This is a genomic window from Amycolatopsis sp. NPDC054798, assembly GCF_053611505.1.
On record NZ_JBSHAM010000073.1, the window covers coordinates 1 to 41684 of the forward strand.

Genomic DNA, 41684 nt, shown 5'->3' on the forward strand with positions numbered 1-41684 from the left:
CGCGGGTATTCTTGTCATTGAATATTTCCCGCCTTGACAAGCACCCCCGCGCCGTCGTCACAATCAGCTTCGGGGTGCCCCGCTCAACAAAGTCACCCCTCAAGCATCAAAATCCACCGTCACCCGCTCCGAAACCGGATGCGACTGACACGTCAGCACAAACCCAGCCTCCACCTCGGACTTCTCCAACGCGAAGTTCCGCCGCATATCCACCGCCCCCTCCGTCACCCGGGCTCGGCAAGTCCCGCAAACCCCGCCCTTGCACGCGAACGGCAGATCCGGCCGGAACCGCTGCGCCCCGTCCAGCACCGAGGATTCCCGGGGCAAGCTCATCGTCGTAGACCGCCCGTCCAGCACCAGCGTGACCTCCGACGAAGCACCGGCCACCGCGGGGTCGACATGCTTCACCGGTTCCGGCGGCACATCGTCCACATAGAACAGTTCCTGATGAATCCGCTCTCCGGGAACCCCCAGCGCCGCAAGCAGATCCTGCGCCGAGGTCACCATCCCGAACGGACCGCACAACCAGAAATGGTCCACCTCGTCCACCGGCACGATCGACCCGAACAACGCCTTCAGCTTGTCCGCGTCCAACCGCCCGGTGAACAACTCCGCCTCACGCGGCTCCCGGGACAGAACGTGCACCAACTCCAGCCGAGCCGGATACCGGTCCTTCAAATCAGCCAGCTCGTCCGCGAACATCACCGTGTCCGTACGCCGGTTCCCGTAAAGAACAGTCACCGAAGCATCCGGAGTAGCCAGCAACGAAGCCGCGATCGACAACACCGGTGTGATCCCGGAACCCGCGGCGATCAACACATGGTGGCCGCCCGCGGAAAGATCGGGAGTAAACGACCCCGTCGGCGCGGAAACCTCGACCGTGTCTCCCGGACGAACCTCATTGACCAGCCACGTCGAGAACACGCCGTCCGGCACCAGCCGCACCCCGACCCGCGGCCGCTCCCCCGCCGCGGCACAGATCGAATACGACCGCCGCTCGTCCCGGCCGTCCACCATCCGGCGCAAGGTGAGCGACTGTCCAGGAGCGAACGCGTAAGCCGACGCCAGCTCGTCCGGCACGTCGAACGTAACGGCCACAGCGTCGTCGCAGAGCCGCTCGACCTCGGCCACCCGCAACGGATGGAACCCGGCACGGCGGGAAACGGTGGCAGTCACTCAAATCTCCTTGACGTGTTCGAACGGTTCCCAGCAGGACCGGCACCGCCGCAACGCTTTGCATGCAGTCGCACTGAACCGAGACTGCTCCTCGGTATCCAAAGACCCGCAACGCGGACAGGCCACTCGACGCACCGAAGGCCCCAGTGTCAACGGAATCGGCCCCGACCGACGCGGCGCGGAACCCGGCGGAGCAATCCCAGCTTCGGCGAGTTTGCGACGACCGTCCTCACTGATCCAGTCCGAAGTCCAAGCCGGTTCGAGCACCGTACGGATATCGATCTCGGCGTACCCCGCGCCCCGCAGCGCGTGCTCCAGGTCGTCCCGCATAGTGTCCATAGCCGGGCAACCGGTGTAGGTCGGCGTAATAGAAACCGTAACCCGACCATCCTCTTCGGACACTTCGCGCAGCACACCCAGATCCGCGAGCGTCAACATCGGCAGCTCGGGATCAGTGACCGTAGAGGCCACGGCCAGCGCGGTCACCACGACGCCCCAGGCATCGCCCGAGCCACACTCTGCATCTCGGCCAGAAGGAAACCCATCTGCTCGGTATGCACCCCGTCGCGGCCAGTCCGGCCGGAAACCCCAGCGATAGCCCCGATCTCCGGTCGCTCCAAAGTGGCCGCCGCCAACGCTTGATCCACGATCGCGTCGAACTCCGGCCGCACCGAAGCAGCGTCCAGCAGTTCAGCCGGATGAGTCGCGAACAACTCCTCGACATACGGCCACACCGCGGCCAGCCCCTCGGCCATCCGATCGTGCGACAACGGCGTCCCGTCACCCAGCCGAACCAGCCACTGCGCGGCGTAATCCCGGTGATAGGCCAATTCCTTCACACCCTTGGCCGCGATCGCCGCCAGCACCGGGTCCACACTGGACTCCAGCTGCTGGAACAGCGCGAGCCGCCAGGTCGAGAACACGAACAGCTGCGCGATCAAATGCCCGAAGTGCCCGCCGCCCAGCTCAGCCAGCCGTACGTTCCGGAACTCGTTCTCGGCGCGCAAGAACGCGAACGTGTCCTCGGACCGGTCAGTGCCGTCGGCCTTGCCGGAACGGGCCAGCAGCAGCCGCGCCTGGCCGAGCAGGTCAAGGGCGATGTTCGCGATCGCGACCTCGTCCTCCAGTTCGGGCGCGTTGCTGACCCATTCCTGCAGCCGGTGCGAGAAGATCAGCGCGTCGTCGCCCAGCATCAGGCAGTACGCGGCCAGCTGCGCACCGTCCACTCCGGACGGAACCGAAGTGTCCACACCGGACAGCGGATCGGCGAACCCGGTGCCGAACGCCCACCGCGCGTCGTTGTCCTCGGTGATGGCTTCGTAGACGTTGTCAAAAGACATCCCAGACCTCACATGTGGGGAACGTTGTCGGGAATGTCGTAGAACGTCGGGTGCCGGTACACCTTGTCCCCGCTGGGCGCGAAGAACGGATCCTTCTCGTCCGGCGACGACGCGGTGATGTCCGAGGCACGCACGACCCAGATCGACACGCCCTCGTTGCGACGCGTGTAGAGATCGCGCGCGTGATGCAGCGCCATCTCGTCGTCCGCCGCGTGCAGCGAACCCACGTGCACGTGGTTCAAGCCGCGCTTCCCGCGGACGAAAACCTCGTACAGCGGCCAGTCGTGCTTCATGCCGAAACCTCTTTCTTGGCCGCGTGCGCCGCAGCGGCTTCTCGAACCCAGGCACCCTCGTCGTGCGCGCGCCGCCGGTGCGCGATCCGCTCGGCGTTGCACGGACCGTTGCCCTTGAGCACGTTCTTGAACTCGTCCCAGTCGACCGCGCCGAAGTCGTAATGCTCCCGCTCGGCGTTCCAGCGCAGCTCGGGGTCCGGGAAGGTCACGCCGAGCGCCTCGGCCTGCGGCACGGACATGTCGACAAAGCGCTGCCGCAGCTCGTCGTTGGTGTGCCGCTTGATCTTCCACGCCATCGACTGCGCGGTGTTCGGCGAATCCGCGTCCGGCGGGCCGAACATCATCAGCGACGGCCACCACCAGCGGTTCACCGCCTCCTGCACCATGTCCCGCTGCTGCTGGGTGCCCTTCATCATGGTCATCAGCAGCTCGTAGCCCTGCCGCTGGTGGAAGGACTCCTCCTTGCAGATCCGGATCATCGCCCGCGCGTACGGTCCGTAGGACGACCGGCACAGCGGCACCTGGTTGCAGATCGCCGCGCCGTCGACCAGCCAGCCGATCACGCCGACGTCGGCGAAGGTCAGCGTCGGGTAGTTGAAGATCGACGAATACTTCTGCCTGCCGGTGATGAGCTTGTCGGTGAGGTCCGCGCGGTCCGCGCCGAGCGTCGCCGCCGCGGAGTACAGGTACAGCCCGTGCCCGGCCTCGTCCTGCACCTTCGCGAGCAGGATCGCCTTGCGCCGCAACGACGGCGCGCGGGTGATCCAGTTGCCTTCCGGCTGCATGCCGATGATCTCCGAATGCGCGTGCTGCGCGATCTGGCGGATCATCGTCTTGCGGTAGCCCTCGGGAACCCAGTCTCGCGGCTCGATGCGCTGGTCCCGTTCGATGGTGTGCTCGAACAGGGCTTCCAGTTCAGGCTCTGCCACAGCGGTCACGGCTGCTCCTTCGAGACGAGGGTGAGCACGTCGTACTTCGCGACCGAGTCGCCGTCGGAGTTGGTGACGTCGGCGTCCCAGCGGACTTCGCCGTAGTCCTGGTCGATCCGCGGCGTGATCTGCTTGGCCGTCAAGGTGACCGTCAGCGCGTCGCCCTCCTTCACCGGCGTGAGGAAGCGCAGGTTCTCCAGGCCGTAGTTGGCCAGCACCGGGCCCGGCTCGGGGGACACGAACAAGCCCGCCGCGAACGAGACGACCAGGTAGCCGTGCGCCACGATGCCGCCGAACAGCGGGTTCGCCGCTGCCGCCGCCTCGTCGGTGTGCGCGTAGAAGGTGTCGCCGGTGAACTCGGCGAAGTGGTCGATGTCGGCACGCGTGACGGTACGCGGACCGGCCACCACGGTGTCGCCGATGTTCAGCTCCGCCAACGACTTCCGGAACGGGTGCTCGCCCTCGACGCGCGGACCGCCCTCGACCCACCGGCCGGTGACGGCGCCGAGCACCTTCGGGCTGCCCTGCACGGCGGTGCGCTGCATGTGGTGCAGTACGCCGCGAATACCGCCCATCTCCTCGCCGCCGCCCGCGCGACCCGGGCCGCCGTGCACCAGCTGCGGCATCGGCGAACCGTGCCCCGTGGACTCCTTCGCGTCTTCGCTGTCGAGCACGAGCAGCCGGCCGTGGTACGGCGCGACGCCCAGCACGATCTCGCGGGCGAACACCGGGTCGCCGGTCACTACCGAACCGGCCAGGCTGCCGCCGCCGCGCGCCGCGAACTCGATGACCTGCTTGACCGACGTGTAGGGCATCAGCGTGGACACCGGGCCGAACGCCTCGACCTCGTGCGGCTCCGCCCGCTCCGGGTCGGCCTTGAGCAGGATCGGCGAGATGAACGCGCCGGTCGCCTCGTCGCCGTCCACGACGTCGACGTGCTCCGGGTCGCCGAAGACGATACTGCCCGCGTCGAGCAGGGCCTTCAGCGAACGGCGTACCTCCTCGCGCTGCTCCAGGCTGGCCAGCGCGCCCATGCGGACGCCCTCTGCATTCGGGTTGCCGACCGTCACCTTGGCGAGCCGGGCGCTGACCGCTTCGGCGACGTCGTCCAGCATCTCGGCCGGGACGAACGCGCGACGGATCGCGGTGCACTTCTGCCCGGCCTTCACCGTCATCTCGGTGGTCAGCTGCTTGACGAACAGGTCGAACTCCGGCGTCGACGGCCGGGCGTCCGGGGCGAGGATCGAACAGTTCAGCGAGTCGGCCTCGGCGTTGAACCGCACCGAATTCCGCACGATCGCCGGGTGCGCGCGCAGCTTCTGCGCGGTCGACGCCGAACCGGTGAACGACACCAGGTCCTGCGCCGTGACGTGGTCGAGCAGATCGCCGACACTGCCCGCGACGAACTGCACCGTGCCCTCGGGCAAAATCCCCGACTCGACAATCAGCTCCACGAGCCGCGCGGTCAGATACGCGGTCTGGCTGGCCGGTTTGATCAAGCTCGGCACCCCGGCGAGGAACGCGGGCGCGAACTTCTCCAGCGGACCCCACACCGGGAAGTTGAAGGCGTTGATCTGGATCGCGACGCCCTGCAGCGGCGTGGCGATGTGCTGCGCGACGAACGTGCCGCCGCGGCTCAGCGGCTCCACTGCGCCCTCGACGTACACCGTGTCGTTCGGCAGCTCGCGCTTGCCTTTCGAGCCATAGCTGAACAGAACGCCGATGCCGCCGTCGATGTCGAACTTCGAGTCGCCGAGCGTCGCACCCGTGCGCGCCGACAGCGCGTACAGCTCTTCGCGGTGCTCACGCAGGTGCGCAGCGAGCGCCTTCAGCAGCGCAGCCCGCTGATGGAAGGTCAGCTTCCGCAACGCCGGACCGCCGACGCTGCGGCCGTACTCGAGCGCCGCGGCGAAGTCGATCCCCTCCGACGAAATCCGGGCCACTTCCTCCCCGGTCGCCGCGTCGTGCAGCGGGGCGCCCTCGCCCGGCGCCGTGTGCCATCCCCCGGAGACGTAGCTGCGGAGCAGAACCATGCCGACCCTCTCGCCGAATTACCAACCGGACGTTCAGTAATTCGCAGGATAGCCGTTCTCCCCGCTGATCGGAACCCCCGCATTGCTTGACACTGCCCGGGCCGCGGCCTTTACTGGGCTCCAGCCGGGATTACCGGCCATTCGGTCAGTAAGTCCCCGTCCCGGAAGGCTGTCTCGTGACCCGCAACGCCGCGCACGCCATGTTCGACACGGACGAGGCGTCCCGCTCCCTCGGCATCGAACTCGTCGAGGCGGCCGACGGCAGAGCGGTGGCCACGATGAAGGTCACCGAGACGATGGTCAACGGACACGACATCGCTCACGGCGGGTACGTGTTCCTGCTCGCCGACACCGCTTTCGCCCTCGCCTGCAACACGCACGGGCCGGTCACCGTCGCCTCGGGCGCGGAGATCTCGTTCGTCGCCGCCGGAAAACTGGGCGACCACCTCGTCGCGACGGCCACCGAGCGCACCCGCTACGGCCGCAACGGCATCTACGACGTCACCGTGCACCGGGAAACCCCCGGCGGGCCCGAGGTCGTCGCCGAATTCCGCGGCCGCAGCCGCGTCATCGAGAAAACCCGGGAAACACAGTGACTCCCCTGACTGCACACCTCGCCGAAAACCTCAGTGCCGACGAGCTGGCCTCGCTCCAACTGGAGCGGCTGCAGTGGACTCTGCGGCACGCGTACGAGAACGTCCCGCTATACCGCAAGAAGTTCGCCGAAGCGGGCGTGCACCCGGACGACTGCCGCGAGCTGGGCGATCTGGCGAAGTTCCCCTTCACCACCAAGGCCGACCTGCGCGAGAGCTACCCGTTCGGCATGTTCGCTGTGCCGCAGGACCAGATCCGCCGGCTGCACGCGTCCAGCGGCACCACCGGAAAGCCGACCGTCGTCGGCTACACCGAGGACGACCTGGACACCTGGGCCACGGTGATGGCGCGCTCGATCCACGCCGCGGGCGGACGGCCGGGGCACAAGGTGCACGTCGCCTACGGATACGGCCTGTTCACCGGCGGGCTCGGCGCGCATTACGGCGCGGAAAAGCTTGGCTGCACAGTCATTCCGGCGTCCGGCGGGATGACCGCCCGGCAGGTCCAGCTGATCACCGACTTCAAGCCGGAGATCATCATGATCACGCCGTCGTACATGCTGACGCTGCTCGACGAATTCGAGCGCCAGGGCGTGGATCCTCGGGCCAGTTCGCTGAAGGTCGGCATTTTCGGCGCGGAGCCGTGGACCGAGCAGATGCGCAGCGAGATCGAAGAACGCTTCGCGCTCGACGCGGTCGACATCTACGGCCTGTCCGAGGTGATGGGCCCCGGCGTCGCGCAGGAATGCGCGGAAACCAAGGACGGCCTGCACATCTGGGAGGACCATTTCTTCCCCGAGGTGATCGACCCGTTCACCGAGCAGGTGCTGCCCGAGGGCGAACGCGGCGAATTGCTGTTCACGTCGCTGACCAAACAGGCGCTGCCGATCATCCGCTACCGCACCCGCGACCTGACCCGCCTGCTGCCCGGCACCGCGCGCCCGGCCTTCCGCCGGATGGAGAAGGTCACCGGCCGCAGCGACGATCTGATCATTTTGCGCGGGGTCAACGTTTTCCCCACCCAGATCGAGGAAATCGTGCTGCGCACCGAGGGGTTGAGCCCGCACTTCCAGCTGGTCCGCTCGACCCGCGGCCGCCTGGACCACCTCACCGTGCGCGTCGAAGCCCGCGCGGACACGACTGCTGAAGCCCGGAATGCCGCCGCTGCCGTGGTGGCCGCCGGGGTGAAGGACGGCGTCGGCGTGAGCGTGTCGGTGGAGGTCGTGGACCCGGACACGCTGGAGCGTTCGCTCGGTAAAATGCGCCGCGTGCTGGACGAACGCTCGTGACCGCCCCCGCCCGCCGCGGCCGGCCTGGCTACGACCTGGAGTCTCTGCTCCAGGTCGCGGTCAAGCTTTTCAACGACCGCGGTTACGACGGGACCAGCATGGAGGACCTGTCGCGCAAGCTCGGCATCACGAAATCCGCGATCTACCACCACGTGCCGAGCAAAGAGGAATTGCTGCGGCTGGCGGTGGACCGGGCGCTGGACGGATTGTTCGAGGTCGCGGAATCGACGGAGGCGCTCGACGGGCGCGCGATCGACCGCTTGGAGCATCTGGTGCGCGGGAGTGTGCTGGTGCTGGCGGACCGGTTGCCGTTCGTGACGCTGCTGCTGCGGGTGCGGGGAAACACGAAGGCCGAGCGGGCGGCGTTGGCGCGGCGGCGCGAGTTCGACCATCTGGTGACGGATTTGGTCAAGCAGGCCGAGGCGGAGGGGGATGTCCGGCCGGACATCGACCCGGCGATCGCGGCGCGGTTGCTGTTCGGCACGGTGAACTCGCTGATCGAGTGGTACCGGCCGCGGCGGGGGGCGTCGGCGGAGGAACTGGCGGACGCGGTGTGCAAGATGGCGTTCGACGGGTTGCGTGCTTGACGACTCTGCTGCTGGGGGATTTCTCGCTAGGCTGGCTTCGTGGATCTGGGGGAGATCGGGCGGACGTTGGCAGAGCGGGTTCGCGACGCGGTCGGCGACCGCCGGTCGGACGCGGTGCTGCAGATCTCGTGGCGTGGCCGGGGAACACGGGCTGCGGGGTGGCTGGACGAGGGGCCGCTGGAGGACCCGAACCTGCACGTCAACACCTTCGGGGTGTTCCCGCCCGACTTGCCGCACGGAGTGTACGAAATGCGGCTCCTCCGGGACGGCAGTTACCGGTTCTCGTTCAGCTCCGACATCGAGCTGCTGATCGAGCGGGCCCGCTTCGTGTTCGACCCCGATTTCCGTTGCCCAGGGCACCCATTGCCCGGCATGCCGAGACCAGCGGGCATCGAGCCGACCGGGAAGCCGACCGATCCTGCGGTATTGCGGGAAGTCGGCGCTCTCGTCGAAGAGTTCGCCGAGCGATACACCGCGATCATGGGACACGCCCCCGATTGGGCTCCCGGAGCGAGCGAGGAGGAAATCTCCGCCGCCGAGGCCCGGATCGGGATTCGGCTGCCTGAAGACCTGCGTGCGCTTTTCCGCCTGATCGGCGAGGATTCCGGCGAGACCGGACTGCTCAGCTACTACGCGCACGATTCGCTGGAAAGGCTGGTCGAGGAGTACCACGACGTCCTGCCCGGCTCGTACACCGGGGTGCTCCACGAAAACCCGCTGGACGACACGAGTCCGGTGTTCGACGCCGAACCGCCGGGACGGCTCAAGCGCGTCTTCCGCAACGACTGGTGGGTGACCTTCGGCGGCAACCACGGCGGCGAGTATCTCGCCGTCGACCTCGACCCGGACGCCGCGGGCCGGTCAGGGCAAGTGCTCGCCTACGGCGAAATCTCCGAAACACCGCGGCTGGTCGGCACTTCAGTCACCGAGATGATCGAGGAGGTGTTGAAGGCGCTGCGCGCGGGCCGGTACACCCTGCACGAAGGCGATCAGCGGATCGAAGTCCACGCGCCCTTCGCCGATCTCCCGGTCAGAGACCCCGTCGAGAGCGTTCGCAACGGTGCCGCCCCGGCTGCAGCGATCAGCGGTATTGAGCATCCGGAACTGGTCCAGGCCTGCTATCTCCGCCACGACGGCGACCTCGACCTGACTGTGTTCGAGCCGCTCGGCTCGCTGCGCGATATCGGCGTGCGCGGCGCGAAAACCGTGACTCCCACCGTGACGAACCTGCCGCTCCTGGAATCCCTCACCATCGCCGCCGAACAGACCGACCTCAACGCCCTCGCCGGTCATCCGACCCTGTGGGATCTCACCCTGAGCGGCCTGACTCACCCCGTCGACCTCACCCCGCTGACCACCCTCCCGAACCTCATCCGGCTCACCATCTCCGGCCTAGACATCCCAGCGATCGACCAACTAACCCACCTACCCGCCCTCCGCATCCTCACCCTCGACGCCAGCCAGCTCACCCGCCTCCTGGACTCCGGCGCCCGCCTGCCCGGCCTGGCCTCCCTCACCATCACCGGCCGGGTCCTCCTCCCCGAAGCAGTCGAATTCCTCCGCCACCTCCGCGGCACCGACGTTCACCTCGAGGAGTTCACCGGCTCGCTGTAACCGTCCGGAGCGGGCATCGTCACCACAAACCCCGTACTCCGCCCCAAATCGTCCAGCAGCCACCCCATCCGCTTGACCGTCCGCAGGATCAGCGCCGAATCCACCACCGACAGCGGCGCCAGGTCCTGCTCCAGATGCTCCTGCATCCGCATCGTCTCCTCGATCGAGCGCATCCACGTAGTCACCAAGAGATTCGCCGGACCGGGCAAGCTCGCCATCTGCCGCACAGTCGGGTTGGCACGCAACCGATCCACGCACGTCGACACGTGCGCCACCGGCACCTGACACCACCAGTTGACGACGATCGGCGACGGCGTCAGCCCCTGCGCGATTTCGCAGCGGAACGTCAGCGCGTCGGCACCCAGCAGGTGTCCGAGCTGTCGGCGGACCGTCGACACCGGACGTCCGGTGATCCGCGCGAGGTCTGCGGCACTGCGCCGACCGTCCTCGCCCAAGGCGGCGGTCAGAGGGGCGTAAGGCTCCTTCCACGGCTGCAGCTTGGTCACCCGCCCACTGCCGACGGACGGTAGTTGCGACAGCGCCTGCACGCGCCGCCGATCGAGCGCGCCTACTCGCCACGAACTGCCCTCGACGTGCAGCCTCGACGCCAGGTGCGAGCGTGTGTTGAGCACCCCGGGCAGGCTGGGGATCGCGTCCAGCAGCAAGGCGGACAGGTCGCGCAGGCCGAGGCCGAAGACCGTCAGCACCAGGCTGTATTCGCGCGAAGCCTCCTCGATGCTGGCCACCGAAGGCCACGTCGACAGCTCCCGGATCAGCTCGCGCACCTGGCCGCTCGCGCAGCGGATTTCCACGTACGCGGCCTGCACCTGATGCAGCCCGGGCACGTGCGGATACGCCGTCACCCACGCCGCTCCCCCGTCGCGCAGCCGCTCCCAGCGCCGGGCCAGCGTCACCGGCGAGGAGTCGAGCGCGCCGGCCAGTTGCGTCCAGGTGGCGCGGGGGCGCAACTGCAACGCGTGGATGAGCGAAAAATCTTCCTCCTCCAGTAAGTCGAGCACTATTTCTTCTCCTGAGGCCGATCCGCGAGCGATTCCGGCAACTCTAACTCGATATCGGGCGTCAGTTCGCACACTCGACCACCAAGACGCCGTTCCCCGACGAAGAGGAGCCGAGCCGGTGGACCTCCACGAAGACGCCCGCAGCCAGCAGGACGACCTGGCCCGGCTGCGCCGCGACCTGCACCGCGAGCCTGAGATCGGCCTCGACCTGCCGCGCACCCAGGAACGCGTCCTGCGCGAACTCGACGGGCTCGGCTTGGAGGTCTCCACCGGCACCGGCACGACGTCGGTCACCGCGGTGCTTCGCGGCGAAGGCCCGGCCCGGGATTCGGCTCAGCCGCGCACGGTCCTGTTGCGGGCGGACATGGACGCGCTCCCGGTGCAGGAGGCGACCGGGCTCGACTTCGCCGCGACCAACGGCGCGATGCACGCGTGCGGCCACGATCTGCACACCACGTCGCTGGTCGGTGCGGCTCGCCTGCTGCACACGCATCGCGACCGGCTCAACGGCGACGTCGTCCTGATGTTCCAGCCCGGCGAAGAAGGCTGGGATGGCGCGGGCGTGATGCTGAAGGAAGGCGTGCTCGACGCGGCCGGTCCTCGCGTTGATGCCGCGTACGGACTGCACGTCTTCTCGTCGATGCTGCCCAGCGGCCAGTTCGCCAGCCGCCCCGGGACGCTGATGTCCGCCTCGCACAAGCTGCTCGTGACCGTGCACGGCGAAGGCGGCCATGGGTCAATGCCGCACCGCGCCAAGGACCCGATCTCGGCTGCCGCAGCGATGATCACCGCGTTGCAGACGATGATCACCCGGCGGCTGGACATCTTCGACCCGGCGGTGCTCACCGTCGGTGTCATCCGCGGTGGCACCAAGCGCAACGTCATCCCGGCGACCGCAGAGTTCGAAGCGACCGTCCGCTGCTTCTCCGACGACACCGCCGCCCTTCTCGACACCACCATCCGCGAGACGATCGACGGTGTCGCGCGGGCGAACGGCGTCACCGCAGACGTCGTGTTCGAGAACGAATACCCCGTGACCGTAACGGATGTCGACGAGACGGCGTTCGGAGCCGAGGTCGTCCGCGAGACGATCGGCGAGCAGTACTACACCGAGCTGCCCAACCCGGTCGCCGGTTCCGAGGACTTCTCCCGCGTGCTCGCCGCGGTGCCGGGCACGTTCCTCGGCCTCGGCGCGCTGATGCCGGGCCTCGAACCGCACAGCGCACCCAACAACCACAGCCCGTACGCCGATTTCGACCCGTCCGTGCTGTCTCGCGCCGCCACCGTCTACGCCGAACTCGCCGTCCGCCGTCTCGACCGTTTCGCCGAAGGAGCACTGCGATGACTTCTGTGGTCCCAGACCGTCGCCGCACCCTGTTCGGGCTCGGTGCCGGCAACGCGATGGAATGGTTCGACTGGAACGTCTACGCCACGTTCGCGTCGTTCTTCGCCGCGCAGTTCTTCAACGCCCACAGCGCGGTTTCGGCTCTGCTGAGCACGCTGGCGGTGTTCGCGGTCGGGTTCGCCGCGCGGCCGATCGGCGGCTGGGTGTTCGGCTGGATCGCCGACCGCAAGGGCCGCCAGCTGGCGATGTCGCTGACCGTCGCGATCGCCGCCGCCGGCAGCCTGGTCATCGGCCTTTCCCCGACGTACGGCCAAATCGGCGTGTGGGCGTCGGTGATCCTTGTGGTGGCGCGGCTCGCCCAGGGGCTGGCGCACGGCGGCGAGCTGCCGTCCGCGCAGACGTACATCGCCGAGGTCGCCCCACCGGCCCGCCGCGGGTTGTGGTCGAGCCTGATCTACTTCTCCGGCACCTGCGGCGTGCTCGTCGGCACCCTGATGGGCGCGGTTCTCTCCGGCGTGCTGAGTCACGAGCAGATGCTGTCGTTCGGCTGGCGGATCCCGTTCATCCTCGGCGGCGTCTTCGGGATCTACTCGCTCTACGTGCGGCTTCGCATGCGAGAGACCGAGGTGTTCCAGGCCGCGAAGAACGACTCCGCCAAGGAGAAGGGCCAGATCTGGCAGACGATCAAGCAGAACCCGAAGCTGCTCGCGCAGGTCGTCGGGATGACCGTCGGCGCGACGGTCCTCTACTACATGTGGGCTGTCGCCGCGCCGTCGTACGCGATCACCGTGCGCGGCGTCGACCCGACCGGCGCGCTGTGGGCGGGCGTGTTCGCGAACGTGGTCTTCCTCGTCGCCTTGCCGCTGTGGGGAATGCTGTCCGACCGCATCGGCCGCAAACCGGTCCTGTTCATCGCGATCGTGGGGCTTCTCGTGCTGAGTTTCCCGCTGAACGCGATGGTCGGACGCGAGCCGTGGCAGCTGTTCGTGGCGATGTCGATCGCGCTTCTGTTCATGGCCGGGTTCTCCTCCATCGGCCCGGCGGTCTACGCGGAGATCTTCCCGACCCGCATCCGCGCGGTCGGCGTCGGCGTGCCGTACTCGATCGCCGTCGCGGCGTTCGGCGGTACGGCACCGTACTTGCAGACGCTGTTCGCCGGGAACGGGCATCCGTCGCTGTTCATCATCTACGGGATCGTGCTGATGGTGGTCAGTGCGCTGGTCGTGTTCACGCTCCCGGAGACCCGGGGCGTGGACCTGCGAGAGAAGACGGAAACGGCCGACCGCGCGGTCACCGGATCAGGAGCGTAAGGCCGGGTAGGGCTTCAGCGTGATGGCGTTCGCCGAGCGCTGAAGCCCGCCCAGCATCCGTTGCCTGCCCGGCAGATGCGGCATCGCGCGCAGGAACGCGTTGCGCAGCCGGATGCCGTTGCGGGTCCGCGGCGCGAATCCGCCAGTCCCACCGGGTGGGCGTTTCCGGTTCGCTGCGACGTAATCCCGCATCTCGTCGGCGTAGCGAGCGAAGGCTGTTCGCGGGTCCTCCATAGTGGACAGTTCACCGGCGAGGACGTAGGCACCGACGAGAGCCAGGCTGGTTCCCATGCCGAGCGAACCGCCGAAGGCCGAATCGCCGAGCAGGACTGTGCGTCCGCGATGCCATTCAGTCAGCTGGACCTCCCCGGCGCGGGAGAAGTACAGGTCGTCCGGGAGCTGTTCCAGCAGCGCGGGAACCTCCCATCCCGCACCGGCGAACACTTCGGCAACCACGGCAGCCGGGCTTTCTTCCGGCGAAATCGGTTCCGGCGAAACGAACCCGAGCAGAACCCGGCACTCGCCGGAGGCACCCAGCGGGTACAGCATGACGACCCGGCCGCCGACGCCGTTGCCCGCGGGCAGGTTGTAGACCACTTCCCAGCCACCCAGATCGAGCCGCGTCCGGGCCGGAAAGTACCCGAGGTGGTAGCCGCGATCGCGAACGGATCCCGGACCGAACACCAGCGACCGCACGCCCGATCCGAGGCCGTCCGCGCCGACCACGACGTCGAACGTCCGCGCCGGGCCGTGGTCGAAGGTCGTGCGGATTCCGGCGGCTTCCTCGGCCAAAGCGGTGATTTCGGTGCCGTAATGGATTTCGGCGGCAGCGGCGTCGTGCAGGATCCGGACGAGGTCGCTGCGCAGGATTTCGAGGTCCGCGACCACCCCGCCGGAATCGCCGAACGCGTCCGCTCCCATTTCCGCCACGCGACGCCCGCGAGCGTCGAGCCATGCGATGCCGTGGGTGCCGGTGTGCGCGGCTCGGACTTCGTCCAGCAGCCCCATCCGGGCGACGACCTCGCGGGCCGCGCCGCGGATGTCGACCGCTTGGCCGCCATTGCGCAGCGCGGGAGCACGCTCGACCAGAGTCGGCTGAAAACCGTACTGCCGAAGCCAGTACGCGAGAGAAAGTCCGGCGACGCCCGCGCCGGAGATCAGGACAGTGCGCATGTGTACACCGTACGAGCGCTTCTCCCGCAGGTATATTTGTTCTAGTGCAGTTCTTCTTCTGCACATCATGAGCAGCAGAGCGCACTAGTGCACTGGAGGACTCGATGGAGCCCGCGCCCTACCAGCGGATCGTCGCCGAGATCCGCGAGCACATCGCGAGCGGTCGGCTCCGGCCGGGCGACCGGGCCCCCTCGACCCGGCAGATCACCCGGGAATGGGGCGTCGCGATGGCGACCGCGACGAAGGTTATCGCCGAATTGCGCGGGCTGGGCCTGGTCGACACGAAACCGGGCGCGGGCACCGTCGTCCGGTCGGTGCAGCGGAAGCGGGAGCCGGAGCTGAGCCGCGAGCGGATCGTCGCCATAGCAATAGAAATCGCCGACGCGAACGGGCTGCCGTCGGTGTCCATGCGCCGGATCGCCACCGAACTCGGCGCGGCGACGATGTCGCTGTACCGGCACGTCGGCGACAAGGACGAACTAGTCCATTTGATGGCCGACACCGTTGCCGGGCAAGCGATCCGGCGGGAGCCTCCGGTCCCGTGGCGGGCGTGCCTCGAAGCCACCGTCCGTCTCTTGTGGACAGTCTGTCGGCGGCATCCGTGGGTCGCCGAGGCGCTGTCCATGACCCGTCCCCGGCCCACTCCGAACCTGATGCGGTACTCCGAGTGGGTGCTGGCCGCGCTGCGCCGCGCCGGACTGCCCGCCGAAGACCTGCTTCTCATCCACCTCAATCTCTTCGGCCACGTCCGCGGCCTGGCGCTCACCTGGCAGTCCGAGGCCTGGGCGCGGCAGGACACCGGACTCGCCAACGACCAATGGCTCGACGGCCACGAAGCCGAGTTCCGGCGGATCGTCGGGACCGGGCGCTACCCCGCGCTCGACTTCCTGACCACTCAGCAGTTCCAGCACAACCTGGACCAGACCTTCGAGTACGGTCTGCGCCTGCTCCTCGACGGCGTCGAACGACGGCTGGCGTGATTCAGCTGTCCGGCTGAGTCTCGCCAAGCTGCCACCACAACGCCGTCCGCAACTGCTCGATCAGCGCCTCGTCGTCCTCCTCGCTCGGCTCGGCTCCCAGCGGGATCCATCGCTCCCCCACCAGTTCGCCGGAGTCGTAGCTGCTGATCAGTATCCCCGGATACGACACTGTCAGCCCGTCCTCCGGGCAGCCGGTCGCGCACGGCCGGTCGTCCATCCGGACGTGCCGGTAGTGCAACCGCACCCCGACCCACCGGCCGGGCGGCCGCGGCTGCTGGTCCGTGCCGTTCATCGCCCGCTCCCGCTCGCCCCAGGTCCCCCGGCAGAAGGTCGCGGCCGGGGCGGCCGGAGTTACCGGCCGGTTGTTCCGGTTGGGTAACGGCATCCGGTGACAGCGCCGCCGAGGGGTCCGCATCGTGTTGACAACGACCTCGCCCGGCGGCGAGGCTGGCGCGATGAGCAGCGGATCCCGGCGCAGGCTGGACCCCGCCGAACGCCGGGCCGAGATCCTCGCCGCGGCCCGGCGGTGCTTCGGCGCGGGCAGCTACTCGTCGGTGTCCACTTCGGACATCGCGGCGGCGGCGGGGGTGGCCCGGCCGCTGATCAACCACTATTTCGGCGGCAAACGCGAGCTGTATCTCGAAGTGGTGCGGCAGATGACGATCGTGCCCGCCCCGGTGGTCGACGCGCTGCCGGACGGCCCGCCCCGGCTGCGGCTGGAGGTCGGCATCGACCGGTGGATCGACGTGGTGGAACGCAACCGCGACGCCTGGCTCACGGTGATCGACGCGGCGCACGACCCGGAGGTCGAGCGGATCATGCGGGAGGCCGACGAGATCGCCGCCGACCGCGTGCTCGCCGCGGCCCTGCTGCCCGCGAACGGACATCCGCAGCTGCGGGCGATGATCCGCGCGTACGGCGGGATGCTGCGTGCCGCGTCCCGCGAGTGGCTGGTCCGCGGCACGCTGGAAAGGGCCGAGCTGCGCGCGTTCCTGGTGGAATCGCTGGTGCAGCTGCTGGAGACCACTTATCCGGCCGTGCTGGCGCTGCAAACCTCCGAAACGGGCAGCACCGGCTGAGCCGTTCGCCGGCGGAGCGCGGGAAGAATGGTCAGAACGGCCGCGGCAGCCATCGCGGCGCCGAGAACGATCGGCGCGCGCAGGCCGTACGGCTCGATCAGGCTGGCCCCGACGGACGAACCGAGCATGACCCCGAGCGTGATGAACGAAGTATGCACCGTGTTGACCAGCGGGCTGGTGTTCCCCGCCCGCTGCACCCGCACCGCCATCGCCGGGTTCATCGTCACGCCGACCAGGCCGATCGCGAGCATGAACGCCAGCGCGGTCGCGGGCACGTCGGTGAACAGCGCGAAGCCGGTGAGGAACACCGCGTTGAGCATCGCGCCGGCTACGAGCGTCCACACGGTGTGCCGGTCGGCCAGCCTCCCGACGACGCTGTTGCCGACGACCGTGGCCGCGCCGTAGCCGAGCAGCAGCACCGGGACCGTGTCCGGCGAGAACCCGCTGACCTGGGTCAGGATCGGGGTGAAGAAGCTGAACACGGAAAAGGTCGCGCCGATGATCAGCGTGCTGGAGACGAGCGCGAGAAGCAGCCGCGGACGGCGGAAAACGCGCAGGTCCACGGTTTCCCGCGGCTGGGCCTGCCCGGACGGAGCGTGGTCGCGCACCTGGAACTGAGTCAGCAGCGCCGCGAGCACGGTCAGCAGGGTGATCGTCCAGAACGCCGTCCGCCAGCCGAAATGCCCGCCCGCGAAGGTCGCCAGCGGCAGCCCGAGCAGGGTGCCGAGCATCAGGCCGTTCATCGCGACGCCGATCGCCCGGCCGCGCCTGCGTTCGTCGACCAGCTGCCCGCACAGGGAAATCGCGATCCCGAAGAACGCTTGCGACGCGACGCCGCTGATGACGCGGGCGACCACCATCACCGAGTACGTCGTCGCGAGCGCGGCCAGCACGTTGCCGGCCAAGAACACCGCGAAGATGACCATCAGCGCGGCTTTCGGCCGGATGCGCAGCAACGCCATAGTCAGCACCGGGCCGCCGGCAGCCATCGCGACGGCGAACACGGTGATGAGGTAGCCGATCCGCGCGACGTCGACGCCGAGTCCGGCGGCGAGCTGCGGCATCAGCCCCGCGACGGCGAATTCGCTGGTGACCATGGCGAAAATGCCAGCGGCCAGCACGTACACCGCGGACGGCACTTTGGGCACTGCGGACATGGAGACCCTTTCCTGTAACGATCGGTTCAAAACCCGGCCAGCGTTGAGCCGGGAAGGACGGGGATGGTTGTTACGGACGAAGCGCCCGGGTGGCCGCCTCGACGATGTCAGCCAACCGGGCCAGCGGCGCGCCGCCTTGAGCGGAGATCCGCAGCCCGGCGACACTGGCGTTCACATACGCGGCCAAGCCCTCCGCGGGAACATCAGCGGTGACTTCGCCAGCCGCCTGACCTGCGCGCAAGAGATCAGTCAGCAGCCGCAGCCGGGCATCGGTGTCGCGGGCGACCTGCGCCAGGAATTCCGCGTTCTCCGTGTCGCCAGCCAGTTCGGCGACGGAATTGACCGCGAGACATCCGCTCGGCGCGCCAGAACTCGACCGCTCGGCTTCCTCGATGATCACCTTCGTCAGGTAGGCGTTGATCCGCGCTATCGCGTCGCCCTTCTTCGCGATCACCTCGGCGGTGGCCCGCGCGGTGGTCTCAAGATAGCGAGCTAGGCATTCCGCGAACAGCGCGCCCTTGCTGCCGAAGGTGTTGTACAGGCTGCTGCGGCCGAGACCGGTTGCCTGGCACAGCTCTTCGGCGCTGGTCGCGTGAAAGCCCCGCCGCCAGAACAGGTCAGTGGCGGCAGTGAGCACTTGCTCGCGATCGAAGGTGCGCGGTCGGGCCATGCGGGCAGCCTACGGCATTGTGTAACGAAGTGTCCATAACGGGGCTTCTAGCGGTTGCGGCGGGCGTACGCGGCCGGCGTCGTCCCAGTCCAGCGCTTGAACGCGTAGATGAAGCTCGACGCTTCGGCGTAGCCAAGGCGCAACGCGACGTCGTCCACGGACAGCACGCCGGTGTCGAGCATTTCCTCGGCAAGCGTCTGCCGCACTTCGTCCAGGAGCTGGCGGTAACCGGTGCCCGCCTCGGTCAGCCGACGCCGCAGCGTCCGCGTACTGAGGGTGAGCTGACGGGCGATCTCGTCCATCCCGGCGTCCGCGCCGCCGAGCCGCACCAGCCGTTCCCGCACCAGTTGCGGCACTCCCGATCGCGTACGGCGGCGGGCGACGAGGGCGTCGCACTGCGCGGCGCACAGCGCGACGGTTTGTTCGTTGGCCTGCGGCAACGGACGGTCGAGCAGTTCGGGGTCGAAGACCGCTTGATGCTCAGCCGCACCGAAAATCGGGGCGATGCCGAAAGCAGTCCGGTAGGCGTCCGGAAAGGACGACGACGGGAAGCGGAACTCCAGCCGTTCCAAGGAAATCTCCGGCAGCAAGTCCCGCATGACGGTGCAGATCGCCGACAGGTCGCGCAGCGCGAGGAACCGGGCGACGTCGTCGGGCACTCGCGAATCGTCCAGCACCAGGCGGAGTCCGGAAGCGTCCAGCTCGACGTGCGGAATGCAGAAAGTGAAGGACAGATCCAGGTAGCGCGACGCGAACACCATCGCGTCGCGCATCGTCGGGCTGCTGATGCAGGCGAAGCCGAAGATGCCGAACGTCGTCACGCGGTACTGGCAGCCGAGGCTGAGCGCGACGTCGTCGCCTGAACCGACCGTCGACAGCAACGCGCGCACGACGGCCAGCTCCTGCCGCGCGTCGAGCTGCCGGTCCGGCGCGCGCAATTCCTCGACCCGCACTCCGGGCAGCGAGACGCCGTGTTCCTCGGCGAAGCGGTGCATGAGCAGAACACTCGCGGTGCCGCGCGGGTAGTCCCAGTCGCGGATGGCGGGTGCGGCTAGCTCGGCCATGGCCGGAATTATGGATCAACTACCGGCCCGCGTGCCGTTCGAGGGCCAAAACTGTCCGGGTTGCTGGTTAAGCTCCCGCCGTGCACCTTTCCCACCGCGCCCTCAACCGCGCGACCCTCGACCGGCAGCTGCTCCTGAAGCCCGCCAAGATGCCGGTTCTCGACGCCGTCACGCATCTCGCCGGGCTCCAGGCGCAAGCCCCGTTCCCGCCGTATTACGCGCTGTGGTGCCGGTTGCCGGGTTTCCAGCCGGAGGATCTCGCGAGCCTGCTGCTCGACCGGAGCGTCGTGCGGATGGTGCTGATGCGCGGCACGGTGCACCTCGTCCCCGCCGCGGACGCGCTCGCTTGGCGGCCCCTGGTGCAGATCGTCATGGACCGCGCGCTGACGGCGGCCAACCAGCACCGGGAACCGCTGGCGAAACTCGACCACGACGCGGTGGCGAAGACGACCGGAGAACTGCTGCGCGAACGGCCGTATTCGAGCGATCAGCTCGGCAAAGCACTGGCCGAGCACTATCCAGAGGCCCCGGCCGCATCGCTGATGTTCCTGGTCCGCAACCTCCTGCCGCTCGTGCAGATCCCGCCGCGCGGTGTGTGGGGCAAGGCCGGGCAGCCGACGTACCAGGTCGCGGACCACTGGCTCGACGGTGTCAACCCGCCCGAACCGTCCGCGGCCGAACTGGTCCGCCGCTATCTGGCCGCGTTCGGTCCCGCGACGGTGGCCGACGTACAGGCGTGGGCTGGCGTCACGAAGCTCGGCGAGGTGGTCGAGAAGATGGACCTGCGCACCTACCTCGATCCCGAAGGCCGCACGCTGTACGACCTGCCGGACGCCACGCTGCCCGACGAGGACACGCCCGCCCCGCCCCGGCTGCTGGGCCCGTTCGACCAGACGCTGCTGTCCTACGCCGACCGCACGCGAATGATCAGCGACGAGTACCGCAAACGCGTGATCACGATCAACGGCCTGGTCAAAGGCACCCTGCTGGTCGACGGCCGGGTCCGCGGGAGCTGGGAAACCACGACCACCCGGGGGTCGGCGACGCTTGTCCTCACGCCGTTCGAACGGCTGGCGAAACGCGACGCCGCCGCGTTGGAGAGCGCCGGGCGGAAGCTGCTCGCGTGGGCCGAACCCGGCAAGACGCACGAGGTCCGGCTTCTGAGCGAGTAGTCGCGCCCGCTGGCCGGAATTCTCGATCGGGTGGCCGTTCGTGCCTTCCGCACCGGCGGCCGCCTGCGTAACTTCGGGCTATGGACGACACCCCGTCGGTGCTGGTAGTGGGCACCGGATTCGGCGGAATCGGCGCCGCGATCGAGCTGAAGCGCGCCGGGTTCCCGAACGTCACGATCCTGGAGCGGGCGGCCGAACCGGGCGGCGTGTGGCGCGAGAACACCTATCCCGGCGCGGCCTGCGACATCCCGTCCCCGCTGTACTCGTTCTCCTTCGAGCCCAATCCGGACTGGCCGAAGCGGTACGCGATGCAGCCGGACATCCACGCCTACCTCAAGCGCGTGATCGCGAAGTACGGCATCGAACCGCACATCCGCTACGGCCGCGAAGTCACGTCCGCGACCTACCACGACGGCCGCTGGCGGATTGAGACCGCGCAAGGCGAAACGTTCGAGGCAGACGTCTTCGTGCCTGCCGTCGGCCAGCTCTCCCGGCCGGCTTGGCCGTCGATCCCCGGCCGCGAGACCTTCGACGGCGCGGCGTTCCACTCCGCTGAGTGGAACCACGAAATCCCGTTGGCGGGCAAGCGGATCGCGGTGATCGGCACCGGGGCGAGCGCGATCCAGTTCGTGCCGGAGATCCGCAAGGAAGCCGCGCACGTCACCGTCTTCCAGCGCACGCCGCCGTACATCATGGCCAAGAACGACGGCCGGTACGCCGCCTGGCAGAAGCGGCTTTTCCGCCGCCTGCCGAAGACACAGCTGTTCGGCCGCGCCCGGATCTTCCTGCTCGCCGAGTACGCGACCTACGGCATGACGCGGTATCCGTTGCTGACCAAGATCTTCGAACTGCGCACCGCGCAGCTGCGCCGCCGCCATCTCAAGGACCCCGCGCTGCGTCGCAAGGTCAAACCGGACTATCCGTTGGGCTGCAAGCGGATCTTGTTCACCAACGACTATCTGCCCGCGCTCGCGCAGCCGAACATCTCCGTCGAAACCTCTTCGATCACGGAAATCACCCCGCGCGGCGTACGCACGGCGGACGGCGTGGAGCACGAGGCGGACGTGCTGATCTACGGCACCGGTTTCAAGGCGACGGAATTCCTCGGCCCGATGAAGGTGTTCGGCCGCGACGGCCGGTCGCTGGCCGACGCGTGGCGCGGCGGCGCGCGGGCGTACCTCGGCCTGACGGTGCCGGGATTCCCGAACATGTTCTGCGTCTACGGCCCCAACACCAACCTCGGGGCCGGTTCGATCATCTACATGATCGAGCGGCAAGCGCGCTACCTCCGCCAGGCCGTCGAGCACCTGGCCCGGCCGGACGTGGCGTCGCTGGAGGTGCGGGCCGAGGTCGAGGACCGCTACGACCGCGAGGTGCAAGCGCGGCTCTCGCACAGCGTCTGGAGCGGGTGCACGAGCTGGTACCGGCAGGAAAACGGCCGGGTGAGCACCAACTGGCCCGGGCTGGTCACCGAATACGACCGCCGGACCAGGGCACTCGACCCGGCCGACTACCTGGTGCGCTCGTGAGTGTTTATGCCGGTTAGGGCGCACCGCGTTCCGGCTGCCTGCGGGCTCAGGCGCCCCAATGCCACATTGGGTGCGTTGGACGCACCCAACGCCACATTCGGTGCGTCACATGCACCCAATGCCACATTGGGGCGCGCTATCGCCTCGCGACGCGAACACGCGGGAGGGTCCCGCCTCATGAGTGGCGATGCCGGTTAGAACCGGCATGAACACTCACGAGCCCCAGCTCAAGGCAGGTTCTTCAGCCCCGCGCTGACCGTGTTCGCGAACCCGTAGCCGTTGGACGCGTCCCAGTTGATGGACCAGGTCATCGCGCCGCGGAACTCCGGATACGTCGCCGGCGGCTTGAACGAAGCGCAGCCGGTGCCCTTGGCCATGCAGTTCATCGCCGACACCACGTTCGACGGCGACTGGTACCCGCCGCCAGCCGCCGAGCCCGAGGACGGCAGCCCGAACGCGACCTGGTCGGCCCGCAGGCCGCCCTGCAGCTGGATGCACGAGAGCGCGGTGAGGAAGTCGACCGTGCCCTGGGAGTAGACGTTCCCGTTGCAGCCGTTCATCGCGCCCGAGTTGTAGTACTGCATGTTGACGACGGTGAGGATGTCCTTGACCTTCAGCGCCAGCTGGAAGTAGCCGCCCTGGGTGGACTGCATGTCGATCGTCTGCGGCGCCATGGTGATCACCGAACCGCCGCCGTCGTGGATGCTGCGCAGCGCCTGGCCCATGTAGGTGGCGTTGATGCCGTTCTCCAGGTCGATGTCGACGCCGTCGAAGCCGTAGGTGGAGATCAGCTGTTTCACCGAGCTGGCGAAGTTGTTCGCCGACTGGCTGTCGCCGACGCTGATCGTGCCCTTCTCGCCGCCGACCGAGATGATCACCTTCTGGCCGCGCGCCTGCACGGTCTTGACGTCCGCGCGGAACTGCGCGTCGGTGTAGCCGCCGAGCTTCGACGACAGGGCCGGGTCGAGCGTGAAGCTCACCGCGCCGGGCGTGGTGGTGGCGTCGGCGAAGGCGATCGCGATGACGTTGTACGTCGTGGGCACGTCCGCGAGCTTGAGCGTCTTCGCGCCGTTGTCGAAGTTCTGCCAGTAGCCGGTGAGGATGTGCTTCGGCAGGTCGCCGTTGTGCGGCGGCGTGCTGGTCGTGGTGGTCGTCGGCGGCGTGGTCGGGGTCGTCGGCGTGGTGGGGTTCGTCGGGGTGGTGGGGTTCGTCGGGGTGGTTGACGTCGTGGGCGGGGTGCCCGGGCCGTCGAGGTTGACGTCGTCGGCGAGGTAGGCCGGCTGGCCGTACCAGCCGTGCAGGTACACCGTGAGGCTCGTGGACGAGCCGGTGGTGAAGCTCAGGCTGAGCTGCTGCCAGCCGGTCGCGCTGGGCGTCCAGGTGTTCTGCACGGCGGAGCCGGAGACGCCGAGGTAGACGTAGCTGCCCTGGACCCACGCGGACAGCTTGTACGCGGTGTTGGGCTGCACAGTGACCTGCTGGGAGCACTGCCCGGTGTCGGAAGCCGACGGCGCGGCGCTCAGCGAATGACTGCCGTCGTGTGCCTGGGTCGAGACGACCGACGAGGTGCCGGTGCAGGTCCAGCCGGAGAGCGAGCCGCTCTCGAAGCCGGGATTGGCGAGGATGTTCGCGGCCGACGCGCTGCCGGTGCCGAGCGCGAGCGTGACGCCGAGCGCGAGCGCGACCGAGGCCAGCAGGGACACCAGGGCAGGCAGCCGCCGGGGGGACGGGTGTGGGGACACGGGCAGACCTCCGCATGGGCAGTGAGCCAGATCACCTCAAAATGGACTAGACCAATACGGATGTCAAGGAACTTCCGGAGGTGCTTCGGCGGGCCATCCGCAGCGGGCCGGGCGGGCAGCGGCACAATGCAGGCTCGGAGCAACCCGAGACGAAGCAGGAGCCTGGTTTTGAGCGTGCAGTCGGTCGAGCAGCGGATCGCCGAAGAGCTGGGGGTGCGCGAAGGGCAGGTCAAGGCCGCCGTGACCCTCCTCGACGAGGGGTCCACGGTGCCGTTCATCGCCCGGTACCGCAAGGAAGTCACCGGAGAGCTGGACGACGCGCAGCTGCGCACGCTCGAGGAGCGGCTGCGCTATCTGCGCGAGCTGGACGAGCGCCGCGCCGCGGTGCTGGAGTCCATCCGGAGCCAGGGCAAGCTGGACGAGGCGCTCGAGGCGCAGATCCTCGCCGCGGACACGAAGTCGCGGTTGGAGGACATCTACCTGCCGTACAAGCCGAAGCGGCGGACGAAGGCGCAGATCGCCCGCGAAGCCGGTCTGGAGCCGCTGGCCGACGGCCTGCTGAACGACCCGTCGACCGACCCGCAGGCGGCCGCCGCGGTGTTCGTCGACGCGGACAAGGGCGTCGCGGACACGCAGGCCGCCCTCGACGGCGCGCGCGCCATCCTGGTCGAGCGCTTCGCCGAGGACGCCGACCTGATCGGCGAGCTGCGCGAGAAGATGTGGACCGAGGGCCACCTCTCGTCGAAGGTCCGCGCGGGCAAGGAGACCGACGGGGCCAAGTTCTCCGACTACTTCGACTTCTCCGAGCCCTACACCAAGCTCCCCTCGCACCGGATCCTCGCGATGCTCCGCGGCGAGAAGGAAGAGATCCTCGACCTCACGATGGAGCCTTCCGAGCCGGTCGCCGAGGACGCCCCGCCGCGCGTCGGCCCGACCGAGTACGAGCAGCGCATCGCCGCCCGGTTCGGGATCAGCCAGCAGGACCGCCCCGCGGACAAGTGGCTCGGCGACACCGTGCGCTGGGCGTGGCGCACGAAGATCCTCCTGCACCTGGGCATCGACCTGCGGATGCGGCTGCGCCAGTCGGCCGAGGACGACGCCGTGCGCGTGTTCGCGGCCAACCTGCGCGACCTGCTGCTGGCCGCCCCGGCGGGCACCCGCGCGACGATGGGCCTCGACCCCGGCTTCCGCACCGGCGTGAAGGTGGCCGTGGTCGACGCGACCGGCAAGGTCGTCGACACCCACGTGATCTACCCGCACCAGCCGGCGAACAAATGGGACCAGTCGATCGCCGAGCTGGCGGTGCTGGCCAAGAAGCACAACGTCGACCTGATCTCGATCGGCAACGGCACCGCCTCGCGCGAGACCGACAAACTGGCCATCGAGCTGATCAAGAAGCACCCGGAGCTGAAGCTCACCAAGGCCGTCGTGTCCGAGGCGGGCGCTTCGGTGTACTCGGCGTCGGCGTTCGCTTCGCAGGAACTGCCGGGCATGGACGTCTCGCTGCGCGGCGCGGTCTCGATCGCGCGGCGGCTGCAGGACCCGCTGGCCGAGCTGGTGAAGATCGACCCGAAGTCGATCGGCGTCGGCCAGTACCAGCACGACCTGTCCGAGGTGTCGCTGTCGCGTTCGCTGGACGCGGTGGTCGAGGACTGCGTGAACGCGGTCGGCGTGGACGTGAACACCGCGTCCGCCCCGCTGCTGACGCGGGTTTCGGGCATCACGACGTCGCTCGCGGAGAACATCGTGGCGCACCGCGACTCCAACGGCCCGTTCCGCACCCGCACCGCGCTCAAGGAGGTCGCGCGGCTCGGCCCGAAGGCGTTCGAGCAGTGCGCGGGCTTCCTCCGCATCCCGGACGGCGACGACCCGCTCGACGCGTCCTCGGTGCACCCGGAGGCCTACCCGGTCGTGCGGCGGATCCTCGACCGCACCGGCACCGGCATCCGCGAGCTGATCGGCAACGCCCGCACCCTGCAGGCGCTGAAGCCCACCGAGTTCGTCGACGACACCTTCGGGCTCCCGACGGTCACCGACATCCTGTCCGAGCTGGAGAAACCGGGCCGCGACCCGCGTCCGGCGTTCAAGACCGCGACCTTCGCCGAGGGCGTCGAGAAGATCGGCGACCTCAAGCCGGGCATGCGCCTGGAAGGCGTCGTGACGAACGTGGCGGCGTTCGGCGCGTTCATCGACGTCGGTGTGCACCAGGACGGCCTCGCGCACGTTTCGGCGCTGTCGAAGAACTTCGTGAAGGACCCGCGCGACGTCGTGAAGCCGGGCGACATCGTGAAGGTGAAGGTGCTGGAGGTCGACGTGCCGCGCAAGCGGATCTCGCTGACGCTGCGGCTGGACGACGAGCCGGGCGCGGGCAACAACCGCGGCGGCGGCCGGGATCGCGGCCAGGGCGGCGGCGGTCAGGGTGGCGGCGGCCAGCGCCGGAACCAGCCGCAGCAGCGCGGTGGCGGCGGAGGCCGGGACCGTCGTGACTCCGGAGGCGGCGGCGCGATGGCCGACGCTCTCCGGCGGGCCGGATTCGGCAAGTAAGGCAACGAAAAACGGCCTCCCGAGCAGTTCGGGAGGCCGTTTTTCGTTGGTGTCAGGGGTTCATCTCGTAAGCGCCGGAAAGATCCCGCACGATCGCCCACACGCGATCGAACCGCTCGGCGTCCACCACCGGCTTCCGCAGCCCGGCCAGTGCCAGCTCCTGCTGCTTCTCCGTGGAACTCGGCTTCCCGTGCAGCTCGACCGCCGCGACGCTGAAGTCCTGCACCAGCACAGCGAACAGCTGGTCTAGCACATCGTCTGACACGCCGGTCAGCTCAGCCTGCTCCAGGATCAGCTGGCCGTACACGACGAGGGTGAACAGTTCGGTCAGCGCGAGCCCGAAGTCCAGGTCCTTCTGCTGTGCCTCGTCCGGCGTCGCTTCGGAAAGCAACCGCACCAGGACGTTGGCCTGTTCGGTGAAGCGGGCGACGTTCGGCAGGTGCTTCGCGTTCTCGTACGCCGGTTTCCAGTCGTGGAACCGGATCTTCGACAGTCCGCGCGCCGGGCCTTGGCGGAACAGGAAATCGTCGTCGGAGGCGTCGTCGCGGGTCGGCACCGCCGGGTACTCCTGCGGCGAGAACAGGTACGCGGGCATGAACTTCGCGATCAGCGCGAGGTTCACCGCGACCGTGCCCTCCAGCTTGGGCAGGCCGTCGATGTCGTTCTTGGCCATCGCGAGGTAGGTGTCGGCCTCGAAACCCTTGGCCGCCACGACATCCGCGACCAGCCCGATCACCTTCTGCGCCTCGGTGGTGACCTTCATCTTGGTGATCGGGTTGTACAGCAGGTAGCGGCGGTCCTGCTGGTTCGCCGAGCGGAAGTAGTCGATCGCGCGGTCGGAGAAGAGCTTCATCCCGGTCAGCCGCGCGTAGGCCTCGACGAATTCGCGGCGCACGTGCGGGAAATCGGTGACCGGGTTGCCGTACAGGATCCGGTTGTGCGCGTGCGTGATCGCCTCGTACAGCGAATGCGTCGCCATCCCGATGCCGCCGAAGCACAGGTTGAACTTGCCGATGTTGACCGTGTTCAGCGCGGCGCTGAAGGCTTCCGGTCCGGTGTGGAGGATGTCCTCGGCACGCACCGGGTAGTCCTCGAGCCGGAACTCCGCGACGTACATCTGCGACGGCACGATGTTCTTCACGACGTGGTAGTTCGGGTGCTCGGAATCGGCGTAGAAGAACACGTACTGCTCGGGTCCTTCGACGCCGTCGATCCGGCCGAACACCGAAACCGTGCGCGCGCAGTTCCCGTTGCCGATGTAGTACTTCGACCCGTTGGCGCGGTAGCCGCCCTCGCCGTCCGGGGTGAGCACGAGGTCGGACGAGTAGATGTCCGCGCCGTGCTCCTTTTCGGACAGTCCGAACGCGCCGACGCCGCCCTCGGCCAAAGCTTCCGCGGCACGCTTGCGAGCGGCCGCGTTTCCGCTCTGCCACACCGGTCCGAGGCCGAGAACGGTGACCTGGAACGGGTACCAGTAGTTGAGGCCGTAGAAGCCGAGGATTTCCGCCAGCGCGGCGATCCGGCTGGTGTCCCAGCGCTTCTCGGGATCCCCGGCCGAATCGGCGGCCGGGGTGAGGAACGTGGCGAACAGACCTTCCTTGCCCGCGAAGTCCAGGAAGTCGGCGTAGAACTCGCGGTCGTGATACGCCTCCGCGAGACGGCGTTTGCCGCGCGACTCGAACCAGTCGATCGTCGCCCGCAGCAGCCGCTGGGTCTCCGGGTCGAACTTCCGGGCGTCGTAATCCCGCGGGTTCAGCAGCGCTGTCGCCGTTTCGCTCATCGCATCTCCAGGTCAGCCGATATTACCGCTCGGTAACCTTAGCGCGGTGCGGCCGCCGGACTCCACCGCGTCCACCCGGCCGTGGCTGTCGCGCCGGAAACGCGCGCTCGGCCTGCGCGTGTCGGAGGCGCGGGCGAGCACGTCCTCGTCGACGAAGGCGACCTCGAACGGCGGAGCCGAGAGGACGTCCGGCTCATCGGTGTCGAGGATCATCTGCGCCCAGAGCGAGCCGTCACGCTCGGTGAACTCAAAGATCAGCGAGCCGGTCCGATACCGTCCAGGGCAGTCGCCCGGGTCGATCGCCCGGGTCGGACGACCGTCCAGTTTCGGCAGGTCAGCGACATTCTCCAGGCACCAGTCGACGACCCGCGGGCCGAGCGCCCCGCCGCCAGCACTGTTGGTGAGCACGGTGACCGCGAGGTTCTCGCTCGGCACCATGACGAACTCCGACAGCTGCAGGTTGCTGACGTTCCCGCCGTGCCGCACCAGCTGGCTGTCGCCGTGACGCAGCCGCAGCCAGGACAGCCCGACCTCGTCGAACGGCAACGCGCCCTTGCGCTGCGCGGCGTGCATCAGGCGGCGGGTCTCGTCGCTCAGCACGTCCGCCCCGGTCAGCTGGAAGCGAGCCCATTTCAGCTGGTCACGGGCGGTTGACCAGAGTCCGCCTGCCGGAGCGTCCGCCCGGGCGAGGCCGATGGTGTGCGCGACCGCCGGGCCGTCCTCGCGCAGCGCGTGCCCGACCGCGTGCCGTCGGGTCAGCACCTCCCACGGCTGGAAGTACGAGTCGGTCATGCCGAGCGGTTCCAGCAGCCGGGTGCGGACCAGGTCCTCGTAGGTGCCGCCGGACACCGCCTCGGCGACGCGGCCGGCCAGCAGGAATCCGGCGTTGCAGTAGGAGAAGACTTCGCCGACCGGGAACACCTGCGGCAGTTCGTCGAACCGCTGGACCGCGCGGGCGAGGGCGTCGTCGCCCCAGCCGGTGTCGACCTCGATGTCGCCGAGGAAGCCGGGCGAGTGCGTGAGGAGGTGGCGCAGCGTCACGGTCTCGCGCGCGAGAGGGTCGGACAGCCGCAGCTCCGGCAGGTACTCGGCCACCGGGCGGTCCAGGTCGAGCACGCCGTCCTCGACCAGCACGAGCACCGCGGCCGCGGCGAACGTCTTGCTGGTGGACCCGATCATGAACAGCGTGTCGTCGTCCACCGGCGTCCCGGTGTCCACACTGGACACTCCGGCGGTCAGCAGGGTTTCCTTGCCCTCGTGGAGAATTCCGACCGAGACGCCGGGAACCGCCGCCTCGCTCGCCCATTCGCCCAGCAATCCCCGTAGTTCGTCTGCGCTCATGCGGCCAGCCTCGCACCGGGCGGCGCACCGGCGATGGTGGAAACGAACGAACCTCGCGCGCCCGCTTCGTCGGTTCGCGCGTGGCGGCCTGCGGGCGATATCACGTAGCCCGCCGGATCTTGGGGCGGTATAGTCACGGATGCGGTCCGCTCAGTTCTGCCTCGGACCGCGTTTCACTGTTGTCGACGACCACGCGCCGCAGCCACCCGAGGCCGCGCCGGGCAGGACAACCGCGCTACGTACGGAGATACGGGGACGCTTTCGCGTCCGCACCAATCATGACGACTTTCACTGAACTCGGCCTGCCCAAGACTCTTGTCGACGCACTCGCCGGACAGGGCGTCACCGAGCCCTTCCCGATCCAGGCCGCCACGCTCCCGCACACGCTCGCGGGCCGCGACGTGCTCGGCCGCGGCCGCACCGGCTCCGGCAAGACCTACGGCTTCGTGCTGCCCGTGCTGGCCCGGCTGTCCGCCGGTCCGACGCGGCGGCGCCCCGGCCGGCCGCGGGCGCTGATCCTCGCCCCGACGCGCGAGCTGGCCACCCAGATCGAGGCCGCGATCGTGCCGCTGGCGCGCCCGCTGGGCCTCAAGGCCACCACCATCTTCGGCGGCGTGAGCGCGAACCCGCAGATCACCCGCCTGCGCGACGGCGTCGACATCGTCGTCGCCTGCCCCGGCCGGCTCGCCGACCACATGCGCTCCGGCGAGGCGAAGCTGGACAAAATCGAGATCACGGTGCTCGACGAGGCCGACCACATGGCCGACCTCGGCTTCCTGCCCGAGGTCCGCCGCATCATGGCGGCGACCCCCGAGCGCGGCCAGCGCCTGCTGTTCTCCGCGACGCTCGACAACGGCATCGACGTGCTGGCCAAGCGGTTCATGAACGACCCGGTCCTGCACAGCGTCGACTCGGCGCAGTCCCCGGTCTCGACGATGACGCACCACGTGCTGCATCTGGAGGAAACGCACCGGCTGCCGGTGCTGGTCGACCTGACCGCGGCTCCCGGCCGCACCCTGGTCTTCACCCGCACGAAGCACCGCGCGAAGGCCCTCACGCGCAAACTCGTCGCGAGCGGCGTGCCTGCGGTCGAACTGCACGGCAACCTCGGCCAGAACGCGCGCACGCGCAATCTGGAGGCGTTCTCCTCCGGCACCGCGAAAACCCTGGTGGCCACCGACATCGCCGCCCGGGGCATCCACGTGGACGACGTCACGCTGGTGATCCACGCCGACCCGCCGGTCGAGCACAAGGCGTACCTGCACCGTTCCGGCCGCACCGCCCGTGCGGGCGCGTCCGGCACCGTGGTGACCCTGATGACCGACGAGCAGGTCTCGGACGTCCGCGCGCTGACCCGCAAGGCGGGGATTTCCCCGACCACGACGCGGATCTCTCCCTCGCACCCGCTGCTGGCCGAACTGGCCCCCGGGGACCGTTCGTTCACCGCGTCGCCGCGTCGACCGGTGGTGGACAACCGCCCGAAGACGGTGACCGCTTCCGGCTCCGCGCCGGGTACCGGCCGGCGTCGGGGCACGCCCTCGGAGAACCGGGGCGGGCTCGGTGCCCGGACTGGTTCGCAGTCCCGGCGTTCCGGCGGAGGCCGGGGCGGGCCGCGGCAGGGCACGGAACCCCGCGCCGCTCGCGCCGGGTCGGCTTCTTCTTCGGACCGGCAGCCGGGCCAGGCCCGCCGGGAGGACCAGCGTCGCGGCGCGAGCGGCGGCGGTCGCCGTGGCGCAGAGGCCGCCGGCGCTGGTCGCCGGGCTTCCGGCGGCGCGGACCGTCGCGGATCCGGCCAGCCGCGCAGCCGCCGGAACGGTTCCGGCGGGCGTCGGCAGCAGGACTCCTGAACCGCTAGCGGTGTCGTGAGTGTTTTTGCCGATTCTCACCGGCAAAAACACTCACGACCCCAGCTCCCGCTCACCGGCGCCTCCACGTAATACCGCTCCCCCGCGCCCGATAGCCCAGCTGTGACTACTCCCCCTCGCCTCAGGCTGGCCGTCGCCGCGTCGACCACCATCGCGGCCGGGCTGTTGCTCGTCCCGTCCGCGAACGCCATCAGCGGCGGAACTCCTGTCCCCGACAAGGCTTTCGACTTCGTCGTGCGCGTCGCCGCCGACGGACACGGCTGCAGCGGCGTTCTCCTCGGACCGCAGTGGATCGTCACCGCGAGCGGTTGCGTACCAGCCGGTTCCGGCACCCCGGCCAGTCCGGTCACCGTCACGGCGGGCGGCACCACCGCGAAGGTCGCCGCCCTGATTCCACGGCCGGACCGGGATTTGGTGCTGGCCAAGCTCGCCACCCCGATCACCGACGTCACCCCGATCGCGCTAGGCCGGACCGCGCCAGCAGCAGGTGAAACGCTCACTGTCGCCGGGTTCGGCCGCACATCCGACACCTGGGTTCCGGACAAGGCCACCACCTCGCCCTTCACCACCGCGTCGGTCGCCGCCACCACCTTCAATCTCACCAACGCCAACGGGCACGACACCTGCCTCGGCGACGCGGGCGGTCCCGCGCTCCGTACCACGGCGAACAACACTCCCGAACTCGTCGGGATCAACTCGCGGTCGTGGCAGCACGGCTGCCTCGCGGTCGCCGAAACCCGCCAGGGCAGCGTCGAAACCCGCACCGACGACCTCGTCGACTGGATCCGCGCGCAGGCGCCCGAGCTGGCGATCCAGTGCCAGGCAACGGTTCCGCTCTTCGCCGTCACCAGCGACCTGCAGCTCTACAGCCACCCGAACCCGGCCGACGGCGGACCGATGGCTCCTCAGCAGTCCACGATCGGCACCGGCGGCTGGAACGGCTACATCCGTCTCCTCGCCGGACCGGACGGCCTGGTGTACGGCATCCGCGCGGACGGCGACGTCTACCGCTACCAGTGGAACGGCACCGACTGGACAGCCGACTCGCGCACCGTCGTCGCCACCGGCTGGACCGGATTCGACGACCCGGCCAACCACAACCGCATCACGATCGACAGCCGCGGCGACATCTACGTCGTCAACCCGGACGGCTCGCTCTCCCGCCGCCGCTACGACACCACAGCCAAGACCTGGACGACCGAAACCCTCGGCACCGGCTGGAATTCCTACAACCTCATCACCGGCGGCGGCGACGGCGTGCTCTACGCCCGCAGCACCGACGGCTTCCTCTACCGCTACGCCTGGGACGAGGCCGGGCACAAGTGGGCGCAGGAGAAGAAACTCGTCGGCAACGGCGGCTGGAACGCGTTCACCCGCATCGCCTCCGCGGGCGCGGACGTCCTCTACACCGTCACCGACAAGGGCGAACTGCGCTGGTACCGCTACCTGCCCTACAGCGACACCTGGGCCCCCGGCCCGACGGTGATCGGCGACGGCGGCTGGCAGCAGTTCTCCGACGTCGAGGCGCAGCGCGATTCGTGCGCCTTGGTTCGCTAGGAACCGGATCGCCGTGCCGGAATTCCCTGTGCGGCACGGCGATCCTTCCTTAGACTGGCGCGCGATCCGGGTGCGCCACGGCGATCAGCTGACCAAGAACAGCAAAAACGGCCCCACCCCAAGGAAAAGCAACACCGCCGCGTTCGTCTTCCGGTACTCCAGCAGCAGTGCCACGAACTCCCGCAGGAACGCACTAGGCACGAAGTACGACGCCGTCTTCGCCCCGATCACGTTGAGCCGCAACCCCAGCTGCCGCGCCAAGACCGCCGTGCGGAACACGTGGTAATTGTTCGTCACCGCCAAAATCGGACCGGAAAACCCGCGCTGCTCAAGCAAAGCGACACTGAACCGCAGGTTCTCGCCAGTCGTGGTAGCGCGGTCCTCCAGCACGATCTGGTCCGACGGAACACCAGCCGCGACCAGATACCGCGCCATCGCGTCCGCCTCCGACGTCAGCTCGTCCGCGCCCTGTCCGCCGGACACCACCAGCAGCGCTCCCGGCGACCGCTCCCGCACCTGCATCGCGCGGTCCAGCCGGCTGGCCAGCAGCGGCGGCACCCGGTCGCCCAGCAGCCCCGAGCCGAGGACGACCACCGCTCCGGCCCGAGCGCGGCGGGTGACCCGGCTGTAGAGGATCGAGTACAGCAGCAGAGCCGTGAACAGGAACGCCAGATAACCGGTCACGAACAGCACCGCCATCGCGGCCACCCGCAGCAACGGCTGATCGTCGAACACGAGTGAACTCACCGCGAGGGCGTACACGGCGAGCAAACCCAGCCCGGCCAGGAACGACAGCAGGTTCGCCAGCCGCCGTCCTTCCCGCCGCAGCATCACGACACCGTTCGCGATCAGCGCCCACGGCAGTGCCAGCCCGGCAAGGCCGCCGATGATCATCACCGTCGCGATGATCGCGATCTGGGCCCATTCGACGTGGTTGACCAACGACAGCAGCCACAGCCCGGTGAACCAGAGCGCGACCAGGAACCACACCGCGTTGCCGACCCGCCGCGGTTCGCGCGCGAACCGTACGACGAACACGAGCACGGAAGCGATCGCGAACAGCCCGGATGTCATGGTCGGCATTCTGTCTTCCGCGTCCGGGCGGCGTGCGGGCAGGTACTCAGAGTGACGCCGTCAGGCCCCGCGCCCGCAGCACCGACCGCTCCAGCGGGCGGAACACGATCAGCTCGATCGCCACCCCGACGAACAAAATCAGGAAAATCGCCGCGATCACCTTGGGCATCGAGTTGTACGACGATCCGTCGTTCAAATACGTCCCCAGCCCGACGCCGAGGCTCGGCGAGCGCGCGATCAGTTCCGCGGCCATCAGCGAACGCCACGAGAACGCCCAGCCCTGTTTCAGCCCGGCGAGGAATCCGGGCAGCGCGGCGGGCAGCAGGATGTGCCGGGCCGCGGCGAACCGTCCGGCTCCCATCACCTTGCCGACGCGCGGCAGGATCGGCGGGATCTGGTCGATGCCCGACACCAGGCCGTTCGCGATCGACGGGACCGAGCCGAGCAGCACGACGAAGTAGATCGCCGCGTCGTTGATGCCGAACCAGATCACCGCGGCGGGCACCCACGCCACCGACGGCAGGCTCTGCAGCCCGCTCAGCAGCGGGCCGATCGCCGCGCGCACCACGCGGACCTTCGCCACCAGGATGCCCAGCGGCGTGCCGATCACGACCCCGGCGGCGAAGCCGAGCGCGGCACGGTGCACGGAGGTCCAGATGAAGCCGAACACCGAGCCGTCGGTGACCGTGCTCCAGAACTCGGCCCAGACGTCCAGCGGCGCGGGCAGAGACGTCTCTGGCCAGAACGCGGCGGCCCACAGGATCTGCCAGATGACCACCAGCAGCACGAGCGCGCCGAGCGGCGGCAGGAATCCGCGCACGAACCGGCGGCGCAGCGACGCGGGCCGCGCGCCGGTAGGGGTGTCGAGCCGGTCCAGGCCGGCGCCGACGGCTTCGTCGAGGTCGGGGGCCGCCTGGTCAGGCTGCGGCATGGGTGCTGATCACCTTTCGCAGATCGGCCGTGATCTCCTCGGCCAGCAGTTCGGCGTCGGCGGACGGCACGTCGTGCCATTCGCGAACGACCCGGCCCGGACGCGACGACAGCAGGACCACTCGCTGTCCAAGCCGGACCGCCTCGCGCACGTCGTGCGTCACGAACAGCACGGAAGTACCGGTGCTGCGCCACACCCGCAGCAGTTCGCCCTGCAGCACGTCGCGGGTGATCGCGTCGAGCGCCGCGAACGGTTCGTCCATGAGCAGCAGCGCGTTGCCGTCGTCGCCGCCGACGCGGTGGGTCGCGGCCAGCGCGCGGGCCAGCGCGACTCGCTGCCGCATCCCGCCGGACAGCTCGTGCGGACGCTTGCGTGCCGCGTCGCTCAATCGCACCAGCTCCAGCAGTTCAGCAGCCTTTTCGCGCCGCTCGGAACGGCCGAATCCGGCGAGCCGCAGCGGCAGTTCCACGTTCCGGGACGCGGTCAGCCACGGCATCAGCGCGGCCTCCTGGAACATCACCGCAGGCCGCGAAGTGGTGAGAGTGATCTCGCCCGCGGACGGCTGGTCGAGGCCGGCGACGAGGTTCAGCAGCGTGCTCTTGCCGCAGCCGGACGCGCCGAGCAGGCAGACGAACTCGCCCGGTTCGACGGTGAGGTCGACCCCGTCGAGCGCGGTCACCGCGTTGCCGGCGGAGCCGAAAACCTTGCCGACGCGGTCGAGGTGCACGGCGGCGGTCATTGGTCGCGCCAGGGTGGTGGTCATCGCGGATCGCCTTCCGGTCGGGACGTCACTTGGCCAGTTCGGGCGCGTTGACGGCGGGCAGCTGCTGTGCCTGGAGGACCTCGTTGAGCGGGCCGAAGTCGGCGAACCCCTTGAGGTCCACCACCTTGTCGACCACGCCCGCGGTCACCGAGTCCTTCGCCAGCTGCGGGAACTGCGCGGGCACCGGGTCGGTGGTCAGTTCGATGTTCGCGAAGGCGCGGTCGAGCACGGCCGGGCTGAGCGAGCTGCCGGACAGCTCCTTGAGCGCGCCGTTGACCGCGGTCTTGGCCTCGGCCGGGTTCTTCTTCGCCCAGTCGATCGCCTGCAACTCGCCCTTCAGCAGCGCACGCACGGTGTCCGGGTGCTGCTTCAGGAACTCGCTGCGCACGATCGCCACAGTTGTCGGGAACCGGCCTTCCGGCCACAGCGACTTCTCGTCGACCAGCACCTTCGCGCCCGCGTCGGTCACCAGCCGCGACGACCACGGCTCGGGCAGCCAGCCGCCGTCGACCTCGCCCTTGCGGAACGCGTCGAGCGTCTTCGGGTTGTCCAAGTTGGTCACGTTGACCTGGCCGGTCAGGTGCTTCTCGGCGAGGAACTTCTTGAGCGCGACGTCCTGGGTGTTGGCCAGCTGCGGCGTCGCGATCGTCTTGCCCTTCAGCTGGTCGACCGAGGTGATCCCGGGCTTCACCACCAGCTGCGCACCGCCGGTGACCGCGCCGGACACGAGCTGGATCGCGCCCTTGGACTTGGTGAAGGCGTTGATCGCCGGTCCGGAGCCGATGAACGCGACGTCCAGCGAACCGCCGAGCAGGGCGTTCACTTCGGACGGACCGGCGTTGAACGTCTGGGTGGTGAGTTTGGTGCTGCCGAGGTTCTGCGCGAAGTAGTTCTTCTTGACGCCGATGAGCGCGGGCGTGTGCGTCACGTTCGGGAAGAAGCCGACGCGCACCTCCCCGGCGGCGCCCTGGTTGGTCGCAGCCTCAGTGCGGTCCGCGCGGGAACACCCGGCGAGCGCCCCGAGCACCGTCAACGCGGCGAGTCCGGAAGCGAGCAATCGGGTTCGCGGAAATGTACGCACAAATGGCCCTTTCGCGGTCAGCGGAACGGGGCGAGAATGACACGTTCACCCGCGAGACTGCATATGCATCCGCATCCCGGGAAATTGTGTGGGATTACTTGACAGGCCCGGGCCTCACCTGCTTGTCAGGAGCGAGACGTCGCCGAACTCGTGCCACAGATACTCGCGCCGCACCGCCGCGTCGTAAGCTCGCTGCACCAGCTCCGGACCCACGACCGCTTCGAGGAGCAGCAGGTGGGACGCCTCCGGGGTGTGCAATCCGGTGATCAATCCGTCGACCGCGCGGGCCGGCCGGTCCGGGCCGAGGACCAGTTCGGTCCAGCCCGCCGCCGCGGTGACGAGCCCGCCGGGATTCGCGGCGGATTCGATCGCCCGCACCGCTGTCGTCCCCACTGCGATAACGCGCCCGCCCTGGTCGCGCACCCAATTGACCAAGGCGGCAGTCGTCGCCGGAACGCGAAATCGCTCACCGTAAGGCGGTTCTCCGGCCTCCGGCGACGAGACGCCGGTGTGTAACAAGATCGGCGCGAACAGCACTCCGCGCGAGACCAGCCGAGTGACCAGTTCCGCGGTGAACGGCCGCGCCGCGCTCGGCATCTCCGCCGAACCCGGATCGAGCGCGAACACGGTCTGGTAATTCGGCAACGGCCAAGCGCGCGGGACATAGCCGTAGCGGATCGGCCGCCCGACCTTCGCGAGATACCGCGTGACCTCGCCTTCCACTTCGATCTTCGCGCGCCACAACCGTTGCGCACCGGCGACGTGCGGCTCGCGCAGCGTGACAACGGCGCCAGCGGGCAGGCTGAGCCGCTCCCCCGCGCTCCCGTCGAGGAGCGGACCGCCAGGGGCGCGAAGTTCGACCACCCAGGTGCCGTCGTCGAGTTCGGTGGAGAAGTGGACGGTGATGACGTGGTCGTCCCGCACCGCGTCGACGGCGGCGGGCAACGTGCCGGAAGTGTTGACTACCAACAGATCGCCGGGGTTCAAGAACTCGGCCAGGTCACGGAAAGTGGCATGCTGGACGCCCTCTGGACTGGCGGCGAGCAGCCGCACCTCGTCCCGGGCAAGACCGCGCGCTTCGGGCGGAGCGGACGCGCTGCGGTCCCCGGCCAGGTCAAAGCGGGTGCGCGGCGCGGTCATGACTGCACCTGCAGATCCGCGGCCTTGAACCGGCCGCTCGGCGGACGTTCCTCCAGCAGCCGAAGGAAAGCCGGTACCGCGGTCTCCGGCAGCGGCCGGTCCGAGATGTCCTCGCCCGGGAACGCGGCCTGGTGCATAGCCGTGCGCAGGTCCCCGGGATCGACGGCATACACCGCGAGATCCGGGTTCTCCACGCCGAGCACCGCGCTCACGTGGTCCAGCGCGGCTTTCGCCGAACCGTAACCGCCCCAGCCCTCATACGGCTCCACGGCCGCGTCGGAGCTGATGTTCACCAGCACGCCCTTCGCCGCGGTGAGCGCGGGCAACAGCAGCCGGGCGAGCGCCAGCGGGGCGAAAACGTTGGTGCGGAAGACAGTTTCCAGCTCATCCGGCGGGTACTCGGCCAGCGGCGGCAGCGGACTGACGCCGAGCGTGCTGGCGTTGTTGACGAGCAGGTCGAGCCGGGGTCCGGCGGCTTCGGCGAGCCGGGCGCGGTGCGCGGGATCGGTGACGTCGCCGGGCACCGCGGTGAACCCGAGGTCCGCCGCGGCGGCGCGCAGCTTCCCCGGGTCGCGTCCGGTGCCCAGCACTGTCCATTCGCGACGGACGAGAGCCGAGGCGAGCGCCCGGCCCAGACCGGCGGAAGCGCCGGTGACAACAGCTACTGGCATGGTCCCTCCAGAAGTAGGCACCTTCCAGCGTGCGACCTCTACCTTACTGGAGGTCAACCGGACGGCGTCCGCGCAGCAGCGTGTACGCCGCCAGCGAAACCACGAACCCGGCGTAGTAAGCCAGATCCGCGCCGTGCAGCGCAGCGGCGACCGGTCCGGTGTAGACAGTGGTGTTCATGAACGGCACCGCCGCTGCGAAGCCGACCACGAACGCCACCAGCGCGGCCCAGCTGCGCACCGGACGTCGCAGCTCAGCCAGCACGTCGACCTCGCGGCCACGACGCGTACGGCGCAGCCAATCCGGCACCACGACACCAAGGAACGGCGGGATCCAGTAACTCACCACCAGCAGCACGTTCTGGAACTTCGCCGCCAGATCGCCGCTGTGCATCCAGAGAATCAACGCGAACGCCAACACGGTCACGACCACCGCTGATATCGGACGCTTCACCCGAACACCGACCGTCTGCAGCGCGAGCGAACCGCTGTAGTCGTTCATCGCGTTCGACGACACTGCGGCCAGCGCGATCACCAGCAACGCCACCGCACCCAGAACACCCCCGCCAAGCAGCGTCGACACCCCAGCGGCGGTCTGGTCTCCCAGCGCCGTGCCGAGAGCGAGACCGATGCCCTCGCCGAGCGCGTACGAGGCGGTCAGACCGAGCAGCGTGAACCAAAAGACGCCGCTCGGCCGCGTCGAAGCGGGGAGATACCGGCTGAAATCCGACGCGTAAGGGGCCCACGAAATAGCGAGGCTGAGCGTAATGGTGGAAAACAGCACGACGGCTCCGGCGAAATCCCCGCCGGTCGCGGAATCGCTAAACGTAATCGGGTGATCAAGCGCCACTTTCACGGCGAGCGCGACAAACGCGACAACCAGCACCACACTCATCACGGCTTGGACCCGGTGGATCACCGCGTAGCCGAACACGCCGAGCGTGCATTGCAGCACCAGCACCACGAGCACCGCGGCCCAGAACGGCAGCCCGGTCAGCTGCGCCAGCGCTTCGCCGCCGAACAGGCCGACCAGCGCGTCCCACGCGATCGAACCGAGCCATTGCACCAGTCCGGGCAGCACGACGCCGCGGCCGAACGGGAGCCGCGCGAGCGGAAGCTGGCCGGTGCCGGTGCGCGGGCCCCAGGTGGACAGCCACGCGACCGGCAGCGAACCGACCACGGTGCCGAGCAGCGCGATGGCGAATCCGGTGGTGAAGCCGAGCCCGAGCGTCGCGCCGAGGGTGCCGGTGAACACGGCGGTCATGGTGAGGTTCGGCGCGAACCACACGCCCGCGAGCCGCCACGGCCGCCCGAACCGGTTCGCGTGCGGGATCGGGGTGATTCCGTGCGTTTCGATCGCGAAATCCCCTGCTCCGGACGGCATTCTGCCGCCGAAGACCTCGGCGTCGATCCCGCTCATGCGCTGCCCTTTCTCCCGGCTGACCCGTGAGTCTGAACCGGAGCGCCCGTCCGCGCCAATACTCTGTGGCGTTTCCGACCCGTGCTCGGCAAGATCGGGGGAATGGGGGAAGGACCGCGCACGCCGCTGCGCCATCGCGCGTTCGCCGTTTTCTACGCCGGCCGGACGATCTCCCTGCTGGGCAGCTCCATGACCCCGGTCGCGCTGTCGTTCGCCGTGCTCGGCAGCAGCCACAGCCCGACCGACCTTGGCGTCGTGCTCGCCGCCGGGATCGTGCCGCTGCTGGCGTTCCTGCTCGTGGGCGGCGCGGTCGGCGACCGGTTCCCGCGCAACCGCGTGCTGCGGCTGTCGAACCTCGGCGCGGGCGCGGCCCAGCTGGTCGCCGCGGCGATCCTGCTCACCGGCAACTACTCGCTGGCCGCGCTCGCCGTCACCGAGTTCTTCGGCGGGGTCTGCACGGCGTTCACGACGCCGGTGCTGCGCGGAATCGTGCCGCAGATCGTCCCGCCGGAATCGCTGCGCCAGGCCAACTCGCTGCTGGCCACCAGCAAGAACCTCACCAAGGTGGCCGGTCCCGCGGCCGCCGGCGTGCTCGTCGGCACGATCGGTGGCGGCTGGGCGATCGCCGCCGACGGGGTGTCGTTCGTGCTCGCCGCCTTGCTCTACCAGGCCATCACCCTGCCTCCGGCGGAACGCTCCGAGTTGAACAGCGTCTTGCACAGCGTGCGAACCGGCTGGCGTGAGTTCTGGCGGACCTCGTGGCTGTGGCGGGTGGTCACGGCGTTCACCGTCTACAACATCGTTTTCACCGGCGGATGGCTGGTGCTCGGGCCGGGAATCGCGCAGGACACGATCGGCGCGGCCGGGTGGGGCGTCGTGCTGAGTGTGCGCGCGGTGGGCGCACTCCTGTCCGGGCTGGTGATGTACCGGCTCGCGCCGCGACGACTGCTGCCGCTCGGGCTGGCGGGCGCCGCCCTGACCGCGCTGCCGCTGGTCGCGCTCGGCCTGCACGCGGGTTTCGCCGTGCTGGCGGGGTCGACGTTCGTCGCCGGGTTCTGCGCGGGCGTCATGGGCATCGCCTGGGACACGACGATGCAGGAGAACATCCCCGGGCAGCTGCTGTCGAGGATGGCCGCGTTCGACGATTTCGGTTCCTACGCCGGCATTCCGATCGGCGAACTCCTGGCCGGACCGCTCGGAGCGGCTTTCGGCGCTCCGCAGGTGCTCCTCGTCGGCGGGATCGTCATCGCCGTCATCGCGCTCTCCCCGCTGCGCTCCCCCGCCGTCCGCGCCCTGCGGCACCCGCCGGTCCGCGTGCCGTGAAGGACTCCTTGAGGGAATCTAATTCCCTCAAGGAGTCCTTCACGGACCGGTACGCAAGGAAGGGCCTGCCAGGAAACCCCGGCAGGCGCGTCCAGTCACCCGT

36 protein-coding genes are annotated in these 41684 nt (G+C 68.9%); 14 read left to right on the plus strand and 22 right to left on the minus strand.

Annotated elements, in window-relative coordinates:
• Window positions 1–99 precede the first annotated feature (99 nt).
• From paaE to paaZ, 6 genes are read right to left on the minus strand one after another with little or no spacing between them, the layout of a single operon-like run.
• Window positions 100–1176 carry a 1,2-phenylacetyl-CoA epoxidase subunit PaaE gene (gene paaE, locus ACWGIC_RS33400; RefSeq protein ID WP_452079900.1) on the minus strand — a complete coding sequence of 359 codons (1077 nt, stop codon included), beginning with the start codon at window positions 1174–1176 and terminating at the stop codon, window positions 100–102.
• Window positions 1177–1665, minus strand: a complete 489-nt coding sequence (gene paaD / locus ACWGIC_RS33405; protein ID WP_452079901.1) for a 1,2-phenylacetyl-CoA epoxidase subunit PaaD — start codon at window positions 1663–1665, stop codon at window positions 1177–1179.
• Entirely contained in the window at window positions 1659–2516 is an 858-nt protein-coding gene (gene paaC / locus ACWGIC_RS33410; protein ID WP_452079902.1) for a 1,2-phenylacetyl-CoA epoxidase subunit PaaC, read from the minus strand. The genes paaD and paaC overlap by 7 nt, the downstream gene beginning before the upstream one ends.
• Window positions 2517–2524: 8 nt before the next feature.
• A complete protein-coding gene (paaB, locus tag ACWGIC_RS33415; RefSeq protein ID WP_009073848.1) occupies window positions 2525–2809 on the minus strand; it encodes a 1,2-phenylacetyl-CoA epoxidase subunit PaaB in 285 nt (94 codons plus the stop codon).
• Entirely contained in the window at window positions 2806–3747 is a 942-nt protein-coding gene (paaA, locus tag ACWGIC_RS33420) for a 1,2-phenylacetyl-CoA epoxidase subunit PaaA (protein ID WP_452079903.1), read from the minus strand. The genes paaB and paaA overlap by 4 nt, the downstream gene beginning before the upstream one ends.
• Window positions 3744–5771, minus strand: a complete 2028-nt coding sequence (gene paaZ / locus ACWGIC_RS33425; protein WP_452079904.1) for a phenylacetic acid degradation bifunctional protein PaaZ — start codon at window positions 5769–5771, stop codon at window positions 3744–3746. The genes paaA and paaZ overlap by 4 nt, the downstream gene beginning before the upstream one ends.
• A gap of 200 nt (window positions 5772–5971) precedes the next feature.
• Here paaZ and paaI point away from each other — a divergent pair, with 200 nt between their 5' ends.
• From paaI to ACWGIC_RS33445, 4 genes are read left to right on the plus strand one after another with little or no spacing between them, the layout of a single operon-like run.
• On the plus strand, window positions 5972–6367 hold the full coding sequence (gene paaI, locus ACWGIC_RS33430) for a hydroxyphenylacetyl-CoA thioesterase PaaI (protein WP_452079934.1): 396 nt from the start codon (window positions 5972–5974) through the stop codon (window positions 6365–6367).
• Window positions 6364–7653, plus strand: a complete 1290-nt coding sequence (gene paaK / locus ACWGIC_RS33435; RefSeq protein ID WP_452079905.1) for a phenylacetate--CoA ligase PaaK — start codon at window positions 6364–6366, stop codon at window positions 7651–7653. Before paaI ends, paaK begins: the two co-directional genes overlap by 4 nt.
• The gene (locus ACWGIC_RS33440) at window positions 7650–8240 is read left to right on the plus strand and encodes a TetR family transcriptional regulator (RefSeq protein ID WP_452079906.1); all 591 of its coding nucleotides are present in this window, start codon (window positions 7650–7652) and stop codon (window positions 8238–8240) included. Before paaK ends, ACWGIC_RS33440 begins: the two co-directional genes overlap by 4 nt.
• 39 nt (window positions 8241–8279) lie before the next feature.
• On the plus strand, window positions 8280–9854 hold the full coding sequence (locus ACWGIC_RS33445; protein WP_452079907.1) for an SMI1/KNR4 family protein: 1575 nt from the start codon (window positions 8280–8282) through the stop codon (window positions 9852–9854).
• On the opposite strand, the gene ACWGIC_RS33450 is transcribed toward ACWGIC_RS33445, so the two are convergent.
• Window positions 9824–10873, minus strand: a complete 1050-nt coding sequence (locus ACWGIC_RS33450) for an Lrp/AsnC ligand binding domain-containing protein (RefSeq protein WP_452079908.1) — start codon at window positions 10871–10873, stop codon at window positions 9824–9826. The two genes, ACWGIC_RS33445 and ACWGIC_RS33450, sit on opposite strands and share 31 nt — an antisense overlap.
• Window positions 10874–10991: 118 nt before the next feature.
• Between ACWGIC_RS33450 and ACWGIC_RS33455 the strand changes: the two genes are divergently transcribed.
• Window positions 10992–12218, plus strand: coding sequence for a M20 metallopeptidase family protein (locus ACWGIC_RS33455; RefSeq protein ID WP_452079909.1), 1227 nt, complete (start codon window positions 10992–10994; stop codon window positions 12216–12218).
• Window positions 12215–13528 carry an MFS transporter gene (locus ACWGIC_RS33460; protein ID WP_452079910.1) on the plus strand — a complete coding sequence of 438 codons (1314 nt, stop codon included), beginning with the start codon at window positions 12215–12217 and terminating at the stop codon, window positions 13526–13528. The genes ACWGIC_RS33455 and ACWGIC_RS33460 overlap by 4 nt, the downstream gene beginning before the upstream one ends.
• Here ACWGIC_RS33460 and ACWGIC_RS33465 read toward each other — a convergent pair.
• Window positions 13517–14701, minus strand: a complete 1185-nt coding sequence (locus ACWGIC_RS33465; protein ID WP_452079911.1) for an FAD-dependent monooxygenase — start codon at window positions 14699–14701, stop codon at window positions 13517–13519. The genes ACWGIC_RS33460 and ACWGIC_RS33465 overlap by 12 nt on opposite strands.
• A gap of 104 nt (window positions 14702–14805) precedes the next feature.
• Here ACWGIC_RS33465 and ACWGIC_RS33470 point away from each other — a divergent pair, with 104 nt between their 5' ends.
• Window positions 14806–15681 (plus strand): TetR/AcrR family transcriptional regulator C-terminal domain-containing protein, encoded by an 876-nt coding sequence (locus tag ACWGIC_RS33470; protein ID WP_452079912.1) that lies wholly within the window; start codon window positions 14806–14808, stop codon window positions 15679–15681.
• A gap of 1 nt (window position 15682) precedes the next feature.
• Here the strand turns inward: ACWGIC_RS33470 and ACWGIC_RS33475 are convergent, their stop codons facing one another.
• The gene (locus ACWGIC_RS33475) at window positions 15683–15973 is read right to left on the minus strand and encodes a hypothetical protein (protein WP_452079913.1); all 291 of its coding nucleotides are present in this window, start codon (window positions 15971–15973) and stop codon (window positions 15683–15685) included.
• 163 nt (window positions 15974–16136) lie between these two features.
• Here ACWGIC_RS33475 and ACWGIC_RS33480 point away from each other — a divergent pair, with 163 nt between their 5' ends.
• On the plus strand, window positions 16137–16760 hold the full coding sequence (locus ACWGIC_RS33480; protein ID WP_452079914.1) for a TetR/AcrR family transcriptional regulator: 624 nt from the start codon (window positions 16137–16139) through the stop codon (window positions 16758–16760).
• Here ACWGIC_RS33480 and ACWGIC_RS33485 read toward each other — a convergent pair.
• The 3 genes from ACWGIC_RS33485 to ACWGIC_RS33495 all read right to left on the minus strand — a co-directional run bounded on the left by ACWGIC_RS33485 (window position 16709) and on the right by ACWGIC_RS33495 (window position 19651).
• Window positions 16709–17917 carry an MFS transporter gene (locus tag ACWGIC_RS33485; RefSeq protein ID WP_452079915.1) on the minus strand — a complete coding sequence of 403 codons (1209 nt, stop codon included), beginning with the start codon at window positions 17915–17917 and terminating at the stop codon, window positions 16709–16711. The genes ACWGIC_RS33480 and ACWGIC_RS33485 overlap by 52 nt on opposite strands.
• A 70-nt stretch (window positions 17918–17987) precedes the next feature.
• A complete protein-coding gene (locus ACWGIC_RS33490; protein WP_452079916.1) occupies window positions 17988–18587 on the minus strand; it encodes a TetR/AcrR family transcriptional regulator in 600 nt (199 codons plus the stop codon).
• Between the two features lie 47 nt (window positions 18588–18634).
• Window positions 18635–19651, minus strand: a complete 1017-nt coding sequence (locus tag ACWGIC_RS33495) for an AraC family transcriptional regulator (RefSeq protein ID WP_452079917.1) — start codon at window positions 19649–19651, stop codon at window positions 18635–18637.
• 80 nt (window positions 19652–19731) lie between these two features.
• On the opposite strand from ACWGIC_RS33495, the gene ACWGIC_RS33500 reads away from it, so the two are divergent.
• Window positions 19732–20823, plus strand: a complete 1092-nt coding sequence (locus ACWGIC_RS33500) for a winged helix DNA-binding domain-containing protein (protein ID WP_452079918.1) — start codon at window positions 19732–19734, stop codon at window positions 20821–20823.
• An 80-nt stretch (window positions 20824–20903) separates the two neighbouring features.
• A complete protein-coding gene (locus ACWGIC_RS33505; protein WP_452079919.1) occupies window positions 20904–22352 on the plus strand; it encodes a flavin-containing monooxygenase in 1449 nt (482 codons plus the stop codon).
• Between the two features lie 227 nt (window positions 22353–22579).
• Here ACWGIC_RS33505 and ACWGIC_RS33510 read toward each other — a convergent pair whose 3' ends face one another.
• Window positions 22580–24094, minus strand: coding sequence for a chitinase (locus ACWGIC_RS33510; RefSeq protein WP_452079920.1), 1515 nt, complete (start codon window positions 24092–24094; stop codon window positions 22580–22582).
• A gap of 126 nt (window positions 24095–24220) precedes the next feature.
• Between ACWGIC_RS33510 and ACWGIC_RS33515 the strand changes: the two genes are divergently transcribed.
• A complete protein-coding gene (locus ACWGIC_RS33515; protein WP_452079921.1) occupies window positions 24221–26638 on the plus strand; it encodes a Tex family protein in 2418 nt (805 codons plus the stop codon).
• A 52-nt stretch (window positions 26639–26690) separates the two neighbouring features.
• Here ACWGIC_RS33515 and ACWGIC_RS33520 read toward each other — a convergent pair whose 3' ends face one another.
• Complete coding sequence (locus ACWGIC_RS33520; RefSeq protein WP_452079922.1) at window positions 26691–28418, minus strand: acyl-CoA dehydrogenase; 1728 nt, start codon at window positions 28416–28418, stop codon at window positions 26691–26693.
• Between the two features lie 12 nt (window positions 28419–28430).
• Window positions 28431–29759, minus strand: coding sequence for a serine hydrolase domain-containing protein (locus tag ACWGIC_RS33525; protein WP_452079923.1), 1329 nt, complete (start codon window positions 29757–29759; stop codon window positions 28431–28433).
• A gap of 278 nt (window positions 29760–30037) precedes the next feature.
• On the opposite strand from ACWGIC_RS33525, the gene ACWGIC_RS33530 reads away from it, so the two are divergent.
• Window positions 30038–31606 carry a DEAD/DEAH box helicase gene (locus ACWGIC_RS33530; protein WP_452079924.1) on the plus strand — a complete coding sequence of 523 codons (1569 nt, stop codon included), beginning with the start codon at window positions 30038–30040 and terminating at the stop codon, window positions 31604–31606.
• A 120-nt stretch (window positions 31607–31726) separates the two neighbouring features.
• The gene (locus tag ACWGIC_RS33535) at window positions 31727–33181 is read left to right on the plus strand and encodes a tachylectin-related carbohydrate-binding protein (RefSeq protein WP_452079925.1); all 1455 of its coding nucleotides are present in this window, start codon (window positions 31727–31729) and stop codon (window positions 33179–33181) included.
• Between the two features lie 84 nt (window positions 33182–33265).
• Here ACWGIC_RS33535 and ACWGIC_RS33540 read toward each other — a convergent pair whose 3' ends face one another.
• The 7 genes from ACWGIC_RS33540 to ACWGIC_RS33570 form a co-directional block, all read right to left on the minus strand.
• Window positions 33266–34264 carry a YdcF family protein gene (locus ACWGIC_RS33540; RefSeq protein WP_452079926.1) on the minus strand — a complete coding sequence of 333 codons (999 nt, stop codon included), beginning with the start codon at window positions 34262–34264 and terminating at the stop codon, window positions 33266–33268.
• Between the two features lie 37 nt (window positions 34265–34301).
• Window positions 34302–35186, minus strand: coding sequence for an ABC transporter permease (locus ACWGIC_RS33545; RefSeq protein WP_452079927.1), 885 nt, complete (start codon window positions 35184–35186; stop codon window positions 34302–34304).
• Window positions 35173–35949 (minus strand): ABC transporter ATP-binding protein, encoded by a 777-nt coding sequence (locus ACWGIC_RS33550; RefSeq protein WP_452079928.1) that lies wholly within the window; start codon window positions 35947–35949, stop codon window positions 35173–35175. The genes ACWGIC_RS33545 and ACWGIC_RS33550 overlap by 14 nt, the downstream gene beginning before the upstream one ends.
• 25 nt (window positions 35950–35974) lie before the next feature.
• Window positions 35975–37030: an ABC transporter substrate-binding protein gene (locus tag ACWGIC_RS33555; RefSeq protein ID WP_452079929.1), complete on the minus strand. Its 1056-nt coding sequence runs from the start codon at window positions 37028–37030 to the stop codon at window positions 35975–35977.
• A gap of 114 nt (window positions 37031–37144) precedes the next feature.
• Entirely contained in the window at window positions 37145–38170 is a 1026-nt protein-coding gene (locus ACWGIC_RS33560) for an S-adenosylmethionine:tRNA ribosyltransferase-isomerase (protein WP_452079930.1), read from the minus strand.
• Window positions 38167–38841 carry an SDR family NAD(P)-dependent oxidoreductase gene (locus ACWGIC_RS33565; protein ID WP_452079931.1) on the minus strand — a complete coding sequence of 225 codons (675 nt, stop codon included), beginning with the start codon at window positions 38839–38841 and terminating at the stop codon, window positions 38167–38169. Before ACWGIC_RS33565 ends, ACWGIC_RS33560 begins: the two co-directional genes overlap by 4 nt.
• A 43-nt stretch (window positions 38842–38884) precedes the next feature.
• On the minus strand, window positions 38885–40258 hold the full coding sequence (locus ACWGIC_RS33570; protein ID WP_452079932.1) for a purine-cytosine permease family protein: 1374 nt from the start codon (window positions 40256–40258) through the stop codon (window positions 38885–38887).
• Window positions 40259–40360: 102 nt separating this feature from the next.
• Between ACWGIC_RS33570 and ACWGIC_RS33575 the strand changes: the two genes are divergently transcribed.
• The gene (locus ACWGIC_RS33575; RefSeq protein WP_452079933.1) at window positions 40361–41581 is read left to right on the plus strand and encodes an MFS transporter; all 1221 of its coding nucleotides are present in this window, start codon (window positions 40361–40363) and stop codon (window positions 41579–41581) included.
• The last annotated feature ends 103 nt before the right edge of the window (window positions 41582–41684 follow it).

What these genes read in the sequence shown, in the direction of transcription:
- ACWGIC_RS33545 (WP_452079927.1), bottom strand. Translation starts at nt 35,186, where the DNA reads ATGCCGCAGCCTGACCAGGCGGCCCCCGACCTCGACGAAGCCGTCGGC.
- ACWGIC_RS33575 (WP_452079933.1), top strand. Translation starts at nt 40,361, where the DNA reads ATGGGGGAAGGACCGCGCACGCCGCTGCGCCATCGCGCGTTCGCCGTT.
- ACWGIC_RS33520 (WP_452079922.1), bottom strand. Translation starts at nt 28,418, where the DNA reads ATGAGCGAAACGGCGACAGCGCTGCTGAACCCGCGGGATTACGACGCC.
- ACWGIC_RS33475 (WP_452079913.1), bottom strand. Translation starts at nt 15,973, where the DNA reads ATGAACGGCACGGACCAGCAGCCGCGGCCGCCCGGCCGGTGGGTCGGG.
- paaZ (WP_452079904.1), bottom strand. Translation starts at nt 5,771, where the DNA reads ATGGTTCTGCTCCGCAGCTACGTCTCCGGGGGATGGCACACGGCGCCG.
- ACWGIC_RS33540 (WP_452079926.1), bottom strand. Translation starts at nt 34,264, where the DNA reads ATGCCGACCATGACATCCGGGCTGTTCGCGATCGCTTCCGTGCTCGTG.
- ACWGIC_RS33515 (WP_452079921.1), top strand. Translation starts at nt 24,221, where the DNA reads ATGCAGGCTCGGAGCAACCCGAGACGAAGCAGGAGCCTGGTTTTGAGC.
- ACWGIC_RS33525 (WP_452079923.1), bottom strand. Translation starts at nt 29,759, where the DNA reads ATGAGCGCAGACGAACTACGGGGATTGCTGGGCGAATGGGCGAGCGAG.
- paaI (WP_452079934.1), top strand. Translation starts at nt 5,972, where the DNA reads ATGTTCGACACGGACGAGGCGTCCCGCTCCCTCGGCATCGAACTCGTC.
- ACWGIC_RS33465 (WP_452079911.1), bottom strand. Translation starts at nt 14,701, where the DNA reads ATGCGCACTGTCCTGATCTCCGGCGCGGGCGTCGCCGGACTTTCTCTC.
- ACWGIC_RS33570 (WP_452079932.1), bottom strand. Translation starts at nt 40,258, where the DNA reads ATGAGCGGGATCGACGCCGAGGTCTTCGGCGGCAGAATGCCGTCCGGA.
- ACWGIC_RS33490 (WP_452079916.1), bottom strand. Translation starts at nt 18,587, where the DNA reads ATGGCCCGACCGCGCACCTTCGATCGCGAGCAAGTGCTCACTGCCGCC.
- paaC (WP_452079902.1), bottom strand. Translation starts at nt 2,516, where the DNA reads ATGTCTTTTGACAACGTCTACGAAGCCATCACCGAGGACAACGACGCG.
- ACWGIC_RS33470 (WP_452079912.1), top strand. Translation starts at nt 14,806, where the DNA reads ATGGAGCCCGCGCCCTACCAGCGGATCGTCGCCGAGATCCGCGAGCAC.
- ACWGIC_RS33560 (WP_452079930.1), bottom strand. Translation starts at nt 38,170, where the DNA reads ATGACCGCGCCGCGCACCCGCTTTGACCTGGCCGGGGACCGCAGCGCG.
- ACWGIC_RS33480 (WP_452079914.1), top strand. Translation starts at nt 16,137, where the DNA reads ATGAGCAGCGGATCCCGGCGCAGGCTGGACCCCGCCGAACGCCGGGCC.
- ACWGIC_RS33495 (WP_452079917.1), bottom strand. Translation starts at nt 19,651, where the DNA reads ATGGCCGAGCTAGCCGCACCCGCCATCCGCGACTGGGACTACCCGCGC.
- ACWGIC_RS33565 (WP_452079931.1), bottom strand. Translation starts at nt 38,841, where the DNA reads ATGCCAGTAGCTGTTGTCACCGGCGCTTCCGCCGGTCTGGGCCGGGCG.
- ACWGIC_RS33505 (WP_452079919.1), top strand. Translation starts at nt 20,904, where the DNA reads ATGGACGACACCCCGTCGGTGCTGGTAGTGGGCACCGGATTCGGCGGA.
- ACWGIC_RS33530 (WP_452079924.1), top strand. Translation starts at nt 30,038, where the DNA reads ATGACGACTTTCACTGAACTCGGCCTGCCCAAGACTCTTGTCGACGCA.
- paaB (WP_009073848.1), bottom strand. Translation starts at nt 2,809, where the DNA reads ATGAAGCACGACTGGCCGCTGTACGAGGTTTTCGTCCGCGGGAAGCGC.
- ACWGIC_RS33460 (WP_452079910.1), top strand. Translation starts at nt 12,215, where the DNA reads ATGACTTCTGTGGTCCCAGACCGTCGCCGCACCCTGTTCGGGCTCGGT.
- ACWGIC_RS33550 (WP_452079928.1), bottom strand. Translation starts at nt 35,949, where the DNA reads ATGACCACCACCCTGGCGCGACCAATGACCGCCGCCGTGCACCTCGAC.
- ACWGIC_RS33485 (WP_452079915.1), bottom strand. Translation starts at nt 17,917, where the DNA reads ATGTCCGCAGTGCCCAAAGTGCCGTCCGCGGTGTACGTGCTGGCCGCT.